The sequence below is a fragment of the Pseudoalteromonas sp. 31A1 genome, assembly GCF_011378815.1.
Taxonomy (GTDB): domain Bacteria; phylum Pseudomonadota; class Gammaproteobacteria; order Enterobacterales; family Alteromonadaceae; genus Pseudoalteromonas; species Pseudoalteromonas arctica.
Genome location: NZ_WTKY01000006.1, coordinates 1 through 57671, shown reverse-complemented (window position 1 = coordinate 57671; position 57671 = coordinate 1). Strand labels below are relative to the sequence as shown.

The following is a 57671-nucleotide window of genomic DNA, read 5'->3' as shown; positions in this document are numbered from 1 at the left end:
ATTCGACGCACATGGTCTATCAACGGCATTGTAAGCTTTGCGCGCCTTGTATCACCAGGCAGTAAATATCGCTTAGGTGGTCACTTAACATTTAAAAAATAACAAACAATAGCGCTTACTGCGCTTTTTTTATAACAAATCACCTTGTATATACAACAGGAGTAAAACATGAACAACCGACTCGACACAAGTCGCGTAATACGTGCACCTCATGGCGATAAAATAAGTGCTAAAAGCTGGCAAACTGAAGCTGCTAAGCGCATGCTAATGAATAATTTAGACCCTGAAGTTGCAGAACATCCTCATGCACTTGTTGTATATGGTGGTATTGGCCGAGCAGCTCGTGATTGGCCAAGTTATGACAAAATTATAGAGACCCTCGATAGACTCGAAAGCGACGAAACTCTGCTTGTACAATCAGGAAAACCCGTTGGTGTATTTAAAACCCACAGTAATGCACCTCGTGTACTTATTGCCAACTCAAACCTTGTTCCACACTGGGCAAATTGGGAGCACTTTAACGAGCTCGATAAAAAAGGCTTGATGATGTACGGGCAAATGACAGCGGGTTCTTGGATTTATATTGGCTCGCAAGGCATTGTACAAGGCACTTACGAGACCTTTATAGCCATGGCAAAGCAACATTTTTCAGGCAGCGCTAAAGGTAAGTGGGTATTAACGGGTGGCCTTGGTGGTATGGGCGGTGCGCAACCACTTGCCGCTACAATGGCTGGGTTTAGTGCGCTAGTTGTTGAATGTGATGAAAGCCGTATCGATTTTCGTATAAAAACAGGCTACGTTGATGTAAAAGCAGCGAACCTTGAACACGCACTGCAATTAATAACCGATGCGTGCATAAAAGGTGAAGCCCTATCAGTTGGCCTACTTGGTAACGCTGCCGATGTATTTAGTACACTGGTTAAAACAGGTATTACACCTGATGTAGTCACAGATCAAACATCAGCTCACGATCCATTAAATGGTTACTTACCACAAAACTGGACAATGGATCACGCAGAAAAAATGCGTGAGCAAGATCCAAAAGCGGTAGTAAAAGCGGCTAAACAATCAATGGCAGTCCAAGTTAGAGCCATGCTGGCGCTGCAAAAAGCGGGTGCCGCCACTACTGATTACGGAAATAATATTCGTCAAATGGCGTTTGATGAAGGTGTTACCAACGCGTTTGATTTTCCTGGGTTTGTACCCGCCTATATTCGCCCTTTATTTTGTGAAGGTATTGGCCCATTTAGATGGGTAGCATTATCGGGCGATCCAGAAGATATTTATAAAACCGATGCAAAAGTAAAAGAGCTTATTCCTGATGATGCACATTTACATAATTGGCTTGATATGGCGCGTGAACGCATTCAATTTCAAGGGCTACCTGCACGTATTTGTTGGGTAGGTTTAAAAGATAGAGCACGCCTTGCATTGGCCTTTAACGAAATGGTTAAAAATGGCGAACTTAAAGCCCCTATCGTTATTGGTCGTGACCACCTCGACTCGGGCTCAGTTGCCAGCCCTAACCGCGAAACAGAAAGTATGAAAGATGGCTCAGATGCGGTATCGGACTGGCCATTACTCAATGCACTGCTTAATACGGCAAGTGGCGCTACTTGGGTGTCTCTTCATCATGGTGGCGGTGTAGGTATGGGGTTTAGTCAGCACTCTGGTGTGGTTATTGTTGCCGATGGTACAAATGAAGCTAAAGAGCGTATTGCTCGCGTACTTTGGAACGACCCTGCAACGGGTGTAATGCGCCATGCTGATGCTGGATACGACATAGCAAAGAACTGCGCCAAAGAACAAAATTTAGACCTACCTATGCTAAACGAGGAATGATCATGTTCGAACTTACTCTCACACCAGGCTCACTTAATTTAAACACACTGAGAAAAATTAATAATTCACCGGTAAAGTTAAGCCTTGCAAAGCATGCTGAATCGCAAATAGCAGCAAGCGCGCAAACCGTTCAAAACGTTATTAATGAGCACCGCACTGTATACGGGATTAACACCGGGTTTGGGTTATTAGCTAATACCAAAATAGTCGACGACGAACTTGAATTATTACAGCGCTCCATTGTGCTTTCACACGCTGCGGGCATTGGCGAATACATGGATGACAGCACAGTAAGGTTAATGATCACCTTAAAAGTAAACTCGCTTTCGCGCGGCTACTCGGGTATACGCCTGCAAGTAATCCAATTTTTTATGCAGCTGCTTAGTAGCGAAGTATATCCGTGCGTGCCTAAAAAGGGCTCTGTGGGGGCATCGGGGGATTTAGCCCCTCTTGCGCATATGTGCCTACCTTTATTAGCTGAAGGTCAAATGCGACATAAAGGAAAAATAATTAGTGCAGCACAAGGGTTAAAAATAGCGGGGCTTGAACCTCTTACCCTTGCAGCTAAAGAAGGCTTAGCATTATTAAATGGCACACAAGCGTCGACTGCGTTTGCACTACAAGGCCTATTTAGAAGCGAGAACTTATATGCACAAAGCTGCGTTATCGGCTCGATAAGCATAGAAGCGGCAATGGGTAGTCGCGCGCCATTTGATGCACGTATTCATGATATTCGTGGTCAGCGCGGACAAATAGACACCGCGCAAGTATTTAGAGAGCTACTCGATACGCACTCTCAAATTAGTGATTCCCACGTAAATTGTGAAAAAGTACAAGATCCATACTGCCTTCGCTGCCAACCTCAAGTGCTAGGTGCTTGCCTAACTCAGATACGCCAAGCCGCAGAAGTATTGTTATGCGAGTCAAACGGTGTAACCGATAATCCTCTAGTTTTTTCCGATGTAGGCGACATAATATCGGGAGGTAACTTTCATGCAGAGCCAGTTGCAATGGCCGCCGATAACTTAGCTATCGCAATTGCCGAAATTGGTGCATTAGCAGAAAGGCGAATTGCATTACTTATCGATTCAAACCTATCCAAATTACCGCCATTTTTAGTTGAAAACGGCGGTGTAAATTCAGGATTTATGATTGCCCAAGTTACCGCAGCAGCGCTTGCGTCAGAAAACAAATCATTAGCGCATCCGGCTTCGGTCGATAGCTTGCCTACATCTGCAAATCAAGAAGATCATGTATCTATGGCAACCTTTGCAGCAAGGCGCTTAGATGAAATGGCCAATAATACCCAAGGCGTTTTGGCAATAGAATGGTTAGCATCGGTTCAAGGGCTAGAATTTAGAAAGCCGCTTGAACCATCACATAAAGTGCAAAGCGCTAAAGCGTTATTACGCGAGCATGTGAGTTATTATGATAAAGACCGCTACTTTGCTCCCGATATCGAAGCTGCTAATACATTACTAAGTGAAGGTAAGCTATGCGACTTCATAGAGAGCAGCCCCCTGCCTTCAGCATATTAAATACCATATTGGTAAGTAAAGCCTAGCGCTTCAATAGCTGAGCCAATAACTTTGCGCTCAGCTTTATCATCACTGGTAAAGCGTGGTAACTCGCCACCATGTTCTGCACACTTCACTGCGTAGTATTCAGCTTTTGTTGGGTGCGCAGGATTAACAACATTATAAATATTTTGCCCTACTTGCCAGTGCTCTATCACCGCAAAAACAGCATTAATTACATCTTGTTGATGCACCATATTTACTACTTGCTCACTTGATGTATTAAGCTCTTTGCCTGCCACAAAACGACCCGGTTCTCTATTAGGCCCTAGTAATCCAGCTAAACGCAGCACTTTCCCGTCTTGCTCAAGTACTTGCTCTTCTGCCTCATAGAGCTTTATTTGGCGCTCGTTTGTGCATGAAATATCGCAACTTTCGCTATATACACCAGGCTCTTGATCGTATACCCCGGTTGATGAGCATAATAAAAAGCCCTTTGCGTTTAACTCCTTTGAGAGCTTAAGCGCTGCGGTGAGTGTTTCAGGATAATTACTTTCACTGTCCCTGCTACGTGGTGGAATAGCACATACCCAATAAGCATTTTGTAAATCAACTTGATGTCTTAATTGCCCATCTTCAAGTGTAAACTGACGCTCAAAATCAAACTCGTGTATATCTGTTCTATGCGTTCCTTGTACTTGCCAATCAGCTTTTTGCGCACTTACGCATAAAGCATGTCCTAACCAACCTGCACCTAATACTACTAATTTATTACTTTTATTTGTCATTTTTGTATAAGCCTTTATTTTAAACGCATAATTAGTTCTTTCTATCTAACTTTATAGAGATTTTAAGTAAGATATGATTAGATATAATTTCATAAATAATAAAAATATGCGCACTCATGCTAAATAATTTATCATTACGGAAGAAAATATTATTATTGATTGGTGGAACAATTACCGTTTTACTAATTATCGCCTCAACATTCTTTGTTAAACACATTGCCAACCTCTCTAGAGAAAACATAGAAAACGAAGCACAAAGTTATCTACAGACCGAGCAACTTTCAATGCAAAGTTACTTTGCAATGTACGGTAAAATGGTATCAACCTTTGTTAATAACCCACATTTAATCAACTTTTTTGAAAATTGGGATACTCGCGATCAAGCACTCGAAAGCGCGCCAGGTTACAACGAAGTAAACCAAGACTTTGTGCGTTTAAGCTCAAACGACGAAAACATTTTATCGGCCTTTTTTGCCTCAGCAACCACCGGTGAATACTTTAAAGAAAATGAACGTACAAGTCACTACAACGGCCAGCCTTATTACGCCTACAAGCGTGGTTGGTGGCAAGAAGCCATGCAAGTTAACAAACTTTATGTAGGTCCAATCTCTGTTGATTTAACCACAGGCGTAGCATCTGCAGTAGTACAACAACCTGTTTATAACGCACAGCGTAAACTCATTGGTATGGGCGGTGTTGATTTACAACTAAACAAAATTAACGACATGGTCGAAAATATTCGCTTTAACGGCCAAGGTTATGGATTTTTACTCGATGGAAATCAAAAAGTAGTTCACTTTTCAAAAGCCACTGGACACAAACTTTCAATTACAGATGAAGGTGCAAACGGTAAAGAAGGACTCGATGCGCTTGAGCAACAATTTACAGATACAGCAGGCTTTAAAGAATTAAATACACAAATGCGAAATAACCTTAAAGGCAGCCAAATGGTTACTTTTAAAGGTGAGCAGTTTTATGTGGTTTACCATCGCTTACAGCTAGATCAGCCTTATATAGATTGGTATGTAGGTCTACTTATTCCTACTAGCATGATTGAAGAGCCCGTAAATGCCGCAGTAACCGCAACAACAACTGCAGTAGTTATTATCTTAATTATTATATTAGCCATGATTTTATGGGCTACCCATATGATTTCAAAACCCATCACAACACTTACGCACATTATGCGTGATATAGCATCGGGTGAAGGCGACCTTACTCAAAAAATTGATATTAATAGCCAAGATGAAGTGGGACAGCTGGCCAATCATATGAACACTTTTATTGATAAATTACGCGCCATGATGCTAGAAACCGCAGCGCAAGCAGAACAGCTAAGTAATGCAGCAGCTCAGCTAAGACATGTTTCTGAGCAAACTAATTCTGAAATTCAGCAAGAGAAGCAGCAAGTTGATAGCGTCAGCGCCGCGGTAACTGAAATGGCGACTACTGTGCTTGAAATATCACGTAATGCACAACATACAAATAATGCAGCTGAAGAAGTTCAGGCAATTACAGCTGAAGGTGCAAGCCGTTCTACACAGGCGCAAAAAGTAATGACTGAACTGGCGTTGCATATTGGCGAAGCATCTAAAGTGGTTGCAGGCCTTGAGCAAGAAAGTAATAATATTGGTGCATTAGTCGATGTAATTAATTCAATAGCCGATCAAACCAACTTACTTGCACTTAATGCGGCTATAGAGGCAGCTCGTGCCGGTGAACACGGTCGAGGCTTTGCCGTTGTTGCTGATGAAGTACGCTCACTAGCAAGTCGCACACAAGAATCAACTGACGATATTCGTAATATGATTTCGCGCTTGCAGCAAATAGCTCAACAGGCCTCAGTGATGATGCAACAAGGACAAGATCAAACCGAGGGCTCAGTACTGCAAACTAAAGAAGTACTTAGCTCACTTCACAATATTGCGCAGTCGGTCACTAAAGTACAAGACCAAAGTCATCAAATAGCAACGTCAACTGAGGAGCAAACAGTCGTTGCTGAAGATATTAATACGAGCCTTTCGGCAATTAATAACTTAGTGAACAGTACCGCTGATCATGCACATACCCTCGCTGACGAAGCTCGTGACTTAAGTGATCTAGCTGCGGCACTTAACAAAACGGTTAACCAATTTAAATTATAAAACACTCATTTAATAGCTGTGTTTAAGCGTCAAACTTAAGCGCAGCTATAACCCTTGTTTTTAATTTATTTAGCACCATATCTTTACAGTTCGCTGCTATTTTTACTGTAATTGAGTAATACAAAGTTATTTTTACGAACCAGATCAAATTTTTCGATTTTATACACAGATCTTTTTATTGAGATAGTTTGTTGTTTGGCAGAGTCTGGTATAGTAGCGCACGTAATAAACAGTGCTTTTTGAGCGGTTTAATACAATATTGCTAATTAATATGTTCTAAGTGTTATTTAAAAGCACATATTAATTACCAATTGTTAAAAATGGGTTAGCCGATACTCGGCTGACAAAGAATACATTGTAACGGTTTTATCATGATATCTAATTTATTTACCAAGCTTTTTGGTAGTCGCAATGACCGCACTATTAAAAACTTAAGAAAGACGGTCGCGCTAATCAATGCGCTAGAAACGCAACTTGAAGCGCTTTCTGATGAAGATTTAAGAGCTAAAACAGCTGAGTTTAGAGAACGTTACGATAACGGACAAGGCCTTGACGATATCCTACCTGAAGCTTTTGCTGTGGTACGTGAAGCGTCAAAGCGTGTAAATGGCATGCGTCATTTCGACGTGCAGTTATTAGGTGGTATGGTTTTACATCAAGGTCGCATTGCAGAAATGCGTACCGGTGAAGGTAAAACACTAACAGCTACCCTACCCGCTTATTTAAACGGCTTAACAGGCAAAGGTGTTCACGTAATTACTGTGAATGACTACCTTGCTAAACGTGATGCTGAAACCAACCGTGCGTTATTTGAATTTTTAGGCCTTACTGTAGGCTGTAACGTACCGGGTATGATGCCACAGCAGAAGAAGCTAGCTTATACTGCTGACATTACGTACGGTACAAATAACGAATTTGGTTTTGACTACCTTCGCGATAATATGGCTTTTAGCATTGATGAACGTGTTCAGCGTCCATTATTTTATGCCGTAGTCGATGAAGTGGATTCAATCTTAATTGATGAAGCGCGTACTCCGCTTATTATTTCAGGCCCAGCTGAGGACAGCTCTGAGCTATACACTGAAATAAATACCATCGTTCCTTTACTTGAACTTCAAGAAAAAGAAGACGAAGAAGGTGTTGAAGGCGACGGCGATTACACTATTGATGAAAAGTCTAAGCAAGTTCATTTAACAGAACGTGGTCAAATTAAAGTAGAAGAGCTACTTACTGAACGCGGCTTAATTGAAGAAGGCGATTCGCTTTACTCAGCAGCAAGCATTACGCTACTAAGTCACGTTTATGCCGCCCTTCGTGCCCACAAGCTATACCAAAAAGATGTTGATTACGTAGTAAAAGAAAACGAAGTAATCATTATCGATGAGCATACTGGTCGTTCAATGGAAGGTCGTCGTTGGTCAGAAGGTTTACACCAAGCTGTTGAAGCTAAAGAAGGTGTAAATATTCAGAACGAAAACCAAACACTTGCATCTATTACGTTCCAAAACTACTTCCGTTTATACGAAACATTAGCAGGTATGACAGGTACTGCCGATACTGAAGCTTTTGAGTTTCAATCTATCTACGGCCTAGATACTGTTGTTATGCCAACTAATAAGCCAATGGTTCGTGATGATCGCGCCGACTTAGTTTACCTAACACAAGAAGAAAAATACGAAGCAATTTTAATTGACATTAAAGACTGTCAAGACCGCGGACAACCGGTACTTGTAGGTACTATTTCAATTGAAAGCTCTGAGTATTTATCGCAGTTTTTACGCAAAGAAAAAATTAAGCACAACGTACTTAATGCCAAATTTCATGCGCAAGAAGCAGATATCGTTTCAGATGCTGGCCTACCAGGTACAGTAACAATTGCAACCAACATGGCCGGTCGTGGTACCGATATCGTGTTAGGTGGTAACTGGAACAGTGAAGTTGAAAAACTTGAAAACCCAACTGCTGAGCAAATTGCTGAAATTAAAGCTGCTTGGAAAATTCGCCATGATGCGGTAATTGATGCTGGCGGTTTACATATCATTGGTACTGAACGTCACGAATCTCGTCGTATAGATAACCAATTACGTGGTCGTTCTGGTCGTCAAGGTGACGCCGGTTCTAGTCGTTTCTACCTATCGATGGACGATGCACTAATGCGTATCTTCGCTGGTGAACGCATGACTAATATGATGCGTAAACTAGGTATGCAACGCGGTGAAGCAATTGAACATCCATGGGTAAACCGTGCGATTGAAAATGCACAGCGTAAAGTAGAAGCACGTAACTTTGATGTTCGTAAGCAATTGCTTGAGTACGATGATGTAGCAAACGATCAACGTCGCGTTGTTTACTCTCAACGTAATGAGCTACTTGAAGAAGGCGATATTTCAGAGACTATCACAGCAATTCGTGGTGATGTTCTTGCTAGTGTAATTGATCAATACATTGCACCACAAAGCCTTGCTGAAATGTGGGATATTCCTGGCCTTGAAGAGCGTTTAAAACAAGACTTCTTACTTGAGTTGCCAATCACTCAGTGGTTAGCAGATGACAATAAACTATACGAAGAAAAACTTCGTGAGCGTATTGAGCAGGCGGTTGAGCAGTCATACAAGCAAAAAGAAGAGCAAGTTGGCGATTCTGTTTTACGTCAATTCGAAAAAGCGATTATGCTACAAAGTCTTGATCAGCATTGGAAAGATCACCTTGCTGCTATGGATCACTTACGTCAAGGTATTCATTTACGTGGTTACGCGCAAAAGAATCCTAAGCAAGAGTATAAGCGTGAATCGTTTGAGCTGTTTTCTGAAATGCTTGAAAACTTGAAAGTAGATGTTGTAAGCATCCTAAGTAAAGTACAAGTACGCGCAGAAGAAGATGTTGAAAAAGTAGAAGAGCAACACCGTAAAAGTGAAAATGCTCCTCGCGAATACCAACATGAAGAAGCTGAGCAAGTAGGTGGCGAAGCGCCAGCACCAGAAACAGCTACTGTAATGGCTCGTACAGAACCAAAAGTAGGTCGTAATGACCCTTGTCCTTGTAAATCAGGTCAAAAATTCAAACAATGTTGCGGTAAATTAAAATAGCCCAGTATTGTTATTAGCTTATTAAAAAGCGGCGCTAGCGTCGCTTTTTTTTATGGAGTTTTAAAGTAATGACTATAGAAATTGTACATGTAGCTGTTGGTGTTATTAAGAAAAATAACGCTATATTCATTTGTAAACGCGCAGATGAACAACATCAAGGCGGTTTATGGGAATTTCCTGGTGGCAAAGTAGAAGCAGGTGAAAGTGTTTTTGTTGCACTTAAACGCGAGCTTATTGAAGAAGTTGGATTAACAATTCACAGCTCTAGCCAACTTATGGTGATTGAACATGACTACGGCGATAAGTGCGTTAAATTAGATGTGCACGTAGTGAGTAACTTTAGCGGTGAAGCACATGGCGCTGAAGGACAACCTAGTGAATGGGTAGCAATTAGTGAATTAGAAAATTATGATTTTCCTGAAGCTAATGCTGAAATTATCGAGAAAATAGTAGCCCGATACGCATAACAAACTAGGTACAAGTGAGCACAATGAACATCTCAATACAAAATAAGCTAAGCGAACAATTAGCATTAAATCCTGAGTTAACTCAAGTTAGTGTGATTGGTAGCGGCCATATAAATAGTACATGGCTACTTACGTGTATTGATAAACAGTTTATTGTGCAAAAACTTAATACTGAGGTATTTAAATACCCTGCTCAGTTAGTAAGTAATGCAAAACTAATTGAGCAGCATTTAAATACCAAACAACTACAAAGCAACTACCCCCTTGAAACAGTTAAGCATATAGCCATACAAAACAACGAACACTTAATAGAAATTGATAGCGCGCATTATCGCGTCCTTAGCTATATTAGTGACAGTTACAGCGAAGACGTTGTTAAAAATGCGCAACAGAGCGAGCAAGCGGCTTACGCCTTTGGCGTATTCGCCCATGCATTACAAGATTTTGATGCACAACAACTACATATTGTAATCCCTGATTTTCATAACTTAGCGATGCGCTTTGAGCAATTAAATACCGCAATCACAAATAACTCTGTAAATAGAGTAAAGCACTGCGCTGACGAAATAGAATATTGCTTATCGCAGCAGCATTTAATTACCGAGCTTAGTAGTATAGCTAAGCAGATACCACTTAGAGTGTGTCATAACGATACAAAAATAAATAATATGCTGTTTTGTAGTGCAACTCACAAAGCAAAAGCAGTGATTGATTTAGATACCTGCATGGCGGGATTTAGGCTTTATGATTTTGGCGACATGGTACGCACTTTCTGCTCCCCCGAAGCCGAGGATTCAACAAACTTACACAACGTTATTATTCGAAAAGATATATTTTCAGCCATTGTTAAAGGCTATGTAACGCCATTAAAAAGTAGCATGAGTACAAAAGAACAAGAAAGCCTGCTGCTAGGCGCTAAAATAATGCCGCTCATGTTAAGTGTGCGCTTTTTAACTGATTACCTAAATAACGATGTGTACTTTAAAGTGGCTCATGCAGAGCATAATTTAGAGCGAGCACAAAACCAACTCGCGCTTTATAAAAACATACTCAGTAACAAAAAATGGATGCACCAATACTTAATGAGCTAAAGCTTATTTAACCTGAACTCTGGTTAAGAGATTTATTAACGTATTGAATCATGGTGATATTTAAATTTATTTTCTCTAGTCAGAGATTTTTAGTGAAAACAAGGCGAATTTACGCGTCAATAGCTGGCCTATTGCAAGTAAATTCAACGCAGTTAGCGCTGAAAATAGCTGCTTGAGGTAGATTTATTATCCATAGTTCAGGTTATTTACAAATTCAAGATACAAAAAAACCAGTAAGCTAAAAACTTACTGGTTTTTTATTAACTTTAAATCAGTCTATTTAGTAAATTACCAAATTTTTACGCGATCTTCTGGTTTGATATACATTTTATCACCTTCTTTTACGTCAAACGCTTCGTAAAACTCAGGCATATTCGACAAGATACCGATTACACGGTAGTGACTTGGTGAATGAGGGTCTGTTAATAAACGATTACGTAACTCTTCATCGCGATAGTTACGACGCCAAATTTGTGACCAACCCATAAAGAAGCGTTGATCGCCTGTGTAACCATCAATCACTGGTGATTTTTTATCACCTAAAGACAGCATATACGCTTTATGCGCAACCGTTAAGCCACCTAAGTCACCAATGTTTTCGCCAAGCGTTAGCTCGCCATTAACACTTGCATCTTCAAACGGTTTATATTCGTTATACTGTGCAACTAAAGCCGCTGTACGCTCTTCAAATTGCTTAAGGTCAGTCTCACTCCACCAGTTACGTAAGTTGCCATCACCGTCGTATTTAGCACCTTGGTCGTCAAAACCATGACCAAGCTCATGCCCAATTACTGCACCAATTGCGCCGTAGTTTACAGCATCATCCGCTTCTAAATTAAAGAATGGCGGTTGTAAAATAGCTGCTGGAAATACAATTTCGTTGTTTACTGGATTGTAATACGCATTTACTGTTTGCGGAGTCATGTGCCACTCAGAGCGATCAACTGGTTTACCCAATTTAGCAATCATGTCTGCGTATGCCCATTCGCTATAACGAATGTAGTTACCTACTAGCTCATCTGAGTTAATATCCAGCTCTGAGTAATCTTTCCACGTGTCTGGGTAACCAATTTTAGGTGTAAATTTGTCTAGTTTTTCTTTCGCTGCAAGCTTTGTTTCAGGGCTCATCCACTCAAGATTTTCAATAGCAACACCGTAACCTTTAATTACGTTATCAACTAATTCTTCCATGCGTGCTTTTGCTTCTGGCGGGAAGTTATCTTTAACGTATACCTTACCTAATATTTCACCAAGTACACTGTTAGATGCATCAACCGCTTGCTTCCAAAGAGGTGCTTGTTCTTCTACGCCACGAAGTGTTGTGCTGTAAAAGTCAAAGTTAAGGTTAACTAAATCTTCACTAAGTAGCTCTGCATAACCACTTACAAAATGAAATTTCAAGTAGTTTTTCCACGTCGCTAAATCAGTGTCTTTGTAAATAGTAGCAAGTGCTTCTAAGTAGCTTGGTTGACGTACAATAATGTCACTTGCACTCACGCCTGCATCTTTAAAGAATGCAGCTAAATCAAGGTCACCCATCAACTTGCTTGCATCTGCTACTGTCATCTTGTTATAAGATTTAGTTGCATCACGGCTTTGCACACGGCTCCACTGAGCATCAGCTAGTGTTTTTTCAAATGCAAGTACGCTCTTAGCAGCTTCTGCTGCATTTTTAACGCCTGACTTAGCTAAAACATCAGTGATGTATTGCTCGTAAGAAGCGCGAATTTTAGTGAATTTTTCGTCATCTTTTAAGTAATAGTCACGATCTGGTAAACCAAGACCCGACTGAGATAAATACAATGCATACTCGCTTGAGTTTTTAGCATCGTTATTTACAAACCAACCAAACGGTAAAGTACCGCCTTGTTTTTGAATTTTAGCCATTAAACCCACTAAATCAGCTTTAGATTTAACGCTATCAATTGTATCTAATGACGGTTGTAATGGCGTAATACCTAGCTCATTACGCGCATCTTTATTCATATAGCTTTTATAAAATGCGCCAATTTTATACTCATCGCTGCCTTTTTTAGCGGCCTTATTCGCGGCTGCGTTTTCAAGGGCAATTTTCATCGCTTTTTGTGACTCATCATATAGCTGCGAAAAAGAACCGTAGTTAGACTTATCACCTGGTATTTCAGTTTTAGCTAACCACTGACCATTTACATGGTAATAAAAATCGTCTTGTGCGCGTACTGAACTATCCATATTAGCTAGTTCAATACCAAGCTCTAGTGGTTTTTCAGCGGGTGCTGTTACTACTGGAGTGTCGGTTACTTTAGTTTCTTGTTGTTTTTCACCACAACCTACCAAGCCAAGCGCAAGTGCGATACTTGCAGCAGCCATTGTTACTTTATTCATAATTATTCCGTTTGTTAGTTAGAATTGAATCATACCAATCTGCTTATATATGGGGTCTATTTAACGTTAAGAAAATTACGCTAGAACCAGGCAAAAGTTTTTGTATCTAGTTGCTCTAAATAAAAATTTTTTAACGACGTTATAGTGCAATTTAATTCGTTAAATTGATCAAAGACTTATGCAGGTTGGTATCACATACCAACTCCATTAAATTCTTGAATATAGCAGGAGTAAAAATAGCACTGCCTACACGCTTTTACTTAATGGAATGGGTATCAAAGAGCTTTCGATCAATATAAAGCCCACGCAGTATCATAAACCTCATTAAGCCAACAATAAAATGGAATATGTAACAAAGTATTTTGAATGCGGTGAGCTGCCAAATTAGCCCCACCAATAACAAGATGGTGGGTAGTTAAGACTTACTTTTATTTTTTCCGTGAAGCGCTAAACGCTCTAGTTTTTCTTTTAAAGAAGGGGGTGCAGAAGATGCTATCGCGTTTAAGTAATCCGCTGTTTGCTCACTCATTTTACGTGAGTTGGTAACTGCAGGACTGCCCGACTTATTCGCTGTACTTAATCTCTGAGTTGCTTGAGGATTTGCAGTTATTTTTATTTGCCCGAGCTCTGCCATTCCGGCAGCTCTAAAATGTGAAAGCATATCCATTTTCAAATAATTAAGTCTAAGCGCGATAGGTGCAGATACAGCCTCTATCATTAGCGTGCCGTCTCGGTAATTACTGACTCGGCATTTATCACCCAACTTAGGACCCAAAAAATCTTTTAATAGGGTTTGCTGTGTATCAAGTGCTTGGCTTTTGCCTGCATAAGCTGATAAACGATTATTTAACCCCGCCATAATATCGGTTAGCGGTTTTGGTGCATATCTATCTTTAGCCATTTTACACCTCGTAAAAGCTCACTTAGACCCAGAGATAATACTCTAGGTCTAAGTATACACTGCGTATTAATACTACGCGCCGGCTATTTGCATTTGCTCTATTAATACTGAGCCAGTTTGAATACCACCACGGCGTTCGATGTCACCACCAATAGCAGATATGCCTTTAAACATATCTTTTAAATTACCAGCAATGGTAATTTCGCTTACAGGATATTGGATTTCACCATTTTCAACCCAAAAACCAGCAGCACCACGAGAGTAATCACCCGTTACGGTATTTACGCCCTGCCCCATTAGCTCTGTAACTAATAAGCCGGTGCCCATCGTTTTTAATAGTGCAGTTAAATCGTTATGAGTTTGCTCAACAAGCCAGTTATGTATACCGCCAGCATGCCCTGTTGGGGTCATATTCATTTTACGCGCGGCATAACTTGCTAATAAATAAGTTTGTAGCTCGCCGCCTTGAATAATTTCCCTATCGAATGTTTTAACGCCTTCGCTATCAAACGGTGACGACGCCAACCCTTTTAAAATATGTGGGCGCTCGGCAATATTCACACAATTACTAAATACTTGTGTGCCTAAGCTATCAAGTAAAAAACTTGATTTACGATAAAGCGCACCACCACCAATTGCCGACACTAAGTGACCAAATAATGAATTTGCAATATCGGCTCTAAAAATAACAGGCACTTTCATTGTGCCTAACTTTTGGCTATTTAATTTAGCCAATGTTTCAGCTGCTGCTTCAAGCCCAACTGCCGCTGCGTCATTTAAACCCGCTTGGTCGCGGGCAACAGTATAAGCAGAGTCGCGTTGCATCTGCTCGCCATCTTGACCAATTACCATAGTACTAATGCTATGACGAGTGCGTGGAAAGCCAGTTATCAAACCATGGCTGTTACCATAAACACGTAATCCTTGGTGAGATGAAAAACTCGCACCATCAGAGTTAACAATGCGCTCATCTGCGTTTAATGCAGCTTGCTCAGCAGCATGACAAAGCTCAATACCTTCTTCAGGGCTTACATCCCAAGGATGGTATAAATCTAAATCTTTAGGATTAAATTCAAGCAATTCTTTATCAGCAACGCCGTTAAATGGGTCATCCGATGTAAATTTGGCTATATCAATCGCTTTTTCGACTACCATGCGCAATGTTTTTGGATTTAAATCAGCTGTCGATGCTGAGCCTTTATTATTACCAACATATACACTAATGCCTAAGCCGCCGTCTTGGTTAAACTCAATGGTTTCTACTTCACCCATTCGTGTACTAACCGATAAACCAGACGTGCTAGACATAGCCGCTTCTGCAGCTGTTGCGCCTAATTTTTTGGCATGTTCGAGTACTTCTGCTACCGCATCTTTAACTTGCGATATTTGAGAATAAATTGGATCGTTTTGTTGGCTTTTCATAAATTAAGTCCTGAGCCTTAGAGGCATAATGCACGCATTTCTTATATTTAAATGCTAACACACTCAATGCATCACATCAGCTAATATTCCTAAGTATCATATTCATGTATAATGGCAAAAGTTATTTTTATTTAAGAGCACCCCATGGCAAAGAAAAAAGGCAAGCCTGCTGAAATTGAAGAAGAAATTGAATATGTATCAAGAACGGAGCTTAAGCGCGAAGCGCAAGAGTTTCATCAGTTAGGTACTGAAATTGCCAAAATGGGTAAAAAACAGCGCGAACGCCTGCCATTAAATGACGATTTAAAAGCGGCAATGGTTGTTGCTGATAAAATAAGTAATAAAAGTGACGCGTACCGCCGTCACTTAAACTACATCGCTAAAACGTTGCGTACTGTAGAAAACATTGACGCTATTAGAGCGATTATCGATGTAATGCTTAATAAAAATAACCAAGCTGAAGTATTGGTCAAAAAAATTGAGCAATTACGTTCAGACCTAATTGAACAAGGTGATGACCTTATCAATGAGACTATTGAACAGTTTCCGTCTCTTGATCGTCAGCAAATGCGTCAATTGGTTCGTAATGCGGCAAAAGAAGCGAAAGCTGAAAAGCCGGGTAAAGGTTATAAAGAGTTATTTCAATATCTCAAAGATGCCCATACTGTTACGTATTAATTAGACCGCATTAATTGATATTTTATTAAAAAAGGTGCTTCGGCACCTTTTTTGTTATAGATCAAACCGCCTCACTGCGTACTTTTTTATAATCACCCCCTAAATAAATACTTAGGTGCGCGTGATGATTAAACTTCCACAATGGGATCAAACCCTAATAAACAAATATAATGTGTCTGGCCCGCGTTATACCTCGTATCCCACAGCTCTATCACTGCGTGATGGATATCAACAACAAGACCTACTTAGCGCTGTAGAATCATCAACGAGCCGTTCACTTTCTCTATATATTCATATCCCGTTTTGTAGTCAGCTTTGCTACTACTGTGGCTGTAATAAAATAATTACCCGCCATCAATCTAAGGCAGATACGTATCTCGACTTTTTAGCAAAAGAAATTACTGCCCAAGCGCCTTTATTTAAAAGCTACACGGTTGAGCAATTACATTTAGGTGGCGGTACTCCCACCTTTTTAACCGCAAAACAAATGACTCGTCTAATTAAGCTTTTAGAGCAGCACTTTAATTTTACAAGCACAACAGAGCGCGGCATTGAAATAGACCCACGCTCACTTGCCGATAATATGCTCGTTGATTTAAGGATGCTTGGCTTTAACCGTGTCTCATTTGGGATTCAAGACTTTAACGACGACGTGCAACTTGCTGTTAATCGCCCGCAAAATGCAGATACGGTCAAGCAATTAATTACACAAGCTCGCGAGCTGGGATTTCAATCTATTAATGCAGATATGATTTACGGGCTTCCTCTGCAAACGCCAGAGAGCTTTAAGCAAACTATAGAGCAACTTATTGAGTTAAGCCCTGACCGAGTATCGGTGTTTAACTACGCGCATTTACCAGAGCGCTTTGCCGCACAGCGTAAGATTAAAGATGCAGATTTACCCAGTGCACATAATAAACTCACTATGTTTAAAAACACGCTGGAGCAGATGACGCAAGCAGGCTATCAATTTATTGGTATGGACCACTTTGCAAAAACCGATAACGAACTAGCTATTGCGCAAAATGAAGGCAAGTTACATCGTAATTTTCAAGGTTATACAACCCATGGAAATTGTGATTTATTAGGCTTAGGCGTGTCATCAATTTCGCAAATTGACAGTGCCATTTTACAAAATCAAAAAGAATTAAAACATTATTACCACAGCATCGAAACACAAATCGGCTGTGCTCTTAATAAAGGTATGCACTTAACGCATGATGATGTAATTCGTGCTGATGCAATTAAGCAGCTCATTTGCCAGTTTGAATTAGATATACAAGACTTTAGCGAAAAGCATGCGCTTATATTTAATGACTACTTTGAGGATGCGTTAATTGCGCTTACGCCACTTATAAAAGATGAACTAGTCACTATAAATGATAATAAAATTAGCGTAACGCCACGCGGCAACTTATTCATTCGTATTATTTGCATGTGCTTTGACGCTCATTTACAAAAACAAATAAATGCGACGCGTTTTTCGCGAGTGATTTAGCAGATCACTAATTTAATGCAATTAGTATGAAAATTTTTACGCATAAAAAAAGCAGACCAAGGTCTGCTTTTTTTGAGTACTCGAAAAACTAAAGCTAGTTAAAAACCACTTTATCGCTGCCAGGAGCGGCTTTAAACTCGATGATAATTTTAGCGCAATCGGCTTTAACTTCATCTTTAAGTGTTTCTTCAGCTTGCCAGCGAGCTTTATCTAGCTTAAAAATTTCTTTTTTAGCATATTTTTTACGTGCATCGTGTGTCGGCATTTCTTTAACTACCTGGTACATTTTATAAATGCCAGGATATTGTGTCGTTAAATCACGCTCGCTCTCAAAGCCATATTGAGACATAAGTACCCAAATACGTAAACAGCCTTCAGAAAACTCACACTGCTCTTCATTCATTGCACGCGCAATTAAATGAATACTATCGGCTAGTTTGGCATTTCGCTTTAAACGCGACTTCTCAAGCTTTTGCTTTTGTTCAGCCTGCGTTTTAGCAATTAACTTTTTTTGCGCATTTAACTTATACAGCAACTGACCCGCATAAAATGCCAGACCAACTATTATAGCAGCGCCTAAAAGTAAGGCTAAAATTACCGCGGTACTCATTATTTATCCTTACTATTTGTCGTCTTCATCTAACCATTCGTTGGCTAAATCGTCAGATAAGTATTGATCGAAATCAGAATTGCCTTTGCTTTCAATATCATCTTCAAGGTCATCTTCAAATTCGTCTTCATCCTCGTCTTCAATACCAAGAATTTCACATAACGCCTGATGGCGAGCAATACGGCTATTAAAGTACTTAGCATCTTTACCAGTTAGCATTTCACCTTCTTCATGACGCTCTACTAGTTTAAGTAAACGCTCGTCATTCTCAAGTGCTTCTAGCTCTTGTTCAGGTGTAAATTCAGGCTCGATTACCTTTTTCAGCTCAATAGTTGGCTTTAAGTTGCGTTTCATTTCAACTTTAGGCTCAGGCGCAGTTGCAATTAATGGTACCGGCTTTTTACTGCCTACACGCTTATCTTTCGGCGCGTGACCAGCATTATGGCTTTCGCTATCTAGTAAATCTGGCGCGTTACGAGAACCTGGCTTAGCACCTTTGGTTTTTTTAACTCGCTGCTCTTTTAATGCGCGCATTTCTTTAAGCTTATCTTGGCTTAAACGAACAGGTCCGTTTGCTGGGCTTTTGCGTGACTTTTTAGTTCTACTCATATCTTGATCATCTCACTTAAGAGGTTTTGAGCGAAGCGCAAATTAATGGGCATCGCAGTGCTGGCCTAGCCAGAAGAATTCAGTTTGCGCTTAGAGGTTGGGTCTCTCATTTAAAAGCGCCTTAGCTAATTAATCGCTAATTTTAAACGGTGGGTATTGTAACAGGACAAATAAAAAGGCGGTAGAGAAAACATCTCTACCGCCTGCTAATCTGAGCGCCATTATCTGGACACTTCTCCCTTCGACTTTTTTTAGTCTTTATTATTTTTATTATTATCAGTCCGTATTGTTATTATTTTTACGTTCCTTGTTACATTCCATTTTGTTTTTATTATTAAACTTCCATGAGTTTTTTATTATTTTCGGTCATCCTGACACTTTTTTATTATTTCCTTTAGTAGCACTAATCTTATGCTATGTAGTCATGCCGCGTTACTTTCCTTGATAGTTATTTCCGTTTTGTTATTGTTGTTTTGCGACAGTGGTTAATTTACTCGTTAATGATTTTGTTACAACTGGTTTATATAACTTTTATTATCTTTATTACATTGAGATATAAAAATAAACATAAATTACAATAAGTTAATCAATAATCAAAAATAAAAAGAAGACTTTTCTTACAACCAGACATGGTCAATGTCTTACATTAAAACGGACGATATCGTTAATTTTTGACACAAAAAAAGCAGCCTAGGCTGCTTTTTTTAACACATTGTAGTTTATTTATTATTAACTGCTAAATAAATACGACTTTAGTGTAAGCCACCTAAATACTGAGAAAGTACTTCGATGTCTTTATCTGTTAATTTTTTTGCAATATCGCCCATCATGCCATTTAAGTCATTATGACGAGTACCATCACGGAATTTTTCAAGTTGAGCCTTGATATATCCTGGATGCTGAAAAGAAATTTTTGGAAACTTAGCAAGTGACGAGCCATTACCACGTGGGCCATGACATGCTGCACATGATGGAATTCCACGTTCTGCATCGCCTGCTTTAAAAAGCATCTCGCCAACTTCAACAACATCTTTAGGTGTAGCACCTTCAGTCATGTTCATTGAAGAAAAATAAGCAGCTAGATCTTTCATGTCTTGCTCGCTAAGTGGCATAGCCATAGCGCTCATTACTGGATCCATACGCCCTTCTTTGCCGCCTGACGTCATACCTAATTTTAAATCCTGAAGTTGCTTAAGGATATAATCTGGATGTTGACCTGCAATTTTAGGGTAAATATTAACCGGCGCATTACCGTCTGGGCCGTGACAAGCCGCACACGTTGCTGATTTTTCTTTACCTGCGTTTACATCGCCATCAAATGCTGTTGCGTTGCTTGCTGACAACGCACCAAGCAATATTGTTAAAGATAGTGCTATTTTTTTCATGGTGAATTCTCTGTTTCCGACCCTGTATCATCTACAATCGTGATGTTGTAATACATATATTCTACACGATAATAAATTCTCTGGCACGTTTTCTACACATATTAAGCTTATAATTTACAGGGTTTTGACTTAGATTAAGCTTTAACATGTTTTAAATGTACCATAGGTGCTGTTTTTAGGTGGTTAAATACGCTTTTTAATACATCCTTTATAGTATAAAATACGCGCCCTGAGTGAATTTGGTTTACTCAACGTTATTTATTTAAGTTTTAGGAGAGCCTGTGCTCAAATCTCGTATCAAATATAATACTGCGTCTTTCGTAACAAGCGCTCCCGACATTACTAAATTACCTGCTGATACGGGAATTGAAGTTGCGTTTGCCGGTCGCTCCAACGCAGGTAAGTCGAGTGCATTAAATGCATTAACCGATCAGAAGCTAGCACGTACAAGTAAAACACCTGGACGTACTCAGCTAATCAATACATTCGATTTAGCTGATGTTGACGATATGCGCCTTATCGATTTACCAGGCTATGGTTTTGCTAAAGTACCAATCGAAATGAAAAAGAAATGGCAAAAATCGCTAGGCGAATACCTACAAAAGCGTCAAAGCCTAAAAGGTATTGTTATTTTAATGGATATTCGTCATCCATTAAAAGATTTAGACCGCGATTTAATTAATTGGGCTATTGGTAGTGAAATTCCAGTATTGGCACTATTAACTAAAGCCGATAAATTAAAGCAAGGCCCTCGTAAATCACAAGTACTGCAAGTTCGTCGTGAATTAAGCACGCTTGATGGGGATATTACAGTTCATGCATTTTCATCATTAAAAGGCACGGGTTTACCAGAAGTAGCTAAAAAACTAGATGAATGGTTTTTAGGTCCTGTTATTGCTGTACCACCTACCGATGAAACAATCACAGACGAAACTAACCCAGAGGCTTAAACGCTGGCGTTACGATAAATAAAACTGCTTTCCTGCAGATTTAATAAAATAGCCGAGTTTATCAGACTCGGCTTTTTCAGCCCACTGATAATATACGCTTCGCGCAACACGCGCACTACAGCCATAAGGTAGCTTTAGATAAGGTACTTTTGACCCTTTATAGTCTTTTATAACTAAAGGCTGCTGAGCGCTCACCAACCAGTGCCTAGCTAAATTATCAATACAACACAACACCTGCCCTTGCACTGTATTTTCAAAACGCCAATCAACAATAATAAACGGCGCATCATCAACCGTTATTGTTATTTTTTCGACAGGTGTTTTTAAATAAAATTGCTCACCTTCTTTACATAGAACAGAAGCAAACAGCTTCACCATGGCTGGGCGTGTTATTTCGCTGCCATCGTAAAACCATTTCCCCTTATGATTAATGACAATTGGCAGTTCACCACAATGATTAGGCTGCCAACTATCAAAAGGTTTGCTTGGCTCGCTTAATTGCTTGCTAAGCTCACTTAAAGAAATCACTGTTTTTTAAGTGTAATTGCGAATGTAACAGGCACTGCTGTTGCAATTGAAGGTAAGCCCGCTAGCTCTTGCAGCTTTTTAACGCCTTCGGTTACACCAAAATCATCACTATTAATAATAATAGGTGTTAATGATGATACCGTTAAATCACCACTTTGCGTGCTGTTAACGAGTACATCAATTGCCAATGGCTTTTTATTACCGTGAAAATCAAGCTCAGCTTTAATACCCTTTAATACATATTGACCAGGCTTTTTAATATTGCTCAGTTCTTTAGTTAAATTTGCAGTTAAAACAGCATTTGGAAATTTAGCCGCTTCGAATAAAAATGTCGTTAAACGCTCATTACGAATAGGAATTAGAGTTTCAGCTGATGTTAAATCAACATTAACGCTAAACTCGCCTTTATCAGAAAGCATACCTTCAAGGTTAGTAAAATGGTGTGCTTCAGCAATCGAATCTTTTTTAATTGAAACAAAGCTTAGTTGGCTTTTATCATTCACTAGCTGCCAATTGGCCTGAGCAACATTAGAAATAACTAAACTTGATAAAGAAAAACCTGCAATAGCTAATGCTTTAAACATAACGCACTCCTTAGTAATAAAATGAAAAGAATAAAAATAATATCACTTCGATGGTATCACCTGCGATGTACCCAAACCACCTCGAAATGACGAATGAATAATACAATTGGTATAGCGCAATAAAGAATTAATTAGATAGGATTTTCAGGCGTAAAACAAAAAACGGCCCACCAAACAAGTTGGTAGGCCGGTATAGCAAACTGGGGAGAAGCTATCAATTTGTTGCACCCTTTCAGATGCATCATCAACAGGATGTCCTACAGGATAGGACAGGCGGGACTTTAACAAAAGCACGCATTAAAATACAATCATATTCCTGTAAAACAGCTCGAATTGACGAACATATAACTATTTAATACAAATAGTTGCTTAAATTAACCTTATTTTAACTAAAGCTTGCATATACCTGATTGAATCGCTGTTATTCGCCATTTTTATTAAACATAAAAAAAGCGCCAAAAGGCGCTTTAATTAAAATGCTCAAATTGCATTAATGAGCTTGTTCCCAGTTGTCACCTTCATCAGCTTCAACTATAAGTGGTACATCTAGCGCAGCAGCTTGCGACATCAGTTCACAGATGTGTTTTGTGTACTGTGGTGCGCAGTCTGTTTTGATTTCAAATACTAATTCATCGTGCACTTGCATAAGCAGCTTAATTGTATTTGGCGCTTGTTCGTGTACCCAGCGGTTAACGCTCAGCATTGCCTTTTTAATAATATCGGCGGCAGTACCTTGCATTGGTGCGTTTATAGCAGCACGTTCGGCTCCTTTTCTACGCGCCCCATTACGTGCGTTTATTTCTGGTAAATGTAGGCGACGACCAAATATTGTTTCAACGTAGCCATTTTCAGCTGCTTTTTCGCGTGTTGTTTCCATGTACTCTAATACACCTGGAAAACGCTCAAAGTATTTATCTATGTAATGCTGCGCTTCGTGGCGTGGCACATCTAGTTGACGTGCTAAACCAAATGCCGACATACCGTAAATTAAGCCAAAGTTTACTGCTTTCGCCTTACGGCGCATATCGGTAGTTACATCATCAAGCTCTACACCAAATACTTCAGCTGCAGTTGCACTATGTACATCTAAGCCGTTAGCAAATGCATTTAATAGACCTTTGTCTTGTGAAAGATGCGCCATAATACGTAGCTCAATTTGACTATAATCGGCAGCAACAATTTTATAACCATCTGCGGCTATAAACGCTTCACGAATACGACGTCCTTCTTCTGAACGAATAGGAATATTTTGTAAATTAGGATCAGTTGAACTCAAGCGCCCCGTAGCTGTAATTGCCTGATGATAAGACGTATGTACACGCTGGGTTTTCTCATTCACCATTAATGGTAATTTATCGGTATACGTTGATTTAAGCTTTGATAAACCACGATGCTCTATAATTACTTTAGGTAGCGGATAATCATGAGCAAGTTCTTGCAGTACTTCTTCTGCGGTAGAAGGTGCACCTTTAGGCGTTTTTTTAATAATAGGCAGCCCAAGCTTTTCAAACAACAGTACTTGTAGCTGTTTTGGAGAACTTAAGTTAAATGGTTCGCCTGCTATTTCAAACGCTTCTTTTTCAAGCTCAATTAAACGCTCACCTAAACGTTGACTATGCGCTCCAAGCATATTGCTATCTATCGCAACACCGGTGCGTTCAATATCAGAAATCACACTAATAAGTGGCATTTCTATATCTTCAAATACCGATTTTAGCTTTTCATCAGCTGCTATTTTTGGCCAAAGCACTTCGTGTAAACGCAAAGTAATATCGGCATCTTCTGCGGCGTAAGGCGCTGCTTTTTCAAGTTCAATTTGGTTAAAGGTAAGTTGCTTTTTACCTTTGCCAGCAATATCTTCAAAGCTAATATTTTTATGACCTAGGTATTTAAGTGCTAGCGAGTCCATATCGTGACGCGTGCCTACACTATTAAATACATACGACTCAAGCATGGTGTCAAACTTAATACCATTTAGCGCAAAACCTGCATTCGCTAATACACTTTTGTCATATTTAAGGTTTTGCCCTACTTTAGCTTTGTTTTCATCTGCCAAAATTGGACCTAGCTTTTGCATTACAAATTCAAGGCTTAATTGCTCAGGCGCACCTGGGTAGTCATGCGCTACCGGTAAATACACAGCTTCACCCGCTTTTACGGCAAAGCTCATACCCACCAATTGCGCTTTCATGTAATCAAGGCTGGTTGTTTCAGTATCAAATGCAAATAACTCAGCACTATTTAATTGCTCTATTAGCGTATCAAATTGCACTTGCGTTAAAATAGTTTCGTAATGAGCATCTTCTACTTTTGGTAATTCAGTAGCTTCGGTAGGTACAGCTAAATGTGTTTCAGCATCTTTAGGATTATCAAGTAATTCAGCTAACCAACGACGGAATTCGCACTCACCATATAATGCAATTAATTCGTCTTTGTTAGGCTCTTGAAGTTTGAATGTATCAAGATCAGATTCAACTTCAACATCACACTTAATTGTCGCAAGTTCGTAGCTTAAAGGCAGATGATCAAGAGCAATTGCTAACTTTTCGCCTATTTTACCTTTAATCTCACTGGCGTGATCCATTACACCTTGAAGAGAACCATATTTTTCTAACCATTTAACTGCCGTTTTAGGACCACAGCCTTCAACACCCGGAATATTATCGACCTTATCACCCATTAATGCTAAGTAATCAATAATAAGTTCAGGGCCTACACCAAACTTTTCAACCACGGTAACGGGATCTGAAATACTGTCAGTCATCGTGTTTATTAGCGTAACGTGTTCATTAACAAGCTGTGCCATGTCTTTATCGCCAGTAGAGACGAGTACATGTCGTTTTTGCTCTGATGCTATACGTGCAAATGTACCAATAACATCATCAGCTTCAACGCCTTCAATACTAATTAGCGGAAAGCCCATCGCTTTAATAATACTGTGTATCGGTGCTATTTGAGTGCGTAAGTCATCCGGCATAGGCGGACGATTTGCCTTATACTCGCTATACATATCGTTACGGAACGTTTTACCTTTAGCATCAAATATAACCACCATATGTGATGGATCGTATTGTCTGATCAAGCTTTTAAGCATATTGATCACGCCATAAATAGCGCCCGTAGCTTCACCTTTAGAATTAGTTAAATGCGGCGGAGAATGATAAGCACGAAATAAATATGACGAGCCATCAACTAAAATAAGTGGGTTTTCGGGGATCTGAGCCATGGTGAATTTGGATCCTAAATGCAAAAAATTAAGGTAATTATAAGCATGCCATAAGGTAGTAAATAAAACGACAGTGAATTACTGCTTATCGTGTTATTAAAACTATAGCAAGCTGTGGATAAGTGTGTAGATAACAGCCACGAGCTATTCTTCCAAAGCATTATAAAATGCTTAGAAAATACTTTAACTGTATGTTTTAATTTAAAAAAGATAATACGAGGTTCTTTTTTTATTATTTTAAACCAATGTGGAAAAAGGTTTTCTAACGACTGCTTGTGTTGTTATTCACTTTGATTATTCGCGTCCATTTAAATAACCGGAGGAGTATTCTAGCACAATGGATCGAAGATCATAGCGATCCTTTATAATTTTTTTAAAGGCAAAGTGATCGCAAATGGCATAAACCGCAATACAACTTGCATAGAGAATGATTTTTGTACTAAAAATTTATTTTCGCGAGAAATTTTGAGCATGTTAGACTTCATCCGATCGACTTATAAAAAAGACTTTAGGGGCACAAAAGCATGAAAAACGTAGCGGTAATATTAGCAGGGTCTGGTGTGTACGATGGTAGTGAAATTAATGAAGCAATTTTAACTTTATTACATATAGCCAAAAATGGCGCAACGTATCAGTGTTTTGCACCGGATATTGAACAACTTCATACCATTAACCATTTAACGGGCGAAGTAATGCCTGATAAACGTAATGTATTAACAGAAGCGGCTCGTATTGCACGGGGTGACATTAAATCGCTGCTTGAATTAGACGTAACTCAGTTTGACGCATTAATTGTACCTGGCGGTTTTGGCGCTGCAAAAAACTTATGTGACTTTGCAATTAAAGGCGCAAAAGCAAATATTAATGAAGACGTACTTAATGCTTGTAAATCATTTGCAAAAGAAAATAAGCCTGCTGGTTATATGTGTATTGCACCCGCTTTGATCCCATTTATTTACGATAACGCTGTACTTACTATTGGTAACGATGCAGAGACAGCACAAGCGCTTAACGCATTAGGCGCTAAACATATAAATTGTGCAGTAGATGATGTTGTTATTGATCAGCCAAATAAGCTAGTTACAACCCCAGCTTATATGCTTGCGCAATCAATTATTGAAGCCGATGCAGGGATCGAAAAACTAGTTAGTAGCGTATTATCAATAAATTGATCTTAGGATCTAAAAGTTAATTATCTAACTGATTGCGTTTATTAAATTGCTTAACAAAAGTCAGTAAATAATTAAATTTTATTGCGTTAACGCAAAAAGTAGTCAGTTTTATTAATAAAAACGCCTCTTAGCATTTTATAAATTGGCTCAGAGAGTTATAATCGGTTTAATTTCCGTCATCTTTAATCGTGATTGATCACGTTCAAATCGAAGTGAGCAAGGCAAAATGAAAAAATTAACAGCTGCAGCATTATTAATGCTAGCAACCACTGCATACGCACAGCCATATGATAACTCTATGACTGAAGATGCAATTAAAGCACGTCTCGCGCCGGTTGGTGCTGTATACCTTGAAGGCGATAAAGCTGCTGTAGCAGCGGCGCCTACAGGCCCTCGTTCTGGTGAGCAAGTGTATCAAGGTGCATGTTTTGCATGTCACGGTACTGGTGCACTAGGCGCGCCTAAATCGCCTGACGATTGGGCTCCACGTATAGCTAAAGGTAAAGACACTTTACTTGAGCATGCACTAAATGGCTTTAATGCGATGCCTCCAAAAGGCACCTGTATGGATTGTTCTGATGATGAGATAAGCGCTGCTATCGACTTCATGACATCTAAGTAAATACAGCTGAAATACACAAAAAAGGTTTACTTCGGTAAGCCTTTTTTAATACCTAAAATAGTGTTTCTAGCCAGTATGATAGTACGAATATCAACTTGACGATAAGCGCTAAAAGTGAAAGTATAAGGCTAATAACTATACAATAAAAATAGCCGGTTAGATCATTGGAAGATAAACTCTCAGTATCGAGTAAATTGGCGTATCAAAATAAACGTCTAAAAACATTACTCAATAAATACAAACAATCACATCACTTACAAAATGCGCTGATACAATTATCAGAGCAAGCAAGTACTGTTGCCGAGCTAACCCTACTTTATCCCGCTATCCACGACATTTTACAAAAATATGTGCCGAGTAAAAGTTTTTATGTGGTGCTATCAAATCAATACAGTCAATCGCTAGAACTTTCTTACTTTTCAGATGAAAAAGATGGTATTGCCGTCGCCCTTAACCAATCAAATAGCTTTGATGAAGGCGCCACTGGTTATGTATTTAAACAGGGTAAAACCACATGTTTTACCAAGCAGCAAATGCAAAATGCCGCAGCAGAAGGCTTATTTAAAGCATTAGGCACTCCAGCAGAGCATTGGGTAGGTGTTCCAGTTTACCAAGAACACAATATTATCGGTGTTTTAGCAGCGCAAAGTTACGATACAAAACAGGGCTATAGCTCACAACAAATACAATTACTTGAGTTTATGTCGCTTTATTTAGCAACTGCAATAGAGCGTGTAAAAAAAAGAGAGCTCCTTGAGTCAGAAGTTAAAATTCGTACCCGAGCACTCACTCAAAGTAACGACGCGTTAAACCTTGAAATAGAACAACGCAAACGCGCACTTCAACGCCAACAAATTCTGTTTAAAATATCTGAAATAGCAACGCAAGCTAAAAACCTTGATGATGCTTACTTTAAGATACATGAAATAATAAAAACAATTACCTACGCAGAAAACTTATATATTGCACTTTACGATAAAGAGTCTGGCTGGATAAGCTTCCCTTATTGTGTAGATGAATTTAAAGAAAACACACAACCAAGACGCTTTGCTAAAGGTTATAGTGAACTGGTAATAAGCACTGAAGAAACGCAACTTATACACCCGTGTAGAGCAAAAGAATTAATAGAAAGCGGTGTAGTACAAAGAGCTAAGCCTGTACAAAAAGAGCAAATGGCCACTAGTTGGTTAGGCGCTCCACTTAAAACAGCTCAAGGTGTTATCGGCCTTATTGTTTGCCAAGCTTACGATAACAAACATATTTTCAGCCGGGATGATTGCGAGTTAATTACCTTTGTATCTCATCAAATTGCAGCGGTTTTACAAACAAAGCTCACCAATCAAGCGATTGCAAAAAGCCATCAAGAACTCGAATTTAGAGTAAACGAAAAAACCAAAGAACTGCGTCAAACAAATCTGCACTTACAAATGCAAATAGATGAGCGTAAAAAAATAGAGCAGCAGCTTTATCACGACGCACATCACGACTCTCTTACTAGCTTACCTAATCGCAGCCTCTTTTTAACTCAGCTTGAAAAAACACTACAACATTATCAGCGCTTTCCTGAACATAATTTTGCTGTTTTATTTATTGATTTAGATAAATTTAAAGACATTAACGACCAACTTGGTCACCATGCTGGCGATCAGTTTTTAATTAACGTTAGTGAGTTATTTGCCCAGTGTATACGCGAACATGATTTACTAGCACGCTTAGGTGGCGATGAGTTTGTTATTTTATTAACGCACTTAACTGAGCCTCAACAAGCAGAAGATGTTGCTAATCGTATTATCGATTTAATGAAAAAGCCTTTTTTCCTTAAAGGCGAATCACTTCAAAGTGGTGCTAGTATAGGAATAACCTACTCAAAGAAAAGCTATATGCATACGGATGAAATTATTCGTGATGCCGATGCCGCAATGTACCACGCTAAAAACTCCGGAAAAAATCGCTACGAGCTATTTCATCCGCTACTAACACAATCAATACCTGCGCAGGCACTAAAAGCACAACATCACCTTGATATATTACCTATGAGCTTTAGAAGCTCAGAAATAATTACGCTTGATGAACAACATCAGTCTGAATCTTTATTTGAAGCATTTGGTGAACACCCAATACTTGGCTTTACTAGCTTTGATATTTTGAAAAAGTTTGCATCAGATAAAGAACAGCACCTTGAGATAGAGTTACAGTTATTACAACGCGCTTATGCACAAGCAATTACCGCAGATGTAACTATGGCGCTGGTTCCTTGCTCTGGTTTACTACTCGAGGAGCACGAATTTGTTTTATTTACAGATACGCTAAATAAACAACAAGGACATAGCCAGCTCTGTTTGCTATTTGATGAGCAAGAAATTCGTCACGCAAGCGCAACACAAATAGAAAACCTCAAAAAGCTATCACAACTTGGTTATTCAATTGGTTTAAACAATTTTGCTAAAGATCGATGCGAACTTAATTTACTAACCGATATTAATTTTGACTATCTGCTACTTAGCTCGACCTTTAGTAAACGTGTTTTACAACAAGAAAGTTACGATTTTCAGCTACAAGGGGTGCTAGCAATTACGAAGCTCAAAGCAATGAAAGTAATTGCTAAAGGCCCATCAATACTTAATTTTAGAGCTTTACTAGACAAGCACGGTTTGGCATTTTTTGTGGGAAAACAACACGCTCTAGTGTGTTCTGAGTTACCTGAAATACAAGCAACCCAGTCTTTATAAAATTAGCCTGAGGTATTACTCAGGCTTTTTAAACATTGCACGAAGGTTAGCGACTCTTGCTTGGCCTTTTTCCATTCGCTCTGCTTGCGTGTTTGGCGCCTTTTTATTTTCAAACGCGAGATCGTCCTGCGGTAACTCTTGTACAAATCGGCTTAACTCAGTTTGTGAGGTTTCACCAAATTGACGACGTATTTTTGCATAAGTAAGTGTTAACTCCTGCTGCGCACGAGTAATACCGACATAAGCTAAGCGGCGTTCTTCATCTACGTTATCTTCATCAATACTTACCTGATGCGGAAGTAAGCCCTCCTCCATGCCTACCATAAATACATATGGATACTCTAAGCCCTTTGATGCATGAAGTGTTGATAAGTGCACTGCATCGGTTTCATCTTCTTCTTCGTTACGCTCAAGCATGTCGCGAAGGGTTAGCTTGCTAACAACCTCAGCCAATGTCATTGGCTCGTTGTCGGCATCACCGGTCAACATATCGGTGATCCAGCGATACAGCTCAGATACGTTTTTCATACGCATTTCAGCGGCTTTTGCACTCGGTGACGACTCGTACAAATATGCCTCGTAATTAATATTACGCACTAAGTCTTTAACAGCTTCGAGCGTATCACCGCGTACTGCGTTATCGGATAGCTCAACAACCCAGCGTGCAAACCCAGCAAGCGCATTAAAACCACGCCCTTTTAGTCTGTAGCCTAAATCGTTATCAAAACAGGTAGCAAATAAGCTCATGTGCTTTTCGTTAGCAAGCGTACCAAGCTTTTCAAGTGTGACCGTGCCTATTTCGCGTCGTGGTGTATTTACGATACGTAAAAATGCATTGTCATCATCTTGATTAACTAGCAAACGTAAATACGCCATAATATCTTTAATTTCTGAACGAGCAAAAAATGACATCCCGCCACTAATTTTATAAGGGATACGGTTACTCATTAATGATTTTTCAAAGCCACGTGCTTGATGATTACCACGATATAAAATCGCGTAATCTTTATAGCTGGTACGCTTCATAAACTTATGTGAAATTATTTCAGCAACCACACGCTCAGATTCATGCTCTTCATCGCGGCACCCTATTACTTTAATCGGCTCACCATAACCTAGTTCACTAAATAACTTTTTCTCTATGTCATGTGGGTTATTCGCAATTAAAATGTTAGCCGCTTTTAGTATTCGCCCTGCACTTCGATAGTTTTGCTCAAGCTTTATAAGTCTAAGCCCTGGGTAGTCTTTACCTAATAACACTAAGTTTTGCGGGCGAGCACCACGCCATGAGTAAATTGATTGATCGTCATCACCTACCACAGTAAAACGGGCACGCTCGCCTACTAGCAATTTAACAAGTTGATATTGGCTTGTATTGGTATCTTGATACTCATCCACCAGCAAGTATTTAAAGCGTTGCTGCCAGCGCTCACGAGATGTGGCGTTATTAGTAAGTAACAAAGTAGGGATCATAATTAAATCATCAAAATCCAGTGCGTTATAAGCACGTAGCTGATTTTGATAGCGAGCATACAGCTGTGCAAACAATGCCTTTTGCGCATCACGCGCTTCGCGTATTGCTTGCTCTGGCAGTACTAATTCGTTTTTCCAACTACCAATTTCCATTTTAAGTAGTTTGAGTAAGTCCTTGTCTTTTTTTAGCTCATCTTCGGTGAGTTCACTAAGAAGCTGATTGGTATCTTGATCATCAAATAGCGAAAAACCGGGTTTAAACCCTAATGTGCTTAACTCTTTTTTTATTATTTCTAAACCGAGTGTATGAAACGTTGATACCCATAAACCTTTAGCGTCTTGCTTTCCGAGCGTTTGCAGTACTCGTTCACGCATTTCTTTGGCTGCTTTATTGGTAAAAGTAACAGCGGCTATATTTCGCGCTTTGTACTCACATTTTTTCACTAAATAAGCGATTTTATTCGTAATAACACGGGTTTTACCAGAGCCTGCGCCTGCGAGTACTAAGCATGGACCACTAATATATTTTACGGCTTCATCTTGTTTAGGATTGAGTTTCATAACGACCAAAGAAATTTAAAAGACGCGCAATTTTAACGTAACCATTACTGCGAGCATAGCAATTGCCTTAATTAATTAAGGTAAAGATGATCATGTGTTAAATACCGTGGGTATAAGGTAATATTAGTTATTATTATTTTAGGCCGCATCGAAGGGACAAATATGATCAACCCAGCAAAACTTGAAGAAATTGCTAAGCAAATTACTAGCAATATGCCACAAGGTGTAAAAAACCTAGCAGAGACACTCGAAGGTAAAACAAAGCAAGTTTTACAAAACAAGCTTGCTGAGATGGATTTTGTGAGCCGTGAAGAATTTGATGTGCAAAGCCAAGTACTTATTCGTACTCGCGAAAAACTAACCGAACTTGAAGCTAAAGTTGCATTGCTTGAGCAACAACTTAGCACTAAAACTGACGCTGAATAATTATACCAATTGCATTAAATTAGTGTTCTATTATAGCGATAAGAAAATAGCTCAATAACAAGGCTAAAGTTATGGTACATAGTTGTTCTATATAAATAATTTTTAACGTAGTTAGTGAGTTATTTAATACGCTAGAATGAGCATTTTTTTAATAAAATTGGTATTAATTTAATGTACAAAAAAGGCAGCTTAGGCTGCCTTTTGCGTTTTACCAAGTTTATTCAAATAGCTCATCTAGCACATAATAAAATAACTTAGCCTGCTGCGCTAAACTCACACTCAGCATTTTTTGCGCAACTTGCTCACCTGTTATTGGTTTGTAACGCTTTAAAAACGGGAGCCGTGTAATAACAGGAAAAATAATACTACCTATCTTTTCTGCCACTCTAAATTGCTCACGATCACCTAATAATAAAGACGGTTGTAAAATACTTATTTTATCAAAAGGGAGTGCTTTAATATGTTGCTCAAGCTCACCCTTCATTTTCAAATAAGCACTATTACTGTGCGTGTTCGCCCCGCTTGATGACACTAAGCAGTAATGCGTAACACCATTACATGCCGCTAACTGCGCCGCTATAAACTGATAATCAAAATCTACTTTACGCTGAGCTTGTGTAGAGCCCGCCCGTTTACGGGTTGTGCCCAAACACGAAAACAATACGTCACCTTTAAAAAGCTCAACGTATTGAGTTAATTTTTCAAAATCAATAACGTGATTAACTAGCTTTGCGTGTGTAATAGGCAAAGCCCGACGACTTAACGTAACCACTTTGGTATAACGATCGCTCTTAAGTAGCTTATGTAGCAACTCATTACCGACCAAACCTGTAGCACCTATTAATATCGCCGTTTTAGTCATAAATTTATTTATTTTCGCCCACTTTATTAAGTACGTGCTGCACTGCTTTTTTGTAGCTTTGCGTTTCTTCACTCGCGCACGTTACTACAGATTCTAAATCATGAAGATGGCCGTTTTCTAAACCATAAACCCAACCATGAACGCTTAGCTCTTGGCCGCGCTCCCACGCATCTTGCACAATGTTAGTACGGCATACATTACGCACTTGCTCAATTACATTTAGCTCAATAAGGCGGCTTAAACGTTCGCTTTCTGGCATTGCATCAAGTTGTTCAAGATGCTTTTCTTTTACATCCCCTACATGGCGTAGCCAATTATCAATAAAGCCAAATTTTGCATTGTTTAAAACGGCTTGTACGCCACCACAGCCATAGTGACCTACTACCATGATATGTTTTACTTTTAAAACCTCTACAGCGTACTGCATAACCGACAAACAGTTATGGTCAGTGTGTACAACCACGTTTGCAACGTTACGATGCACAAATAATTCGCCTGGTAATAAATCAACTATTTGATTAGCAGGTACACGAGAGTCTGAACAACCAATCCATAAATACTCTGGATTTTGTTGCATAGATAAAATTTTAAAAAACTCAGGATCAGCTTCGCTTGTACGTGCAGCCCAACGTTTATTGTTATCGAATAAATTTTTTAACTTTCTCATTGCATCTCTTATTAAGTCGAGGACGGAAATTTAATGGATATTAGCAAGAATCAAAATATTACGAGGCGTTAACTGCTTTTCACAAAACGTTTTAACGCTTACTTGATAGCCTTGCTGTTGCAAATATAAAGCACGATCGAGCACAAGCCAAACTTCAATTGCTCTTCTGAACACATGTCGAACCAGTTCAACTCGGTCAGTTATTTTTTTTCGAGCAACACCAATATCTAAATATTTATTATAATCAGTACCTTGAGGTAGGTTTATTGCCTTTTTATCTGCAGCCCATACACAAAATGATTTAAACGAATCTGAGAATATAGCTTTGTTAACCGAAGGTACGCTTACATAATATTGCTCGCCAGTAATCGATTTTCTAAGTGCGTCAAAACCAAGCCGCCATTCTAGTTCTGTTTTACGTACTTTTTCCAGACGAGAAGGCGCTGTAACGGTTTCTTGTAATGCGAGCTTTAAATCGCGATGCGTTAGGTTAAGCTCACTTTTATTTGCAACCTCACTCATTACACGGTACTCATTAGCCGTAAATAAATGATAGCAACAAGGTGAAAAGCTAATTTGCTGTACTTTCGCTAAACTTGCTTGACGCATAAATGCTTGGTGCAAACCACCACATGCGTGTAGCGCTACGGCATGCATATCAGCATTAAAAAATTGAGTGATATCCTCTTTTAATACATCTGCTTGGCTAAAGTGCATTGCCAAGCCTTGTTGCTGTGCACTTTTTTGTCCTTGCTCGCATAAGCTTTGTTGCAGTTCAATACTATGCACATCAATTGCGCCATTAAAAGCAAGCATTCGCCCTAAGTGTCCTTTACCCGCACACCACTCTAAAACTGGTTGCTTAGTATTAGGTAGTGCAGATACAAAATCTTGTAACTGATCAAACTTACGACCTTTAATGCCGTTACTTATCCAAAACGGATAATCAGCTCGAGAGTGTGCAGAGCTAGGTAAGTCACATAGCTTAGCAAGTTCATCAAGTTGGTTTATGTGTTGGCTAAAAAATTGGTATAGCTGATTTTGATCGTTATCAAGAACGGTTACCTGATCATCAGTTAGTTCGTTAAGTATGCCTTGCAGCTCTGGCCAAGGAATAGTGTCAAAATCAAATGCGGTGCACTGCCAATACTGACGATGGCGCATTAAAAGTGAATCAAGTGCAAAAAATTGCTCAGCTAAAGTCATAACAGCTTAAAAAATAAAAAGACAATTAATTATATCAGCTCAGTGAGCTCTCATTAAGCAGTTATTTTTGCCTAAAAATCAGCCGTAAATACAAAGGTATTGAAATAATACTCACCAAAATAGCTGCTATAAGCATCCATGATAATTGCATCTTTTCAGGCTCTTGGTATTTATAAATAAAGTGAGATTTCACTTCGTCAAATTCGTTTTGCTGTATGCCATATAAGTCAGCTATTAAGCGCCACTTTGCTATCGACATATGCCCTAAACTGGTAGTGGGTGGGGTTATATAACTTTTTAGTACTTCAGCCTCAAAGGCGAGCTGATGAAAGCTCTTACTCGGTGCATAGTTTTGCTGGGTGACTGCAATGGCTTCATCCATATTCATCATTGCATAGCGCCAACCTTTTAGGCTCGCTTGGTAGAATTTTTCGACCGTTTGTGGATTTTGCTTAAGCATGTTTTCGCTGGTAAATAAAATGTCGCTATATACATCCATACCATAACGCTGTGGGCAAACAAGCCGATGAGCTACGCCTTGTTGAGTCATATAATAAGGCTCTGTAGTAACATAAACTTGCATAGCATCTAGCTTGTTTTCAATCCAAGCCTGGTTAAAATTTTCGCCATTGTAAACTTTGAGTTTATCTACATCAACGCCACTGCGTTTAAGCATAATAAGTAGCTCGGTGCCGTCATTTTTGCTCACAGCAGTGATACGTTTATTAACAAAGTCACGAGGGTGAAAAATATCAGACGTGTCTTTTACCATCCAGCAATAAGGTGAAAACTGCAATAAGGCTGCCATTGCAACAAAAGGCTGACCATTAATACGTTGCTGTAAAATACCAGAATGCCCTACACCAAATTGTGCTTCGCCACTGGCCACAGGACCAAAGGTATCAGGTTTCATTGGATTAGCTTGTTTAATAGTTACATCAAGGCCCGCTTCATTATAAAAGCCTTTTTGCTTAGCCATATAGTAGCCAGCAAACTGAAACTGATGTGTCCATTTTAGCTGTAATGTGACTGATTCTTGCGCCGCGATATGGCTGCAAAAAAAGCACAATCCAATGATTAATCCTTTAAATAGCAAATAGGTGTCCTCAAAAAGTATGACGATTACCTGTAACTATATGTAAAACGTGTAATAAAGCAAGCACCCTAGTTAGGTGCCAGCCTTTAAAGAAGGATTAAACTGAGGCGAGTTTTTCGGCTTTTTCTGCTTGCGGTTTTGATGTTAAAAATTGGGTAAAACACGGGTTTTGTGTTTCATCTTGTACACTGTAACCTAAGCGATTCAAATGCTCGTTAAACATCTCATACTGACTCGGCTCAATTGCAAAACCTGCCAGTACATTCCCCATCGAACCACCGTGATTACGATAATGAAACAAGGTAATGTTCCAATTGCTGCCTAAAGTATCTAAAAAGCGTGCAAGCGCACCCGGATACTCAGGAAATTCAAAACGCAATAAACGTTCATGTAATTGCTCTGGTGCTTTTCCGCCAACCATATAACGCACATGTAATTTAGCGAGTTCGTTATCCGACAAATCGCAAAATTGATAATCGTTATTTGTTAAGTCTTGCTTTAACTCATTAAGCTCTTGCTCGCCTTGGCGCAGGGCAATACCCACAAATATTTGTGCTTCACCGGGTCCTGCATAACGGTAGTTAAATTCAGTAATAGCACGGCCACCTAAAGAAGCACAAAACTGTTTAAAACTGCCTTTTTCTTCTTTAATAGTAACGGCTAATAGCGCTTCGTTTTTTTCACCCAGCGCAGTGCGCTCTGCAACATAACGCAGGCGATCAAAGTTTAAATTAGCACCCGAAAGCACAGCCGCTAAATGTAGTCCTTTTAACCCCGACTGCTGACTCCACTTTTTAAGCCCAGCCGTTGCAAGTGCACCTGATGGCTCTGCAATTGCACGCGTAGATACAAAAATATCCTGCATGGCTGCACATATTTCATCGCTAGTAACGGTTACAACTTCATCGCAAAACTTTTGCGCTAAACGAAAGGTTTCGGTGCCAATAATTTTAACCGCTACGCCATCGGCAAAACTGCCAACGCGATCAAGCTCTACCGGTTTACCTGCTTTAAGCGCTGCTTGTAAGCATGCACTTTCGTCGGCTTCTACGCCAATTACTTTTATATCTGGACGCAGCGATTTAATATAAACCGCCATTCCCGCCAGTAAGCCGCCGCCGCCAACAGGAATAAACACAGCATCAAGCTCGTTTAATTGCTGCATTAGCTCGCGTGCTACAGTGCCTTGACCAACAATGACATCCGGATCGTCAAATGGCGGGACAAATATACCGTTACGCTGATCTGTAAGCTCAAGCGCATGTGCTTTTGCAGCATCAAAGTGATGGCCATGTAATACAACTTCACCGCCAAGTGCACGCACTGCGCTGACTTTTATTTCGGGCGTTGTAACTGGCATTACAATAGTTGCTTGATGCCCTAAGTGAGATGCACTTAATGCAACCCCTTGAGCATGATTACCCGCAGAAGCCGTAATAACCACCGAGCCTTTAGGTAATTTATTTAATTTGTTATACGCACCGCGTAATTTAAACGAGTACACGGGCTGTTGGTCTTCACGCTTTAACCAAACATGGTTACCTAGCTTTTTACTGAGTTCAGCCATTTCGCTGACCTCAGTAACTTTAGCCAAAGGCTCCATGTTTGCTTGAATAATAGCGCGAAAATAATCGAGCTCTTGAGAGACCATAATTAACTAAGCGCCTCCAATTTAGCTAAGTCGCGCACAGCGCCTTTATCTGCACTGGTTGCAAGTAATGCATAAGCCTTTAAAGCAGACGACACATAACGTTCACGATCAACTGGCTTGTACGCCATTTTTCCGCGTGCTAATTGCTTTTGTTTACGTGCCTCAAGTTCTTCATCGCTTAGCGCTAATGTGATTTCACGTGTTGCGATATCAATAATGATTTTGTCGCCATTTTCAACATAAGCGATTGCACCACCACTCGCCGCCTCTGGCGACACGTGGCCAATTGATAAACCCGAAGTACCACCCGAAAAGCGACCATCAGTAATAAGGGCACATTTTTCAGCTAAGCCTTTTGATTTTAGGTAGCTAGTTGGATATAGCATTTCTTGCATACCTGGGCCGCCTTTTGGCCCTTCATAACGAATAACAACAACATCGCCGGCTTTTACTTCGTTATTTAAAATCCCTTCTACTGAATCATCTTGTGATTCGTACACCACTGCGGTGCCTTCAAAATGTAGCATTTCATCAACTACGCCAGCACTTTTTACAACACAACCATCAACTGCCAGATTACCCGAAAGAACTGCTAAGCCACCGTCTTGGCGAAAAGCATGTTCAACGCTTCGAATACACCCATTCACACGGTCATTATCGCCTTCATCCCAACGACACTCTTGGCTCATTGCTTTAGTAGTACGAATGCCCGCAGGACCCGCACGATAAAATTTGCGCGCTGCTTCGTTAGTCGGATCTGTTGCATCCCATTTTTTAACAAGCTCAGCCATTGTTGATCCAGCTACGTGATTAACCGACATATCAACTAAGCCCGCTTTACCAAGCTCACGTACAACTGCCATCATGCCACCAGCACGGTGTACATCTTCAATATGGTACTCTGGTGTTGCCGGCGCCACTTTACATAAAAATGGTGTTTTACGAGAAAGCGCATCAATGTGCGACATATCAAAATCAACGCCCGCTTCTTGCGCTGCAGCAAGTAAATGTAATACGGTATTTGACGAGCCGCCCATTGCAATATCAACAACCATTGCATTCATAAAGGCTGTTTTGTTAGCAATAGCGCGTGGTAATACATCTTGATTATCTTTTTGATAATACTCACGACATAAATCAACAATACGAGCCCCTGCTTCAACATACAGTTGTTTACGGTCTTTATGAGTGGCAAGCGTGGTACCGTTACCCGGAAGTGCTAAGCCTATTGCCTCTAGTAAACAGTTCATTGAGTTTGCAGTAAACATACCTGAGCACGAACCACATGTAGGACACGCAGAACGCTCTACTTGCTCTGAATCTGCATCACTTACCGATTCATCTGCACCTTTAACCATGGCATCAACTAAATCAAGTTTAATGTCGATGTTAGCAAGTTTAGTTTTACCCGCCTCCATTGGACCGCCCGATACAAATATCACCGGGATGTTTAAGCGTAACGCTGCAAGCATCATCCCTGGGGTGATTTTGTCGCAGTTTGAAATACAGATCATCGCGTCAGCACAATGGCCATTTACCATGTACTCAACCGAGTCAGCAATTAAATCGCGCGAAGGCAATGAATAAAGCATGCCGCCGTGACCCATTGCAATCCCATCATCAATCGCAATGGTATTAAATTCTTTAGGAACGCCACCAGCCTGCGTAATTGTCTCACCCATAAGCTCACTAAGCTGATTAAGGTGTACATGCCCTGGTACAAATTGTGTAAACGAGTTAACTACGGCAATAATCGGTTTACCAAAATCAGAGTCTGTCATACCTGTTGCGCGCCATAATGCTCTTGCGCCTGCGCGTTTACGTCCTTCAGTTGTTGTTGCACTTCTTAATTTAGCCATAGTTACCTCAGTGTTTGCCGCAATATAAGCGGGCATTCCTCATTCTAAAATTGGTGAATAACCGAGTGATTCAGTTACTCGTAAATTATTTTTTAATTCGTAATTACACAGCCTGTTGGTGCTGTAAGTTTTGTAAAGTGACTTCTTTAACATCAACCAGTTTATTTAGCTGACTGGTTAATAGGTGAATAGGTTTATCACTATCTACCGTCATGGCTACGTTGTATAAACCATCATCTATATTGAGCTGAAAATGCGTTAGGTTAAAACCACGATGACGCACCACTCGTAAAAAGCGCTCTACCGCTATACTTTGGCTTTTTAATGCAATAGTTAGGCTATGTTTCATTTTGCTTTCTCCGTCATCATTTCGTCGTTAGCAGCCCCAGGTGGTACAAGTGGCCAAACATTTTCTTTATCATCAATACAGGCATGTACTATGTACGGACCTTTGCTGTTAACTAATGCTGTAATAGCATCATCAACTTGGTTAGCGTGGGTAATTGTTTGCCCAGGAATACCAAACACTGCAGCTAGTTGAACAAAGTCAGGGTTATCTGAAAGGTTAGTTTCAGAGTAGCGCCCTTCAAAAAACAGCTCTTGCCATTGGCGAACCATACCTAAACGCTGGTTATCTAATATTAGTATTTTTACTGGTAAATTGTTACGGCGAATAGTGGCAAGCTCTTGAATATTCATCATGATTGAGCCATCACCCGACACGGTAATTACAAAGTCATCTGGGCGTGCTACTTGTGCGCCAATAGCAGCCGGTAAACCAAAGCCCATTGTGCCTGCGCCACCACTACTTAAATGATTACTCGGATGGCTAAATTTCATATGCTGCGCGACCCACATTTGGTGCTGGCCAACATCACAGCACACAACGCCAGTTTTTGGCATACGCTCACTAAGCTGACTAAGTAAATAAGGTGCATAAACCTTCTCACCTGGGTAGTCGTAACGCCACGCGTGCTTAATATTCATTTCTTTATTTGTGTCACACCAGGCTTTTGGTGTTACAAAGCACTCAAGCGCTGGTAAAGAGGTTTTTAAATCAGCAATTAATGAGGCTTTAGCAGGTTTTCGCTTACCGACTTCAGCGGCATCTATATCTAAATGGATTACTTTGGCTTTAGCTGCAAATTTAGCTAAGTTACCCGTTACGCGGTCATCAAAGCGCGCCCCTATACATACAAGCACATCACATTCTTGCACAGCAATATTAGCCGCTTGAGTACCATGCATACCTAGCATACCTAAGTAGTGTTCGTAATCTGGTAGTACACTGCCCAATGCTTTAAGTGTTGATACAGCCGGCATTTGCGTTTTATTTAAAAACTGCATTAGCTCGTCTTGCGCATCAGCGGCTTGTACACCACCGCCTACGTACGCTACAGGCTGTTTTGCTTCACTAAGTAATTGATTAGCAATAGCAACTTGATTTAAATCTAATTGTGGTAAGTATTCATCAGCTGCAAGCCAAGGTTTAAAAGGTACTTGCGCCATTTGAATATCTTTTGGGATATCGACAAGTACAGGACCCGGTCGGCCACTTTGCGCTAAATGAATTGCTTCTTGTAGTATCTCTGCTAAGTCTTCAGCTCGTTCAACCATGTAGCTGTGCTTAGTACACGAAAGCGACATACCTAGTACATCTATTTCTTGAAATGCATCTGAACCAATGGCTGCAGTAGGCACTTGGCCGGTGATCGCCAATAATGGCACTGAGTCCATCATCGCATCAGCAAGGGCAGTGATTAAGTTAGTTGCGCCAGGGCCCGATGTTGCAAAACACACACCTAATTTACGCGTGCTGCGAGCATAACCAACAGCTGCAAACCCTGCACCTTGCTCATGACGAGTAAGGTAGTGTTTGACTGGCGCGCCATACAGCGCATCGTAAATTGGCATAATAGCTCCGCCTGGGTAGCCAAATACTTCATTTACGCCGTGTTTGGCCAATAAGTCGATTGTTAGTTCTGCGCCTGTCATTAATAAAACCCTCATTCCTCAGTGACAACCCAATTACATTTTTACGCTTAAAACTTTAGGCTTAAAACTAAAAAGCCCTCCGAACGGTTAGGTGCGGAGGGCTTTTTTAATGCTTAAGTTTTTAAAGCACTACGAAGCCCTCGCGGGAATAATCACCACGATAATAATCAGGACTAGGTTAAGTGCATTTGTAAGCATGTAATTAATACCAAATTTTGTTCAATTATCGCGAAGGTTATTCCTTCGCTCTCTTTTTATATTAGTACCGCGCTAGGCCCTTTAAGTCAACACCAAAGTTAATCTAACAAAAAGACTAAAAGGCAATTTATCAGGTTTTAAAATTCATTATACAAGCTGGTAGTGGTTTTTTTATGCTCTAATTTTATTCTCAGAAATTCACTATTCTTATATACCTTATTTAAGGTTTGATTAATTTTTAAGAATATTTTGATAAATAAAATTATTTATCACCTTCAGGTAATGCGTAGGTTCTCTTAAGCGACTCTTAAGTGTTGTTACATAGCATGGCGTTGTTATTTTAAACGAGCCTAAATATGAACGTAACTAGCCAAACACCAACACAAAAAAAGCCAAATCGTAGTAAACGGTTTTACATTCACTGTAGTGCAAACGCCTTTGTAGTGATGATTGCCTGTTATTACTGCTTAGTTATAAACATTCCTTTTATTCAAGGTTCGTTTAGTGCCATCACCTCCCTTGCTTCTTTTTCATGGCTGTTTTTACTTTCAGTGCCTCTGCTTTTGCTATGCCTTTTAATTATTTTCTTTTCGATAGTGTCGGTTAGGTGGTTACTAAAGCCACTTAATTACCTTTTACTGATAATTTCGAGTGCCGTGCTTTACGGCTCATTAAATTACGGCGTCGTGTTTGACTATTCAATGATTCAAAACACATTCGAAACGGATTCAAGCGAAGCGCTGAGCTATTTAAATCCACAGCTCATAGGCTTTTTACTGCTATTTTGTGCGCTACCTGTTTTTATATTAAGCAAAGTAAAAATACACTTTACTCGCCCCCATCAAGAAGCGATTAGTCGTATAAAACTTATTGTAGCGTGCTGCTCACTAATTGCTTTAGTGGTCGTAAACTTTTACGCCGACTATGCAGCTACTGGCCGTAATAACCGCATTTTGAAAAAAGAAATTATTCCGTTTCAATACCTCTCTAGCGGTTATAAATATATGCGCGATCAGCTGCTGTATACCAATATAGAATTTAAAAATATAGATGCAACACCCACTCTTATTGCGCCTAACACCACCAGCGTAACCGTTATGGTTGTTGGCGAAACCGCACGAGCAGAAAACTTTGCTTATCAAGGTTATAAGCGCAACACAAATTCTTACACACAAAAGTACAATGTGACGTATTTTAATAATGTGGCGTCTTGTGGCACCGCTACTGCTGTGTCTGTGCCGTGTATGTTTTCACTGCAAACACAAGATAACTTTGATCGATTAGCAGCCGACAACCAACAAAACCTGATTGACTTAGCACAACAAGCTGGCAGCGATGTATTGTGGGTTGATAATAACAGCGGCTGTAAAAACGTATGCCCTCGTGTTGTTAACATTGATATCCCAACCACCCCATCAGCGCTTTGCGATGGGAAATATTGTTTTGATGAAGCACTCCTTGCTCCACTTAAACGCAAACTCGCTAATTTAAGCCAAGCTAACACCGTTCTTGTCCTACATATGATGGGCTCACACGGGCCAACTTACTTTAAACGCTACCCAGATAAGTTTAAGCAATTTACGCCTACGTGCGATAGAAGCGACATTCAAAACTGCTCACTCGATGAATTAGTTAATACCTACGACAACACAATTGCGTACAGCGACTTTGTTAACGCCCAAGTAATTGAGCAATTAAAAGCACTGCCAAACAACATAGATAAGCAGTTTTTATATGTCTCTGACCATGGTGAATCACTTGGCGAAGCCGGTGCTTATTTGCATGGTTTTCCGTATAGCTTTGCCCCAAGTACACAAACACATGTCCCCCTTTATATGTGGGCTGATGAGCATAACCAGCGCATTACTAATACCTGTTTAGCTAATTTAGACACCCGCGCTGCGCGCTCACACAACAATATTTTTCACACCCTTCTAAATTTAATTGGCATTAAGAGCAAAACATATCAGGCATCGCTTGATTTACTTGCTAGCTGCCAAACAACACCAAGCGAAATACAATTATGAGCAATAAAACCGTTATAAAACGCCAAGGCTTAATGCGCCTTATTTTTACCTTAAGCCATTCTTTTAACGGCTTAAAATGGATGAGTCGATTTGAAGCGGCGTTTCAACAAGAGTTAGCACTGTTTTCGTTACTCGGTGTGTTTGTGTGGCTACAAGAAATTGCACTAAGGGATAAATTACTGCTTATAGCCAGCCTGCTTTTTGTATTGTTTGCTGAACTGGTAAATACAGCCGTTGAGGTTGTAGTTGATAGGATTGGCAGCGAATACCATGAGCTTTCGGGTCTTGCTAAAGATATTGCCTCAGCCAGTGTGTTTATAGCCATGCTAATTACTGCTCTTATTTGGTGGGCTGTATTATGGGCTTAACACTTAAAAGTAATAATTTTACAATCAAGCAAGCACTTGGTCCTGTTTGGATTTTTGTTGTATTTACTATTTTGGCACTGAGTTTTTTAACACTTGCCCGCTTTGGTTTGAGTGTTTGGCAAGGTGAGCGTGTATTTGGATCGCATGCGTGGTTGTCTATATTTATAGGTGGTTTAAGGGTAGATATAGCCACTTTAAGCTACATTATTATGCCCGCATTACTACTGACTTTAGTTATGCAAAGCATAGGGTGGCAAAATAAAGTACGCGGCCTAATTAAAATTTACTTAGTGGCTATGTCGGCTTTACTTGTTTTTTTTGAAGTGATTACACCTACATTTATAAACGAATACGATTTACGCCCTAACCGCTTATTTATAGAGTATTTAATTTACCCTAAAGAAGTCTCAAAAATGATTTTTTCGGGCTATAAGTTAGAGGTACTTATTGCTTTTATAGCACTTATTTTAAGCTGTAAATTTGCAAGTAAAGTATTTAGCAATCAATGGCAAAGCAAGTCATCACTAACGAGACTAAACCAATCAATTTTAGCGCTTGTTTTAGTGTGCTTAACTATTTTAGGCGCGCGTAATTCATTAGGGCACAGGCCGCTAAACCCCGCTATGGTCTCGTTCTCTACTGATCACTTACTTAACGATTTAACCCTTAACTCACTTTATAGCGTCGCGTTTGCGGTAAAACAACTCTCTAACGAGCAATCAAGCCAAGAGTATTATGGCAAAATGCCTACCGATGAATTGCTTAGTATTGTACGCAGTAACATGCAAAATACGCAGGCCAAATTTAGCGACTCAGCTGCCCCAACAAATACGTTCCATGAAGCAAGCAATACAGGTAAGCCAAAAAACCTAGTCATTATTTTACAAGAAAGTTTAGGCGCTCGTTACGTAGGCACACTGGGCGGTTTACCGCTTACACCTAATATCGACGCCCTTTATAAACAAGGCTGGGGATTTGATAATTTATATGCAACAGGCACACGCTCGGTACGTGGAATTGAGGCTGTAATTACAGGATTTACACCCACACCATCGCGTGCGGTTGTTAAGCTTGATAAATCACAACGTGACTTTTTTACTATTGCTGACTTTTTAGCGAAGAAAAATTACAACACACAATTTATTTATGGTGGCGAAAGCCACTTTGATAACATGCGCAGCTTCTTTTTAGGCAACGGTTTTAAAAGTATCGTAGATACTAATAACTTTAATAAAATAGATTTTAATGGCTCGTGGGGCGCATCAGACGAAGACTTATACGACCAAGCAGATCTCGAACTCACTAAACTTAAACAACAGAATAAACCATTTTTTAGCCTTATATTTTCAAGCTCTAATCACAGCCCATATGACTTTCCAGACGATAAAATAACGCTGTACGACAAGCAAAAGCAAACCCGAAATAATGCTGCAAAGTATGCCGATTACGCACTAGGTAAGTTTATCGAAAAAGCTAAAAAATCGAGCTACTGGGACGACACTGTATTTATAGTTATTGCAGATCACGATTCACGCGTATCGGGCTCGAGCTTAGTTCCTGTTGATCACTTTAAAATCCCGGCCGTTATTTTTGGTAAAGGCATTCCCCATAAACGCGATGACCAGCTAGCCAGCCAACTCGATATTCCCGTGACTTTACTGTCTTTAATTGGTGCAAGTGGCAAGCACCCTATGATAGGCCATGATTTATCAAAGCCAATTAGCAACAATAAACAACGCGCAATGATGCAATACGACAAAAACTTTGCCTATATGCACGGTAATAAAGTGGTGGTGTTGCAACCACAAAAACCAGCAACCACCTATACGTATAGTAATAATCAGCTTGTACCATGTGAAAACGATGAGCAACTGATTAAAAAAGCTCTCGCCCACGCGAACTTAGGTAACTTAGCTTATACAAACGGTTGGTATCATTAACCAAGTGACTTGATAATAAAGCCTTGTTAAAGTAACAAGGCTATTTTTATAAACCGAGTAAACATGAAAATCCTCGTTATTGAAGACTCCGAAGCACTAAGACGCAGCTTGCAAGTTGGCCTTAGCAACCTTGGCTTTACCGTAGATGAAACCGGTGATGGCTCAGAAGGTTTAAGCATGGCACTGACTGGAAACTACGACCTCCTGGTACTTGATTTAATGCTGCCGAGTGTTGATGGCATGAGTATTTTACAAGCACTACGTAGCAGTAATAGCCAAAGCCGTGTGCTTATTTTATCTGCACGAAGTGAACCTCAAGATAAAATTAACGGCCTTATGAAAGGCGCTGACGACTATTTAACTAAGCCATTTTCGTTTGAAGAACTCCATGCTCGAGTCCTTGCATTGCTTCGCCGTGGTTCACTGCAAAACCAACAAAATACACTGACCGTAGGCGACTGCGTATTAGATCTCTCGCTTAAAACGCTTCATTACAAGCAACATGCCATTGAGCTCACGCGTAATGAATATAAAATAATAGAATGCTTATTTAATACTCCTGAGCGGGTGTTAGGACTAGAGTTTATAAGTGAAGCAGTAGTAGGTCAGTTCGATATGCTCTCTAAAAATGCGCTTGAAGCACACATATCTACTATACGAAAAAAAGTAAGACAGTTTGATGGCGAGCTCCCTATAAAAAACAAACGTGGATTTGGTTATGTCGCAACAACAAAATAAAAGTCACTCAATAAAACGTAAACTGGTTAATAATATTAGCGCGGTACTTTCGGTGATTTTATTCACCATATTTTTAACCGTTGATTTAAGTGTGGATACTTGGGTGGAAGATCAGTTCAATCAGTCTTTAACTAACAAAGCTAACTACTTAAAAACCTTAGTTGAAGATGACAACAACGTGGTTGAATTTGATTTTGCTGGTGAGTTTATGTCGGAGTATGAAGCAGCCGATGCCACGGAGTTTTACCAATTATGGCATGGCCGTGATGTGTTTGAGCGCTCGGACTCATTAGCGCTTTATGAAAATGCTAACCTGCCTTTTTTAGAAATGCCGATAAACGAATCTAAAATTATAGATTACGAGCTTCCTAACGGGCGTGATGGCCGCGCACTTATAAGTCACTTTGTAGCCCAAAAAGACGATAGAAACCCCACCCACTCTGCTGTTTTTAATACCATGACTCTTGCGATTGCAGCGCCCACCTCCGAACTTAATAAAGTACTGATTATTATTGATGTGGTCTTTATTTTAACCTGTGTACTTGGTGTGTTTGGTGTGCGCTATTTAGTGACACGTATTGTAAATAAAGGCCTGCACCCGCTACACAATTTAAACGATCAAATTAAGTTACTCGATATTACCGGTGTTGCGCAAACAATAGAAAGCGACTTTAAAGTAGAAGAAATAGAACCTATACGTAATGAACTAAATAAGTTTATTACCGTTAATCAGCAACTCTATAGTAATGAAAAACGCCTAACAAGCGACATTGCACACGAGCTTAAAACCCCAATAGCTGAACTAATAAGCCTCTCAGAGGTGGCTATTCGCTACCCTGACGATAAACGCATTAGCGACACCTATACCAGTGATGTGCTTAATATTTCACAGCGTATGAAAACGATTGTTAGCAACCTATTACTGTTGCAGCGCTCAAGTAGCAGTGCAATGCAATTAAATGCACAAAATATCATTCTAAATAACCTAGTAAATCAAATTGTTGATGAGCTGACCTTTAAGCACCCAACTATTAAAACGCGTTTAAATAACGAGATAACTGACAAGATTACGCTTAATGCTGACGAATTTAGTTTAAATACCATTTTGTGTAACTTAATCGATAACGCACTATTTTATGGACTCCCTGAGGCACCAATTAAATTAACTGCCGTAAATAACAGCACAAACATGACCATCTCTGTTAGTAACAAAGTAAATAAACCACTAAGTAGTGAACAGCTCACTGCTATTTTTGACCCGCTCTATCAGCTAGATTCATCTAGAACTAATAATCAGCGCCATGGTTTAGGATTATCAATTGTACAGAGCTTATGTAACTTAAATGGCTTTACTATCACGGCCAGTAATACCGAAAGCAATACGTTAACGTTTATATTAACGTTACCTCTGAAGTAAATTTAGGTTAGTATTTACACTACTAACCTTCGAGATTTTAAGGACAAACCATGAATGCTCTTACCCGTATTAGCCACTTTTTTATTGTGGCATTACTTATAACATTTAGCCTTAACAGCTATGCAGCCCCCGCCTTATATAAAATAGAAAAAAATGGCGTCAGCTCTTACTTATTTGGCACTGTACACGTTGGTGATGCCAGCATGAAAGGCTTACCTAAAAATGTAACCGATGCAATTAGCGCAAGCAAAGAAGTCATTGTTGAAGTTGATATAAGCAAACTTACACCACTTGAAATGCAACAGCGCTCAATGCCATTTATGATGCTAAGTGACGGTAAAACATTACAAACTGAGCTTTCAAAGCAAAATTATACCAAGCTAAAAAATTACTTTGCTAAAAAGTCGATTGATATTGCTATGTTTAATGGCTTAAAGCCTTGGGCTGTTATGGTGACTATGATGCAAATTGAATTTCAAAATGCAGGATATTCAGATAAAACCGGCATAGACAAGCAAGTACTTGCTTACGCTAAAGAACATAAAATAAAAATTGGTGAGCTTGAAACTCTAGAGCAACAACTGCAAATGTTTGATGGCATGGCGCTATTAAGCAATGAAATGATTGAAGAAACCTTTGAGCAACTCAGCGATATTAATACTTACTTTATCAAATTAGTTAATGCCTGGAAAAACGGGGATATGGATACACTAACCGATTACTACAACATGAGTTTTGATGACAGTAATTATGGTGAAATTAGCGAGCAAGTAATGCTAACTAACCGCAATAATAATTGGGTTAAACAACTCACACCGCGTTTAGCAAACGAGCAACTATTTATTGCCGTAGGCGCTCTGCATTTACCTGAAAAACACGGGTTACTTAAACAGCTACGAGATAAAGGCTTTAGCGTTACTCGTCTTTAAAATAAAAATGGGTTGAGTGAATTTTCGCTCAACCTTTCTCTGAGCTTTTAATTAAAGTCTTCCATTTTTAAGTAATTCTCTATTCCTTTAATTTTGTCTGCCGCATGATGATTTACATAAATCACAGTACTTGTATTAGCAGCACAAATTTTCTCTATTAGTAGCAGTACACGTTGCCTGTTTGCTTCATCTAATCCTAAGCAAGGTTCATCTAAAATAAGTAACGTTGGATGCTTTACCATAGCTCGTACAATTAAAAGCATACGTTGATCGCCGTACGAAAGCTGGGTGAATGAGATATTTTGCTTATCACTTAAACCAATAAATGCCAGCCACTGTTGAGCAATATTAACTTGTGCGTCGCTCGGCTTTTGATATAAACCTATGCTGTCATAAAAACCAGATATAACAGTATTTAAAGCCGATATACTTACGCGATAATCCATATGTAGCGCGTTAGATATAAAACCAATATGCTGTTTTATATCCCAAATACTCTCCCCTGTCCCACGTTTAAAACCGAACACTTCAATGTCATTGTTATAACACTGTGGGTTATCACCTGTTATTAAATTTAATAGGCATGTTTTACCTGAACCGTTCGCTCCACTAAGCTGCCAATGCTGATGCTTTTTTATAGTCCAATTGAGATTTTTGAATATGCTTACGTCACTATAACTAACTTTAGCATTACTCAATTTAACTAAGGTATTACCAGTGAATGCCTTTTGCTCTTGCTCGGCGTCAGGAGATGGCACATCCAATGAAGTATGATCTAAATGAAGTAGTTTTAGTAAGTCACTTAATTGCTCACTACTTGGCTTTGCTAAAGTATGTAACAAGCAGCCTTGGTTTACATAACCATAGTGAGTAATGAATGAAGGGATTTCGTCTAAGCGGTTTAGCACAAAAACAAAAGTAATCGTGTGGCTAAGCTCTATGAGTATTTTATTAAGTTGCTGGCAAGATTGTACGTCGAGTCCATCAAATGGCTCGTCAAGCACGACTAACTCACTATGGGAGCTGAGTGCTTTAATAAGTAGGAGTTTACGAGTTTCACCCGTTGAAAGGTCTCTAAAATGCCTATTTAGTAATGAGCTAAATTTAAATAATTCTATTAGCTGCGCTAATAATTCATCATTATTACTATGCCCTGTAAAAATAAGGTCTTTAACGAGGCTATGCTTTTCATGCTCTAATTCTTGAGCTAGTAACTGTTTATGCGAATCTGAAGACACGAGCATAAACTTATTAATACTACTTATACGCTTACCACTTTCGCACTTAGCTTCACCAACTAACGCAGCTGTCAGTGCAGATTTACCGGCTCCATTAGCACCTAGAAGCAGCCAATGTTCTCCTAGATTCACTTGCCAATCTAGGTTGCATATGTCGTAACGACTTTTGCCTTGCCCTTGTAAGTAACCATTAAATTGCTCAAGCGTAATTGACTGCACTAACTTTTCCTAATAAACCTTAAAACAGCAAGTTAACGCATATTAAAAGAGCTTAGCAAGCTTGTTATCTGCAAAATTAATTTATTTCACTAGGGCGTGTTGATCTTTGTGGATTGAAATTTGTTCAATCTAAGGGCGATTAAATCGCGGCGCGAGGTTTGTAACCTAGTGGGCTAAGTAAAAACCGAGTAAAGCTTCCGCGTCCTGCTCACGCCCCTTACCTACATCCATGTAGGCAACAAAGAGTTAATCGTCCCTAGAAAGAACCCAATGGGCAGCGCATGTTTGGTATTTATGCTGCGTTATCGCCTATTTATGGGGAATAACCACACTACATAGGCTCTGCCTTGCCTAAAAACCAAACAGTCTGCTGCAAATTCAACTACCAAAGATCAACACGCCCTAGCAACGCTAATACTATTTAATGCGTCTTTAATTGCTTGCTGGCTTATTGGCTTATGAATATGGAGGTTAGCTCCGTATTCATAAACTCGCTCTATATCATTTTGTGAAGTATTTGCTGTTATAACAATAATTGGCATTACTTTATTAAGATCAGAGCGTATTTTTTTAATCGCCTCAAACCCATCCATTACTGGCATATTTAAGTCCATAAAAACAATATCGTATTGATTTTCACTCACCATATCGCACGCGACTTTGCCGTTTTCAGCGCAATCATAGCTTAAACCTAATAAGCTAAGTATGCGGGTCAGTAATATAGTATTTAATGGATTATCTTCAACGACTAAACACTTTAGTTTGTCATTTATTTTACGAGGGTTTGGGAGAGCTTTACTGGCAATTATTGGTAAGTGCAAAGATACCAGCGCCCCATGGGCTTCATTATTTTTGAAGGTAATTTCACCGTGCAACGCCTTTACAACATACTGAACCCGAGTGAGACCTGTTCTTAATCCTTGAAAATGGTTTGTTTGTTTAAATGAGTCAAATTCAAGATCAGTAATCTCTTTCGAAAAACCACAACCAGTATCACTTACAGTGACACAAAGTTCATTATTAAAAAGCTTTGCAGAGACAGTAATTTCACCCTCTGTCGTAAACTTAATAGCGTTACTGATTAATTCTGTAAGCGTATGCTGCAAACGTTGATGATCCAATTTACATACACAATTTAATGATTCATCTAAACAACTAACTAGTTTTAGGCCTTTTTGCTGACAAGCATGCTCGTAAGCCATTAGTACTTTATTACACGACTCTAGAAGGTTTTCATTTTTAAATTGCGGTACCCACTTACCTGTACTTAAAGCTTGCAAGTCCTGCAGTTCATCTAATATGGCTATTAACCTAAGTGCACAGTAATTAGCTTGGGTTTTAACGCTTTGCTGCGTATCAGAAACCTTTAACTCCTCAATAGACGTAATAAGACCCTGTAAAGGAGTTCTAAATTCGTGACTTGCTCTGGCAATAAAATGCTCTTTATTTTGACTCACTTGTTGAGCGAACTCTTTTTGCTTTTGGTATTTAGACAATGCGTTACCTATTTCTTTTTCCATTGGCATAAATACAAACCTTAACTCTACAAGTAGTAAAAACATCGCCATAAGCCAAAATAATAATTCAAGGTTAGATACCCAGTTCAATTTTTGGACAGCTTGCTCTTCAAATAAATTCACTGCATGATCTAGTTGCTTTAATAGCTCTTCAACCTCAGTTACAGAGAATATACGCTTATCTACTTGGCCTTGTTGATAAAGCAAATTTTCCGCTTGCTGGATATATGTTGCAACTTGGGAATCTAGTTTATGAGGAGCTAACGTATATAGCTTAATAAGCTTAGGTGTAAGGTACTGATACTCTCCATTAGCATTTTTTGAAAGTAAGTAATTATGAGTTTTTTTGAATGATACGACTGATGTCTTTAACGCTTTAGTATGCTCAGAAATATTTGTTGCCGATAATAATAACTCATTACTATGCCAAGCTATTTTTTGAGAAAGCATTCTCTGCTTACCAGCCATATTTATTATTTTTGCGTCATATTTTTGCACCGAAAAATAATACTGCATAAGTGATGCTGATGTGCTTATTAATAGTGCTATTGCTATTAATGCCCATCGGTAACGAGTACGGATATTCGCGACAACTTTAAACATACTAAGCCCTGTTTTTGTTTTAAGTGTAGCTCAATTTTTTAGAACTAATAAGCAGCTTAAATAATGATTATTAAATAAAAAAGCCCAACTAAAAAGTTGGGCTAATAAAATAAAACTATTTAACTATCTATTTTCTAAACGGTTATAGTCGAACATTCCATATTCTATCCCACGATATTTTTTAGCTGTATCGTGCAATATATCGCTGTATTGCCAAAACTGTGGATGAGTACGTCGTATACCAAACTTAGATTTCAATGCACCATAATCAGCTTCTATTTGCATCATAGGCAATTGCTCGGCAAAAGCATTTACTTGCTGCTCGTTATTTAAATACCAAATAGCTGCTGGATAATCTCCGATAAACCCAGGAACAATAGTCGCAGTATCTTCATCATAAGCACGTTGGCCATCTTCGTTTAATAAACTAGATATATTGTAGTGCGCATTATGATGAATAATAGTGTAGCCCTTATGGCTATTATCTTCTTGCTTTACAAGTATAAAAGAAAGCTGAGGTAATAAGTTAACCGCTTTTGCTGGCATTTCACTTATTACATTTAACGGCTTTGCCACTTCAGTGTAGTTGTATTTTTCACTTAAAACTGGCGCTAAGGCTTCTTTCATCAAGGTATATAGTTCATGCTGTGGATCATCAGTTTTATAATTGATACCACTTGGCTGACTAAACTCTCGATTATTTTTAAAGAATTTAGATAAGTCTAGTGGTGAATTACGATACCACTGCTTTTTAATTTGATTACGCTTTTCTTCTGGAAGTAACGATAAAAAGTTTTGCTCCCCTTCTAAACGTAAAAAATCCATGTATAGCCGTGTAACCATTTGATGGCCAATATTGCCATACACATCAAAGCCTGCCACGAGCAAATAGTGAATACGTTCAAATAACGCATAATCAAGTATCCACGTGGTTTTAGGCTCTTGACCGATAAAGCCTTTAACAACGGTTGCACTATCAAAGTGGCGGAAGATAGTTAGTGCCGCATTTTTATTATGCCCATCACCTTTCCAAAGTAAGTCGGTTGTAAGATGCTCACCACCTTTAAACATTTCGTTAGCAAGCTCAACTTTTGCCTGTAAATATTTTTTCTCACGAACTGAATACTTAACCCAGCTGGAAATAGGTAATGCATTACTTTCCTCAGCGGCAGGAAGTTCTAAAGCTTCTTCATGCTGCATTAGCATTTCGCCTACAGCAGGCGTAGCAACTTTACTTGGATCAGCAAATGCCACCCAAAAATTATCATTAATTACATTTAACGCAATTTGACCACGACAAACAGGTCCTTTAATAAAGCCCATAATAATCAATTCAGCTTCATCTAGCATAAATTGGTATTTTGAATTAATAGGAATAACTTCAAAAGTTTTAAATGGGTTAGATGCCGATTCTGGTTTATAACTTGGCATTTGCGTAACTGTATAATCTGGTGCAATAAACTGCTCGTATAAGCGCAGTAACTTAGCTTCATTAAGTTCAAGCGGTAAATGCGTTTTAGAAAGTATTGTTGTACGCTCTTGCATAAAGCGATAATAAACACGACTAACTTTAGGATCGTCATATGGACGACGCGTATTTATTAATTTTATTGTTTCACCAGGAGGCGTACTCGAGCGAACTAGTTTAAAAAAACTTTGTGGGTTTTCTGACGTAAAATAAATATGTGCTAAAAACCAATGTTCATAAATATAACGTGCTGATAACTGATACTTTAAGTTATCTTGATTTAAAAATGCTTCCCAGCCCTTTATTTTATTCTGATCATACTTACTTGGTGGCTCAATATGTGACATTTTACCGCCATTTTTAAGCCAGTTCTGTAAATGATTAAACTCTTCGCGCGAAACCCCAGGTAAACCATAAGGCATACCGCCATGAGGTTGCTCGTCAGCTAATCGGTCAAACTCCCCCATTGTTGCACAGGTTTGCGAACGCCCTAATGAAAAATCAAATTCATCATCTAGCACTTCATTAGTTGGTAATTCATAGCTTTGCTTTAACACTAAACTATTAAATAAAACACTTCCCGCTAAGTTTGCTTCTTCACTTTGTACGCGCTCATTTAGCACTGGCGTAAAGTTTTTTTCTCGCCATTGCTGTGTATTGGTTGCATCAAACAATAAACGGCTTGGGGTCGTTGCCAATAAACGAGTTCCATCGTAAACGAGCTCTTTACTCAAACCTCGATCAATACCTTCAGGGGATGAGAGCTTAAGCTGGCAAGGTGCATCGTAACAACCATGGCAAACGACGCAGCGGGTATCGAGTACTGGTTTTACGTTTTGTAAAAAATCAGCTCCAGCAAGGGTAGAATGTGGAACGATACGTTCTTGCGCTTGTTCAGGGCCAAATAAATCATCGTAATGTGCATTACCTAAGTAAGCACAGCCACTAAGGATAATTAATACGAATGTACTTATTATTATTTTTTTCATTCGTCCTCGTCACCTAAATCGAAGGTAGGCATCATATCCATTTGAGGGGAAACGAATGTTTTTTGACCTTCAGTATTCAAAACAATACTTAAAAGAGGCCCATGCGTTAATGTTATCTGCGCATCATGCTCTTGCTCTAATATACTTAAATACAGAGAATCAGTTATAAGCAACTCATAACCGCTAACGGTAATAGCTACACTGCTATCTTCACTTGGATTTTGGCAAATTTGAGCAAGTAACTCATCATCAAGTCCAATTGATATTTCAAAATCAGGCTGCTCTAAATCTCTATTACTTAATGATTCATCTAATAGAAATAAAGGAAGGGTTAAATTGCTATTTTGTTCAAATTCCATTGCGTTCTCTGCACTTTCTGACGATTTAATTGGCGAGTATTATAACAAACTAGCGAGTAAATTAACGCTAAAGCTAATGTAACTGTTTAAACGTCATCTATAACAGATTCGATCACCGAAAATACACCACCTTGAGGATCGCATATAACACTAAAACGACCAACATCGGGGATATCTGTTGCAGGAACACATACTTGTCCACCTAAGCTAGCGGCTTTATTTACTGCCGTATCGCAGCTCTCTACTGCAAAATAAATCATCCAATGAGCAGGAATATCTTCAGGCCAGTCGCTTGTCATCTCAAGCATACCGGCAATTGGCTGTCCATCAACCAAAAATAAAGTGTAGTTCATACCTTCCATTGGCTTTATTTCACTTTCCCAGCCTAGTAAAGCACAGTAAAAATCTCTACTTACTTTACTATTTCTGGTTGCTAACTCATGCCAATAAGGCGTGTTTAATTCACCTAAGTACTTACAACCTTTATGCTCATTGCCTTGCCATAGTGCAACAGTGGCACCTACAGGATCTTTTAGCATCAACATTCGTCCTGCATTCATAACATCATGAGGACCGGCAATAACTTCAGCACCTAGTTCTTTAGCTTTTAGCGCACAATCATCAACATTGTCGACGGCAATGTAAGCCAACCAATGACTTGGGATCCCTTCACTAATTTGCTCTTTAGGCATTTCATACATAGCGGCTATATCACCACCTTGCTTTTGTAGCATGGTGTAATATATGTCCTCCCCAATAGGTTGATCGTCATACCCCCAATCAAATAATGATGTATAAAACGCCTTACCATCTTTCCAATTATGCGTACAAAGTTCTGACCAACAAAAAATGCCATGTGGATGATTATCAATTTCACTCATTATTAAACCCTTATTATTCTATTTTTATCTAAACGAGCTCTGTCACATTTTATAAACTACATAATTGAACAGATCATAAATTGAGATTAGAGCAATAACTAAGCGGAGTCGATAAAAGAAGGGCAAGAATTCGTTATTCAGTTGTTTCATATATGAGATTTTTAACGCAGTTAGCGTCAGATTTAATCCCTCAAATTGATTAAATATTATTGCTGATCGATATAAATGATTTACTAAGAAGTCCTTCGCTCTAGAGGAATCCCTAAATCACTTTTTTGCAGACGTAAAAAAGCCCGAATCATTAGATTCAGACGCTCTACAATATAAAGTCGGTACGCTACGCAGTATATCAGCGTCGGGAGTCGCTGCACTCGCCCGCCCTACGAGCTAGGTGTTGATGTGAGTGTGTGTTAATTGCGCGCATTTCACTTTTCTACAGACGTAAAAAAGCCCGAATCGTTAGATTCGGGCTTTCTACAATTTGAAGCCTGGTAATGTCCTACTTTCACATAGCAAATGCTACACTATCATCGGCGCTGTTTCGTTTCACTACTGAGTTCGGCATGGAATCAGGTGGGTCCAAAACGCTATTGTCACCAAGCAAATTTGGGCGTTAATTCGTATCGCTACAAACTAACTGAATTTGGAAAATATCTGATAATATTTTTTAAGTCTTTCAGTAAATATCTACTTTAGTCATATTAACTTCTGTCTAAACTGTCGCATAAAACGCGTTTGGCGTTGTATGGTTAAGCCTCACGGGTAATTAGT

General features: G+C 39.4%; 44 protein-coding genes and 1 rRNA gene (1 of these 45 running past the window's edge). 20 read left to right on the top strand and 25 right to left on the bottom strand.

Features of this window, described 5'->3' with window-relative positions; genetic code table 11:
- The 3 genes from hutC to hutH form a co-directional block, all read left to right on the top strand.
- A protein-coding gene (hutC, locus tag GQR52_RS08140; RefSeq protein ID WP_165728103.1) for a histidine utilization repressor crosses the window boundary here: on the top strand, positions 1-102 show its final stretch. 606 nt of this gene lie to the left of the window's left edge; 102 of the gene's 708 nt are visible here — the last part of the coding sequence; its start codon lies off the left edge, out of view; it ends in the stop codon at positions 100-102.
- A 66-nt stretch (positions 103-168) separates the two neighbouring features.
- Positions 169-1842 carry a urocanate hydratase gene (gene hutU, locus GQR52_RS08135; RefSeq protein ID WP_165728102.1) on the top strand — a complete coding sequence of 558 codons (1674 nt, stop codon included), beginning with the start codon at positions 169-171 and terminating at the stop codon, positions 1840-1842.
- Between the two features lie 2 nt (positions 1843-1844).
- On the top strand, positions 1845-3380 hold the full coding sequence (gene hutH, locus GQR52_RS08130; RefSeq protein WP_165728101.1) for a histidine ammonia-lyase: 1536 nt from the start codon (positions 1845-1847) through the stop codon (positions 3378-3380).
- Here the strand turns inward: hutH and GQR52_RS08125 are convergent.
- Entirely contained in the window at positions 3377-4147 is a 771-nt protein-coding gene (locus GQR52_RS08125; RefSeq protein WP_165728100.1) for an NADP-binding protein, read from the bottom strand. The two genes, hutH and GQR52_RS08125, sit on opposite strands and share 4 nt — an antisense overlap.
- Positions 4148-4263: 116 nt before the next feature.
- Here GQR52_RS08125 and GQR52_RS08120 point away from each other — a divergent pair, with 116 nt between their 5' ends.
- The 4 genes from GQR52_RS08120 to GQR52_RS08105 all read left to right on the top strand — a co-directional run bounded on the left by GQR52_RS08120 (position 4264) and on the right by GQR52_RS08105 (position 10935).
- Positions 4264-6291 (top strand): methyl-accepting chemotaxis protein, encoded by a 2028-nt coding sequence (locus GQR52_RS08120; RefSeq protein WP_165728099.1) that lies wholly within the window; start codon positions 4264-4266, stop codon positions 6289-6291.
- A 371-nt stretch (positions 6292-6662) separates the two neighbouring features.
- A complete protein-coding gene (secA, locus tag GQR52_RS08115; RefSeq protein WP_007582061.1) occupies positions 6663-9377 on the top strand; it encodes a preprotein translocase subunit SecA in 2715 nt (904 codons plus the stop codon).
- Between the two features lie 68 nt (positions 9378-9445).
- A complete protein-coding gene (gene mutT / locus GQR52_RS08110; protein ID WP_007582062.1) occupies positions 9446-9844 on the top strand; it encodes an 8-oxo-dGTP diphosphatase MutT in 399 nt (132 codons plus the stop codon).
- Positions 9845-9867: 23 nt separating this feature from the next.
- Entirely contained in the window at positions 9868-10935 is a 1068-nt protein-coding gene (locus tag GQR52_RS08105; protein WP_165728098.1) for an aminoglycoside phosphotransferase family protein, read from the top strand.
- Positions 10936-11223: 288 nt separating this feature from the next.
- Here the strand turns inward: GQR52_RS08105 and GQR52_RS08100 are convergent, their stop codons facing one another.
- The 3 genes from GQR52_RS08100 to pmbA form a co-directional block, all read right to left on the bottom strand.
- Positions 11224-13299, bottom strand: a complete 2076-nt coding sequence (locus GQR52_RS08100) for a M13 family metallopeptidase (RefSeq protein WP_165728097.1) — start codon at positions 13297-13299, stop codon at positions 11224-11226.
- A 415-nt stretch (positions 13300-13714) separates the two neighbouring features.
- Entirely contained in the window at positions 13715-14200 is a 486-nt protein-coding gene (locus GQR52_RS08095; RefSeq protein ID WP_024589904.1) for a DUF721 domain-containing protein, read from the bottom strand.
- Positions 14201-14272: 72 nt separating this feature from the next.
- Entirely contained in the window at positions 14273-15622 is a 1350-nt protein-coding gene (gene pmbA, locus GQR52_RS08090) for a metalloprotease PmbA (RefSeq protein ID WP_007582066.1), read from the bottom strand.
- A 144-nt stretch (positions 15623-15766) separates the two neighbouring features.
- Here pmbA and yjgA point away from each other — a divergent pair, with 144 nt between their 5' ends.
- Positions 15767-16300, top strand: a complete 534-nt coding sequence (yjgA, locus tag GQR52_RS08085; protein ID WP_007582068.1) for a ribosome biogenesis factor YjgA — start codon at positions 15767-15769, stop codon at positions 16298-16300.
- A 124-nt stretch (positions 16301-16424) separates the two neighbouring features.
- Positions 16425-17798: an oxygen-independent coproporphyrinogen III oxidase gene (gene hemN / locus GQR52_RS08080; RefSeq protein WP_165728096.1), complete on the top strand. Its 1374-nt coding sequence runs from the start codon at positions 16425-16427 to the stop codon at positions 17796-17798.
- 94 nt (positions 17799-17892) lie between these two features.
- Here the strand turns inward: hemN and GQR52_RS08075 are convergent, their stop codons facing one another.
- From GQR52_RS08075 to GQR52_RS08065, 3 genes are all read right to left on the bottom strand, one after another.
- Positions 17893-18408 carry a DUF2489 domain-containing protein gene (locus tag GQR52_RS08075; protein ID WP_010553820.1) on the bottom strand — a complete coding sequence of 172 codons (516 nt, stop codon included), beginning with the start codon at positions 18406-18408 and terminating at the stop codon, positions 17893-17895.
- 12 nt (positions 18409-18420) lie between these two features.
- Positions 18421-19017 (bottom strand): Der GTPase-activating protein YihI, encoded by a 597-nt coding sequence (gene yihI / locus GQR52_RS08070; protein WP_007582074.1) that lies wholly within the window; start codon positions 19015-19017, stop codon positions 18421-18423.
- A gap of 752 nt (positions 19018-19769) precedes the next feature.
- Positions 19770-20402 carry a c-type cytochrome gene (locus GQR52_RS08065; RefSeq protein ID WP_007582080.1) on the bottom strand — a complete coding sequence of 211 codons (633 nt, stop codon included), beginning with the start codon at positions 20400-20402 and terminating at the stop codon, positions 19770-19772.
- Positions 20403-20683: 281 nt separating this feature from the next.
- On the opposite strand from GQR52_RS08065, the gene yihA reads away from it, so the two are divergent.
- A complete protein-coding gene (yihA, locus tag GQR52_RS08060; RefSeq protein ID WP_007377272.1) occupies positions 20684-21352 on the top strand; it encodes a ribosome biogenesis GTP-binding protein YihA/YsxC in 669 nt (222 codons plus the stop codon).
- 9 nt (positions 21353-21361) lie between these two features.
- Here the strand turns inward: yihA and GQR52_RS08055 are convergent, their stop codons facing one another.
- The 3 genes from GQR52_RS08055 to polA all read right to left on the bottom strand — a co-directional run bounded on the left by GQR52_RS08055 (position 21362) and on the right by polA (position 25690).
- Positions 21362-21880 carry a DUF1285 domain-containing protein gene (locus GQR52_RS08055; RefSeq protein WP_165728095.1) on the bottom strand — a complete coding sequence of 173 codons (519 nt, stop codon included), beginning with the start codon at positions 21878-21880 and terminating at the stop codon, positions 21362-21364.
- Positions 21877-22464: a YceI family protein gene (locus tag GQR52_RS08050; RefSeq protein WP_007582084.1), complete on the bottom strand. Its 588-nt coding sequence runs from the start codon at positions 22462-22464 to the stop codon at positions 21877-21879. The genes GQR52_RS08055 and GQR52_RS08050 overlap by 4 nt, the downstream gene beginning before the upstream one ends.
- A gap of 490 nt (positions 22465-22954) precedes the next feature.
- Complete coding sequence (polA, locus tag GQR52_RS08045) at positions 22955-25690, bottom strand: DNA polymerase I (protein ID WP_165728094.1); 2736 nt, start codon at positions 25688-25690, stop codon at positions 22955-22957.
- Positions 25691-26214: 524 nt separating this feature from the next.
- On the opposite strand from polA, the gene elbB reads away from it, so the two are divergent.
- From elbB to GQR52_RS08030, 3 genes are all read left to right on the top strand, one after another.
- Positions 26215-26862, top strand: coding sequence for an isoprenoid biosynthesis glyoxalase ElbB (gene elbB / locus GQR52_RS08040; RefSeq protein WP_165728093.1), 648 nt, complete (start codon positions 26215-26217; stop codon positions 26860-26862).
- A gap of 226 nt (positions 26863-27088) precedes the next feature.
- Positions 27089-27484 (top strand): cytochrome c5 family protein, encoded by a 396-nt coding sequence (locus GQR52_RS08035; protein ID WP_007582093.1) that lies wholly within the window; start codon positions 27089-27091, stop codon positions 27482-27484.
- A 164-nt stretch (positions 27485-27648) separates the two neighbouring features.
- Complete coding sequence (locus GQR52_RS08030) at positions 27649-30213, top strand: diguanylate cyclase (protein WP_165728092.1); 2565 nt, start codon at positions 27649-27651, stop codon at positions 30211-30213.
- 15 nt (positions 30214-30228) lie between these two features.
- Here GQR52_RS08030 and rep read toward each other — a convergent pair whose 3' ends face one another.
- Positions 30229-32247 carry a DNA helicase Rep gene (rep, locus tag GQR52_RS08025; protein ID WP_024589913.1) on the bottom strand — a complete coding sequence of 673 codons (2019 nt, stop codon included), beginning with the start codon at positions 32245-32247 and terminating at the stop codon, positions 30229-30231.
- A gap of 162 nt (positions 32248-32409) precedes the next feature.
- On the opposite strand from rep, the gene GQR52_RS08020 reads away from it, so the two are divergent.
- The gene (locus GQR52_RS08020; protein ID WP_007582099.1) at positions 32410-32673 is read left to right on the top strand and encodes an accessory factor UbiK family protein; all 264 of its coding nucleotides are present in this window, start codon (positions 32410-32412) and stop codon (positions 32671-32673) included.
- Between the two features lie 217 nt (positions 32674-32890).
- On the opposite strand, the gene GQR52_RS08015 is transcribed toward GQR52_RS08020, so the two are convergent.
- From GQR52_RS08015 to ilvG, 8 genes are all read right to left on the bottom strand, one after another.
- Positions 32891-33535, bottom strand: coding sequence for an NAD(P)H-binding protein (locus tag GQR52_RS08015; protein ID WP_165728091.1), 645 nt, complete (start codon positions 33533-33535; stop codon positions 32891-32893).
- Between the two features lie 4 nt (positions 33536-33539).
- Positions 33540-34202 carry a carbonate dehydratase gene (gene can, locus GQR52_RS08010; protein ID WP_007582103.1) on the bottom strand — a complete coding sequence of 221 codons (663 nt, stop codon included), beginning with the start codon at positions 34200-34202 and terminating at the stop codon, positions 33540-33542.
- A gap of 30 nt (positions 34203-34232) precedes the next feature.
- Positions 34233-35408 (bottom strand): methyltransferase, encoded by a 1176-nt coding sequence (locus GQR52_RS08005; protein WP_165728090.1) that lies wholly within the window; start codon positions 35406-35408, stop codon positions 34233-34235.
- 61 nt (positions 35409-35469) lie between these two features.
- A complete protein-coding gene (locus GQR52_RS08000; protein WP_165728089.1) occupies positions 35470-36504 on the bottom strand; it encodes an ABC transporter substrate-binding protein in 1035 nt (344 codons plus the stop codon).
- A 97-nt stretch (positions 36505-36601) separates the two neighbouring features.
- On the bottom strand, positions 36602-38155 hold the full coding sequence (ilvA, locus tag GQR52_RS07995) for a threonine ammonia-lyase, biosynthetic (protein ID WP_165728088.1): 1554 nt from the start codon (positions 38153-38155) through the stop codon (positions 36602-36604).
- Positions 38156-38157: 2 nt separating this feature from the next.
- Positions 38158-40014, bottom strand: a complete 1857-nt coding sequence (ilvD, locus tag GQR52_RS07990; protein WP_096794061.1) for a dihydroxy-acid dehydratase — start codon at positions 40012-40014, stop codon at positions 38158-38160.
- A 103-nt stretch (positions 40015-40117) separates the two neighbouring features.
- Positions 40118-40363, bottom strand: coding sequence for an acetolactate synthase 2 small subunit (ilvM, locus tag GQR52_RS07985; protein WP_165728087.1), 246 nt, complete (start codon positions 40361-40363; stop codon positions 40118-40120).
- On the bottom strand, positions 40360-42009 hold the full coding sequence (gene ilvG, locus GQR52_RS07980) for an acetolactate synthase 2 catalytic subunit (RefSeq protein ID WP_165728086.1): 1650 nt from the start codon (positions 42007-42009) through the stop codon (positions 40360-40362). Before ilvG ends, ilvM begins: the two co-directional genes overlap by 4 nt.
- Positions 42010-42563: 554 nt before the next feature.
- On the opposite strand from ilvG, the gene GQR52_RS07975 reads away from it, so the two are divergent.
- From GQR52_RS07975 to GQR52_RS07950, 6 genes are all read left to right on the top strand, one after another.
- The gene (locus GQR52_RS07975; RefSeq protein WP_165728085.1) at positions 42564-44234 is read left to right on the top strand and encodes a phosphoethanolamine--lipid A transferase; all 1671 of its coding nucleotides are present in this window, start codon (positions 42564-42566) and stop codon (positions 44232-44234) included.
- Entirely contained in the window at positions 44231-44602 is a 372-nt protein-coding gene (locus GQR52_RS07970; RefSeq protein ID WP_165728084.1) for a diacylglycerol kinase, read from the top strand. The genes GQR52_RS07975 and GQR52_RS07970 overlap by 4 nt, the downstream gene beginning before the upstream one ends.
- Positions 44593-46542 carry an LTA synthase family protein gene (locus tag GQR52_RS07965; RefSeq protein WP_165728083.1) on the top strand — a complete coding sequence of 650 codons (1950 nt, stop codon included), beginning with the start codon at positions 44593-44595 and terminating at the stop codon, positions 46540-46542. The genes GQR52_RS07970 and GQR52_RS07965 overlap by 10 nt, the downstream gene beginning before the upstream one ends.
- Before the next feature lie 63 nt (positions 46543-46605).
- Entirely contained in the window at positions 46606-47280 is a 675-nt protein-coding gene (locus tag GQR52_RS07960; RefSeq protein WP_165728082.1) for a response regulator transcription factor, read from the top strand.
- Positions 47261-48697 (top strand): HAMP domain-containing sensor histidine kinase, encoded by a 1437-nt coding sequence (locus tag GQR52_RS07955; protein ID WP_165728081.1) that lies wholly within the window; start codon positions 47261-47263, stop codon positions 48695-48697. The genes GQR52_RS07960 and GQR52_RS07955 overlap by 20 nt, the downstream gene beginning before the upstream one ends.
- 50 nt (positions 48698-48747) lie before the next feature.
- Entirely contained in the window at positions 48748-49626 is an 879-nt protein-coding gene (locus tag GQR52_RS07950; RefSeq protein ID WP_165728080.1) for a TraB/GumN family protein, read from the top strand.
- A gap of 47 nt (positions 49627-49673) precedes the next feature.
- Here the strand turns inward: GQR52_RS07950 and GQR52_RS07945 are convergent, their stop codons facing one another.
- From GQR52_RS07945 to rrf, 6 genes are all read right to left on the bottom strand, one after another.
- The gene (locus tag GQR52_RS07945) at positions 49674-51083 is read right to left on the bottom strand and encodes an ATP-binding cassette domain-containing protein (protein ID WP_165728079.1); all 1410 of its coding nucleotides are present in this window, start codon (positions 51081-51083) and stop codon (positions 49674-49676) included.
- Positions 51084-51475: 392 nt separating this feature from the next.
- Positions 51476-53203 (bottom strand): response regulator, encoded by a 1728-nt coding sequence (locus tag GQR52_RS07940; protein ID WP_165728078.1) that lies wholly within the window; start codon positions 53201-53203, stop codon positions 51476-51478.
- Positions 53204-53326: 123 nt separating this feature from the next.
- Positions 53327-55660 (bottom strand): fatty acid cis/trans isomerase, encoded by a 2334-nt coding sequence (locus tag GQR52_RS07935; RefSeq protein WP_165728077.1) that lies wholly within the window; start codon positions 55658-55660, stop codon positions 53327-53329.
- Positions 55657-56019, bottom strand: coding sequence for a hypothetical protein (locus tag GQR52_RS07930; RefSeq protein WP_165728076.1), 363 nt, complete (start codon positions 56017-56019; stop codon positions 55657-55659). The genes GQR52_RS07935 and GQR52_RS07930 overlap by 4 nt, the downstream gene beginning before the upstream one ends.
- 86 nt (positions 56020-56105) lie before the next feature.
- On the bottom strand, positions 56106-56900 hold the full coding sequence (locus GQR52_RS07925) for a VOC family protein (protein ID WP_165728075.1): 795 nt from the start codon (positions 56898-56900) through the stop codon (positions 56106-56108).
- Positions 56901-57386: 486 nt separating this feature from the next.
- Positions 57387-57501: ribosomal RNA gene (gene rrf, locus GQR52_RS07920) — 5S ribosomal RNA — on the bottom strand.
- Positions 57502-57671 lie beyond the last annotated feature (170 nt).

Bases quoted from the DNA above. Each gene is read 5' to 3' on its own strand.
- GQR52_RS08125 (WP_165728100.1), bottom strand. From the start codon at position 4,147: ATGACAAATAAAAGTAATAAATTAGTAGTATTAGGTGCAGGTTGGTTA.
- GQR52_RS07935 (WP_165728077.1), bottom strand. From the start codon at position 55,660: ATGAAAAAAATAATAATAAGTACATTCGTATTAATTATCCTTAGTGGC.
- GQR52_RS08005 (WP_165728090.1), bottom strand. From the start codon at position 35,408: ATGACTTTAGCTGAGCAATTTTTTGCACTTGATTCACTTTTAATGCGC.
- GQR52_RS08100 (WP_165728097.1), bottom strand. From the start codon at position 13,299: ATGAATAAAGTAACAATGGCTGCTGCAAGTATCGCACTTGCGCTTGGC.
- GQR52_RS08050 (WP_007582084.1), bottom strand. From the start codon at position 22,464: ATGTTTAAAGCATTAGCTATTGCAGGTTTTTCTTTATCAAGTTTAGTT.
- pmbA (WP_007582066.1), bottom strand. From the start codon at position 15,622: ATGAAAAGCCAACAAAACGATCCAATTTATTCTCAAATATCGCAAGTT.
- GQR52_RS08020 (WP_007582099.1), top strand. From the start codon at position 32,410: ATGATCAACCCAGCAAAACTTGAAGAAATTGCTAAGCAAATTACTAGC.
- GQR52_RS08075 (WP_010553820.1), bottom strand. From the start codon at position 18,408: ATGAGTACCGCGGTAATTTTAGCCTTACTTTTAGGCGCTGCTATAATA.
- GQR52_RS08015 (WP_165728091.1), bottom strand. From the start codon at position 33,535: ATGACTAAAACGGCGATATTAATAGGTGCTACAGGTTTGGTCGGTAAT.
- GQR52_RS08105 (WP_165728098.1), top strand. From the start codon at position 9,868: ATGAACATCTCAATACAAAATAAGCTAAGCGAACAATTAGCATTAAAT.
- elbB (WP_165728093.1), top strand. From the start codon at position 26,215: ATGAAAAACGTAGCGGTAATATTAGCAGGGTCTGGTGTGTACGATGGT.
- hemN (WP_165728096.1), top strand. From the start codon at position 16,425: ATGATTAAACTTCCACAATGGGATCAAACCCTAATAAACAAATATAAT.
- GQR52_RS08065 (WP_007582080.1), bottom strand. From the start codon at position 20,402: ATGAAAAAAATAGCACTATCTTTAACAATATTGCTTGGTGCGTTGTCA.
- GQR52_RS07930 (WP_165728076.1), bottom strand. From the start codon at position 56,019: ATGGAATTTGAACAAAATAGCAATTTAACCCTTCCTTTATTTCTATTA.
- ilvM (WP_165728087.1), bottom strand. From the start codon at position 40,363: ATGAAACATAGCCTAACTATTGCATTAAAAAGCCAAAGTATAGCGGTA.
- GQR52_RS07940 (WP_165728078.1), bottom strand. From the start codon at position 53,203: ATGTTTAAAGTTGTCGCGAATATCCGTACTCGTTACCGATGGGCATTA.
- ilvA (WP_165728088.1), bottom strand. From the start codon at position 38,155: ATGGTCTCTCAAGAGCTCGATTATTTTCGCGCTATTATTCAAGCAAAC.
- rep (WP_024589913.1), bottom strand. From the start codon at position 32,247: ATGAAACTCAATCCTAAACAAGATGAAGCCGTAAAATATATTAGTGGT.
- yjgA (WP_007582068.1), top strand. From the start codon at position 15,767: ATGGCAAAGAAAAAAGGCAAGCCTGCTGAAATTGAAGAAGAAATTGAA.
- GQR52_RS07925 (WP_165728075.1), bottom strand. From the start codon at position 56,900: ATGAGTGAAATTGATAATCATCCACATGGCATTTTTTGTTGGTCAGAA.
- GQR52_RS07960 (WP_165728082.1), top strand. From the start codon at position 46,606: ATGAAAATCCTCGTTATTGAAGACTCCGAAGCACTAAGACGCAGCTTG.
- GQR52_RS08095 (WP_024589904.1), bottom strand. From the start codon at position 14,200: ATGGCTAAAGATAGATATGCACCAAAACCGCTAACCGATATTATGGCG.
- GQR52_RS07970 (WP_165728084.1), top strand. From the start codon at position 44,231: ATGAGCAATAAAACCGTTATAAAACGCCAAGGCTTAATGCGCCTTATT.
- secA (WP_007582061.1), top strand. From the start codon at position 6,663: ATGATATCTAATTTATTTACCAAGCTTTTTGGTAGTCGCAATGACCGC.
- ilvG (WP_165728086.1), bottom strand. From the start codon at position 42,009: ATGACAGGCGCAGAACTAACAATCGACTTATTGGCCAAACACGGCGTA.
- GQR52_RS08035 (WP_007582093.1), top strand. From the start codon at position 27,089: ATGAAAAAATTAACAGCTGCAGCATTATTAATGCTAGCAACCACTGCA.
- ilvD (WP_096794061.1), bottom strand. From the start codon at position 40,014: ATGGCTAAATTAAGAAGTGCAACAACAACTGAAGGACGTAAACGCGCA.
- GQR52_RS07950 (WP_165728080.1), top strand. From the start codon at position 48,748: ATGAATGCTCTTACCCGTATTAGCCACTTTTTTATTGTGGCATTACTT.
- GQR52_RS08120 (WP_165728099.1), top strand. From the start codon at position 4,264: ATGCTAAATAATTTATCATTACGGAAGAAAATATTATTATTGATTGGT.
- can (WP_007582103.1), bottom strand. From the start codon at position 34,202: ATGAGAAAGTTAAAAAATTTATTCGATAACAATAAACGTTGGGCTGCA.
- GQR52_RS07955 (WP_165728081.1), top strand. From the start codon at position 47,261: ATGTCGCAACAACAAAATAAAAGTCACTCAATAAAACGTAAACTGGTT.
- yihI (WP_007582074.1), bottom strand. From the start codon at position 19,017: ATGAGTAGAACTAAAAAGTCACGCAAAAGCCCAGCAAACGGACCTGTT.
- hutU (WP_165728102.1), top strand. From the start codon at position 169: ATGAACAACCGACTCGACACAAGTCGCGTAATACGTGCACCTCATGGC.
- mutT (WP_007582062.1), top strand. From the start codon at position 9,446: ATGACTATAGAAATTGTACATGTAGCTGTTGGTGTTATTAAGAAAAAT.
- hutH (WP_165728101.1), top strand. From the start codon at position 1,845: ATGTTCGAACTTACTCTCACACCAGGCTCACTTAATTTAAACACACTG.
- GQR52_RS07975 (WP_165728085.1), top strand. From the start codon at position 42,564: ATGAACGTAACTAGCCAAACACCAACACAAAAAAAGCCAAATCGTAGT.
- polA (WP_165728094.1), bottom strand. From the start codon at position 25,690: ATGGCTCAGATCCCCGAAAACCCACTTATTTTAGTTGATGGCTCGTCA.
- GQR52_RS07965 (WP_165728083.1), top strand. From the start codon at position 44,593: ATGGGCTTAACACTTAAAAGTAATAATTTTACAATCAAGCAAGCACTT.